This is a genomic window from Neobacillus sp. K501 (genome assembly GCF_053749995.1).
This window is the reverse complement of the sequence record NZ_JBSLYA010000005.1, coordinates 170,236-227,906: the sequence shown is the minus strand read 5'-3', so window position 1 is coordinate 227,906 and position 57,671 is coordinate 170,236. Positions and strand designations below refer to the sequence as shown.

The 57,671-nt window shown below is 37.1% G+C and carries 54 protein-coding genes and 2 riboswitches (1 of these 56 running past the window's edge); of the genes, 19 read left to right on the top strand and 35 right to left on the bottom strand.

Annotated features, from left to right (window positions below):
- From ACWM35_RS13960 to ACWM35_RS13935, 6 genes are all read right to left on the bottom strand, one after another.
- A protein-coding gene (locus ACWM35_RS13960) for a xylose ABC transporter ATP-binding protein (protein WP_454819385.1) crosses the window boundary here: on the bottom strand, window positions 1–861 show its 5' portion. 654 nt of this gene lie to the left of the window's left edge; 861 of the gene's 1,515 nt are visible here — the first part of the coding sequence; it begins with the start codon at window positions 859–861; its stop codon lies beyond the left edge, outside the window.
- Between the two features lie 66 nt (window positions 862–927).
- Window positions 928–1,980: a D-xylose ABC transporter substrate-binding protein gene (xylF, locus tag ACWM35_RS13955; RefSeq protein WP_454819491.1), complete on the bottom strand. Its 1,053-nt coding sequence runs from the start codon at window positions 1,978–1,980 to the stop codon at window positions 928–930.
- Between the two features lie 228 nt (window positions 1,981–2,208).
- Complete coding sequence (locus ACWM35_RS13950) at window positions 2,209–3,543, bottom strand: response regulator (RefSeq protein ID WP_454819384.1); 1,335 nt, start codon at window positions 3,541–3,543, stop codon at window positions 2,209–2,211.
- A 21-nt stretch (window positions 3,544–3,564) separates the two neighbouring features.
- Window positions 3,565–5,004 carry a sensor histidine kinase gene (locus ACWM35_RS13945; protein ID WP_454819383.1) on the bottom strand — a complete coding sequence of 480 codons (1,440 nt, stop codon included), beginning with the start codon at window positions 5,002–5,004 and terminating at the stop codon, window positions 3,565–3,567.
- A gap of 5 nt (window positions 5,005–5,009) precedes the next feature.
- A complete protein-coding gene (locus ACWM35_RS13940; protein ID WP_454819382.1) occupies window positions 5,010–5,987 on the bottom strand; it encodes a sugar-binding protein in 978 nt (325 codons plus the stop codon).
- Between the two features lie 298 nt (window positions 5,988–6,285).
- Window positions 6,286–6,978 (bottom strand): aspartate/glutamate racemase family protein, encoded by a 693-nt coding sequence (locus ACWM35_RS13935; RefSeq protein WP_454819381.1) that lies wholly within the window; start codon window positions 6,976–6,978, stop codon window positions 6,286–6,288.
- 112 nt (window positions 6,979–7,090) lie between these two features.
- Here ACWM35_RS13935 and pdxR point away from each other — a divergent pair, with 112 nt between their 5' ends.
- Window positions 7,091–8,521, top strand: a complete 1,431-nt coding sequence (pdxR, locus tag ACWM35_RS13930; protein ID WP_454819380.1) for a MocR-like pyridoxine biosynthesis transcription factor PdxR — start codon at window positions 7,091–7,093, stop codon at window positions 8,519–8,521.
- A gap of 51 nt (window positions 8,522–8,572) precedes the next feature.
- Here pdxR and ACWM35_RS13925 read toward each other — a convergent pair whose 3' ends face one another.
- On the bottom strand, window positions 8,573–9,451 hold the full coding sequence (locus ACWM35_RS13925) for a LysR family transcriptional regulator (protein ID WP_454819378.1): 879 nt from the start codon (window positions 9,449–9,451) through the stop codon (window positions 8,573–8,575).
- 158 nt (window positions 9,452–9,609) lie between these two features.
- Between ACWM35_RS13925 and ACWM35_RS13920 the strand changes: the two genes are divergently transcribed.
- On the top strand, window positions 9,610–10,896 hold the full coding sequence (locus tag ACWM35_RS13920) for an NCS2 family permease (RefSeq protein WP_454819376.1): 1,287 nt from the start codon (window positions 9,610–9,612) through the stop codon (window positions 10,894–10,896).
- 52 nt (window positions 10,897–10,948) lie between these two features.
- A complete protein-coding gene (locus ACWM35_RS13915) occupies window positions 10,949–11,137 on the top strand; it encodes a DUF4177 domain-containing protein (RefSeq protein ID WP_454819374.1) in 189 nt (62 codons plus the stop codon).
- A gap of 60 nt (window positions 11,138–11,197) precedes the next feature.
- Here ACWM35_RS13915 and sda read toward each other — a convergent pair whose 3' ends face one another.
- The 7 genes from sda to ACWM35_RS13880 all read right to left on the bottom strand — a co-directional run bounded on the left by sda (window position 11,198) and on the right by ACWM35_RS13880 (window position 20,275).
- Window positions 11,198–11,314, bottom strand: a complete 117-nt coding sequence (gene sda, locus ACWM35_RS13910; RefSeq protein ID WP_454819490.1) for a sporulation histidine kinase inhibitor Sda — start codon at window positions 11,312–11,314, stop codon at window positions 11,198–11,200.
- A gap of 126 nt (window positions 11,315–11,440) precedes the next feature.
- Window positions 11,441–12,916, bottom strand: a complete 1,476-nt coding sequence (locus ACWM35_RS13905) for an aldehyde dehydrogenase family protein (RefSeq protein WP_454819489.1) — start codon at window positions 12,914–12,916, stop codon at window positions 11,441–11,443.
- A 104-nt stretch (window positions 12,917–13,020) separates the two neighbouring features.
- On the bottom strand, window positions 13,021–14,034 hold the full coding sequence (adhP, locus tag ACWM35_RS13900; protein ID WP_454819488.1) for an alcohol dehydrogenase AdhP: 1,014 nt from the start codon (window positions 14,032–14,034) through the stop codon (window positions 13,021–13,023).
- Between the two features lie 357 nt (window positions 14,035–14,391).
- A complete protein-coding gene (locus ACWM35_RS13895; protein ID WP_454819372.1) occupies window positions 14,392–15,867 on the bottom strand; it encodes a sigma-54-dependent transcriptional regulator in 1,476 nt (491 codons plus the stop codon).
- Complete coding sequence (locus ACWM35_RS13890; protein ID WP_454819370.1) at window positions 15,864–17,510, bottom strand: ATP-binding protein; 1,647 nt, start codon at window positions 17,508–17,510, stop codon at window positions 15,864–15,866. Before ACWM35_RS13890 ends, ACWM35_RS13895 begins: the two co-directional genes overlap by 4 nt.
- A gap of 14 nt (window positions 17,511–17,524) precedes the next feature.
- Complete coding sequence (locus tag ACWM35_RS13885; protein WP_454819368.1) at window positions 17,525–18,673, bottom strand: iron-containing alcohol dehydrogenase; 1,149 nt, start codon at window positions 18,671–18,673, stop codon at window positions 17,525–17,527.
- A gap of 306 nt (window positions 18,674–18,979) precedes the next feature.
- Entirely contained in the window at window positions 18,980–20,275 is a 1,296-nt protein-coding gene (locus ACWM35_RS13880) for an NCS2 family permease (protein WP_454819366.1), read from the bottom strand.
- A gap of 91 nt (window positions 20,276–20,366) precedes the next feature.
- Window positions 20,367–20,468: riboswitch (purine riboswitch) on the bottom strand.
- 197 nt (window positions 20,469–20,665) lie between these two features.
- On the opposite strand from ACWM35_RS13880, the gene ACWM35_RS13875 reads away from it, so the two are divergent.
- From ACWM35_RS13875 to ACWM35_RS13865, 3 genes are read left to right on the top strand one after another with little or no spacing between them, the layout of a single operon-like run.
- Window positions 20,666–21,664, top strand: a complete 999-nt coding sequence (locus ACWM35_RS13875) for an ABC transporter ATP-binding protein (RefSeq protein ID WP_454819364.1) — start codon at window positions 20,666–20,668, stop codon at window positions 21,662–21,664.
- Window positions 21,661–22,452 carry an ABC transporter permease gene (locus ACWM35_RS13870; protein WP_454819362.1) on the top strand — a complete coding sequence of 264 codons (792 nt, stop codon included), beginning with the start codon at window positions 21,661–21,663 and terminating at the stop codon, window positions 22,450–22,452. The genes ACWM35_RS13875 and ACWM35_RS13870 overlap by 4 nt, the downstream gene beginning before the upstream one ends.
- Before the next feature lie 3 nt (window positions 22,453–22,455).
- Complete coding sequence (locus ACWM35_RS13865; RefSeq protein ID WP_454819360.1) at window positions 22,456–23,241, top strand: ABC transporter permease; 786 nt, start codon at window positions 22,456–22,458, stop codon at window positions 23,239–23,241.
- Between the two features lie 734 nt (window positions 23,242–23,975).
- Here the strand turns inward: ACWM35_RS13865 and ACWM35_RS13860 are convergent.
- Window positions 23,976–24,137 carry a hypothetical protein gene (locus tag ACWM35_RS13860; protein ID WP_454819487.1) on the bottom strand — a complete coding sequence of 54 codons (162 nt, stop codon included), beginning with the start codon at window positions 24,135–24,137 and terminating at the stop codon, window positions 23,976–23,978.
- 332 nt (window positions 24,138–24,469) lie between these two features.
- Here ACWM35_RS13860 and ACWM35_RS13855 point away from each other — a divergent pair, with 332 nt between their 5' ends.
- The 3 genes from ACWM35_RS13855 to ACWM35_RS13845 all read left to right on the top strand — a co-directional run bounded on the left by ACWM35_RS13855 (window position 24,470) and on the right by ACWM35_RS13845 (window position 26,456).
- Window positions 24,470–25,354, top strand: a complete 885-nt coding sequence (locus ACWM35_RS13855; RefSeq protein ID WP_454819358.1) for a selenium metabolism-associated LysR family transcriptional regulator — start codon at window positions 24,470–24,472, stop codon at window positions 25,352–25,354.
- Between the two features lie 69 nt (window positions 25,355–25,423).
- On the top strand, window positions 25,424–25,999 hold the full coding sequence (locus ACWM35_RS13850; RefSeq protein WP_454819356.1) for a CD3073 family putative ECF transporter S component: 576 nt from the start codon (window positions 25,424–25,426) through the stop codon (window positions 25,997–25,999).
- Window positions 25,989–26,456 (top strand): CD3072 family TudS-related putative desulfidase, encoded by a 468-nt coding sequence (locus tag ACWM35_RS13845; protein ID WP_454819354.1) that lies wholly within the window; start codon window positions 25,989–25,991, stop codon window positions 26,454–26,456. Before ACWM35_RS13850 ends, ACWM35_RS13845 begins: the two co-directional genes overlap by 11 nt.
- 159 nt (window positions 26,457–26,615) lie before the next feature.
- On the opposite strand, the gene ACWM35_RS13840 is transcribed toward ACWM35_RS13845, so the two are convergent.
- From ACWM35_RS13840 to ACWM35_RS13815, 6 genes are all read right to left on the bottom strand, one after another.
- Window positions 26,616–27,353 carry an esterase family protein gene (locus ACWM35_RS13840; protein WP_454819352.1) on the bottom strand — a complete coding sequence of 246 codons (738 nt, stop codon included), beginning with the start codon at window positions 27,351–27,353 and terminating at the stop codon, window positions 26,616–26,618.
- Window positions 27,344–28,528, bottom strand: a complete 1,185-nt coding sequence (locus tag ACWM35_RS13835) for an ATP-grasp domain-containing protein (protein ID WP_454819350.1) — start codon at window positions 28,526–28,528, stop codon at window positions 27,344–27,346. The genes ACWM35_RS13840 and ACWM35_RS13835 overlap by 10 nt, the downstream gene beginning before the upstream one ends.
- Before the next feature lie 103 nt (window positions 28,529–28,631).
- Entirely contained in the window at window positions 28,632–29,462 is an 831-nt protein-coding gene (locus tag ACWM35_RS13830) for an alpha/beta hydrolase (RefSeq protein ID WP_454819348.1), read from the bottom strand.
- Window positions 29,463–29,800: 338 nt separating this feature from the next.
- Window positions 29,801–30,910, bottom strand: coding sequence for a Ger(x)C family spore germination protein (locus tag ACWM35_RS13825; protein ID WP_454819346.1), 1,110 nt, complete (start codon window positions 30,908–30,910; stop codon window positions 29,801–29,803).
- Complete coding sequence (locus tag ACWM35_RS13820; protein ID WP_454819344.1) at window positions 30,907–32,004, bottom strand: GerAB/ArcD/ProY family transporter; 1,098 nt, start codon at window positions 32,002–32,004, stop codon at window positions 30,907–30,909. The genes ACWM35_RS13825 and ACWM35_RS13820 overlap by 4 nt, the downstream gene beginning before the upstream one ends.
- Entirely contained in the window at window positions 32,001–33,440 is a 1,440-nt protein-coding gene (locus tag ACWM35_RS13815) for a spore germination protein (RefSeq protein WP_454819342.1), read from the bottom strand. Before ACWM35_RS13815 ends, ACWM35_RS13820 begins: the two co-directional genes overlap by 4 nt.
- A gap of 570 nt (window positions 33,441–34,010) precedes the next feature.
- On the opposite strand from ACWM35_RS13815, the gene ACWM35_RS13810 reads away from it, so the two are divergent.
- The 3 genes from ACWM35_RS13810 (at window position 34,011) to ACWM35_RS13800 (ending at window position 37,030) form a co-directional block, all read left to right on the top strand.
- Complete coding sequence (locus ACWM35_RS13810; protein ID WP_454819340.1) at window positions 34,011–34,517, top strand: DUF1648 domain-containing protein; 507 nt, start codon at window positions 34,011–34,013, stop codon at window positions 34,515–34,517.
- Between the two features lie 84 nt (window positions 34,518–34,601).
- Entirely contained in the window at window positions 34,602–35,381 is a 780-nt protein-coding gene (locus ACWM35_RS13805) for an ABC transporter ATP-binding protein (protein WP_454819338.1), read from the top strand.
- A gap of 2 nt (window positions 35,382–35,383) precedes the next feature.
- Window positions 35,384–37,030, top strand: a complete 1,647-nt coding sequence (locus tag ACWM35_RS13800; protein ID WP_454819336.1) for a hypothetical protein — start codon at window positions 35,384–35,386, stop codon at window positions 37,028–37,030.
- Between the two features lie 40 nt (window positions 37,031–37,070).
- Here ACWM35_RS13800 and ACWM35_RS13795 read toward each other — a convergent pair whose 3' ends face one another.
- The 8 genes from ACWM35_RS13795 to ACWM35_RS13760 form a co-directional block, all read right to left on the bottom strand.
- Window positions 37,071–38,015: an SGNH/GDSL hydrolase family protein gene (locus ACWM35_RS13795; protein ID WP_454819334.1), complete on the bottom strand. Its 945-nt coding sequence runs from the start codon at window positions 38,013–38,015 to the stop codon at window positions 37,071–37,073.
- A gap of 181 nt (window positions 38,016–38,196) precedes the next feature.
- On the bottom strand, window positions 38,197–39,033 hold the full coding sequence (locus ACWM35_RS13790) for a cobalamin-binding protein (protein ID WP_454819332.1): 837 nt from the start codon (window positions 39,031–39,033) through the stop codon (window positions 38,197–38,199).
- Window positions 39,034–39,060: 27 nt separating this feature from the next.
- Window positions 39,061–40,440 (bottom strand): cobyrinate a,c-diamide synthase, encoded by a 1,380-nt coding sequence (locus ACWM35_RS13785; RefSeq protein ID WP_454819330.1) that lies wholly within the window; start codon window positions 40,438–40,440, stop codon window positions 39,061–39,063.
- 24 nt (window positions 40,441–40,464) lie between these two features.
- Window positions 40,465–41,868 carry an ATP-binding cassette domain-containing protein gene (locus ACWM35_RS13780; protein ID WP_454819328.1) on the bottom strand — a complete coding sequence of 468 codons (1,404 nt, stop codon included), beginning with the start codon at window positions 41,866–41,868 and terminating at the stop codon, window positions 40,465–40,467.
- A complete protein-coding gene (locus ACWM35_RS13775; RefSeq protein ID WP_454819326.1) occupies window positions 41,865–42,935 on the bottom strand; it encodes a FecCD family ABC transporter permease in 1,071 nt (356 codons plus the stop codon). The genes ACWM35_RS13780 and ACWM35_RS13775 overlap by 4 nt, the downstream gene beginning before the upstream one ends.
- Window positions 42,898–43,890, bottom strand: a complete 993-nt coding sequence (locus ACWM35_RS13770; protein ID WP_454819324.1) for an ABC transporter substrate-binding protein — start codon at window positions 43,888–43,890, stop codon at window positions 42,898–42,900. The genes ACWM35_RS13775 and ACWM35_RS13770 overlap by 38 nt, the downstream gene beginning before the upstream one ends.
- A 182-nt stretch (window positions 43,891–44,072) precedes the next feature.
- Window positions 44,073–44,278: riboswitch (cobalamin riboswitch) on the bottom strand.
- A gap of 289 nt (window positions 44,279–44,567) precedes the next feature.
- Window positions 44,568–45,347, bottom strand: a complete 780-nt coding sequence (locus ACWM35_RS13765) for an SDR family oxidoreductase (RefSeq protein ID WP_454819322.1) — start codon at window positions 45,345–45,347, stop codon at window positions 44,568–44,570.
- A gap of 22 nt (window positions 45,348–45,369) precedes the next feature.
- The gene (locus tag ACWM35_RS13760) at window positions 45,370–47,001 is read right to left on the bottom strand and encodes a long-chain-fatty-acid--CoA ligase (protein ID WP_454819320.1); all 1,632 of its coding nucleotides are present in this window, start codon (window positions 46,999–47,001) and stop codon (window positions 45,370–45,372) included.
- Window positions 47,002–47,160: 159 nt separating this feature from the next.
- Between ACWM35_RS13760 and ACWM35_RS13755 the strand changes: the two genes are divergently transcribed.
- The 7 genes from ACWM35_RS13755 to ACWM35_RS13725 all read left to right on the top strand — a co-directional run bounded on the left by ACWM35_RS13755 (window position 47,161) and on the right by ACWM35_RS13725 (window position 52,012).
- Entirely contained in the window at window positions 47,161–49,245 is a 2,085-nt protein-coding gene (locus ACWM35_RS13755; protein WP_454819318.1) for a helix-turn-helix domain-containing protein, read from the top strand.
- An 854-nt stretch (window positions 49,246–50,099) separates the two neighbouring features.
- Complete coding sequence (locus ACWM35_RS13750; protein WP_454819316.1) at window positions 50,100–50,366, top strand: XRE family transcriptional regulator; 267 nt, start codon at window positions 50,100–50,102, stop codon at window positions 50,364–50,366.
- Between the two features lie 19 nt (window positions 50,367–50,385).
- Window positions 50,386–50,829 (top strand): hypothetical protein, encoded by a 444-nt coding sequence (locus ACWM35_RS13745; RefSeq protein ID WP_454819314.1) that lies wholly within the window; start codon window positions 50,386–50,388, stop codon window positions 50,827–50,829.
- Window positions 50,798–51,016, top strand: coding sequence for a hypothetical protein (locus ACWM35_RS13740; RefSeq protein WP_454819312.1), 219 nt, complete (start codon window positions 50,798–50,800; stop codon window positions 51,014–51,016). Before ACWM35_RS13745 ends, ACWM35_RS13740 begins: the two co-directional genes overlap by 32 nt.
- Before the next feature lies 1 nt (window position 51,017).
- Window positions 51,018–51,218 carry a hypothetical protein gene (locus ACWM35_RS13735; RefSeq protein ID WP_454819310.1) on the top strand — a complete coding sequence of 67 codons (201 nt, stop codon included), beginning with the start codon at window positions 51,018–51,020 and terminating at the stop codon, window positions 51,216–51,218.
- Window positions 51,219–51,248: 30 nt separating this feature from the next.
- A complete protein-coding gene (locus ACWM35_RS13730) occupies window positions 51,249–51,638 on the top strand; it encodes a helix-turn-helix domain-containing protein (protein ID WP_454819308.1) in 390 nt (129 codons plus the stop codon).
- Window positions 51,638–52,012: a cysteine-rich VLP protein gene (locus ACWM35_RS13725; RefSeq protein WP_454819306.1), complete on the top strand. Its 375-nt coding sequence runs from the start codon at window positions 51,638–51,640 to the stop codon at window positions 52,010–52,012. Before ACWM35_RS13730 ends, ACWM35_RS13725 begins: the two co-directional genes overlap by 1 nt.
- Window positions 52,013–52,114: 102 nt before the next feature.
- On the opposite strand, the gene ACWM35_RS13720 is transcribed toward ACWM35_RS13725, so the two are convergent.
- The 6 genes from ACWM35_RS13720 to ACWM35_RS13695 form a co-directional block, all read right to left on the bottom strand.
- Window positions 52,115–52,738, bottom strand: a complete 624-nt coding sequence (locus ACWM35_RS13720; RefSeq protein ID WP_454819304.1) for a hypothetical protein — start codon at window positions 52,736–52,738, stop codon at window positions 52,115–52,117.
- 387 nt (window positions 52,739–53,125) lie between these two features.
- Window positions 53,126–53,857, bottom strand: a complete 732-nt coding sequence (locus ACWM35_RS13715) for a hypothetical protein (RefSeq protein ID WP_454819302.1) — start codon at window positions 53,855–53,857, stop codon at window positions 53,126–53,128.
- A 71-nt stretch (window positions 53,858–53,928) separates the two neighbouring features.
- Complete coding sequence (locus tag ACWM35_RS13710) at window positions 53,929–54,783, bottom strand: DUF4238 domain-containing protein (RefSeq protein ID WP_454819301.1); 855 nt, start codon at window positions 54,781–54,783, stop codon at window positions 53,929–53,931.
- Window positions 54,784–55,224: 441 nt separating this feature from the next.
- Window positions 55,225–56,004: a hypothetical protein gene (locus ACWM35_RS13705; RefSeq protein ID WP_454819299.1), complete on the bottom strand. Its 780-nt coding sequence runs from the start codon at window positions 56,002–56,004 to the stop codon at window positions 55,225–55,227.
- Between the two features lie 151 nt (window positions 56,005–56,155).
- The gene (locus tag ACWM35_RS13700; RefSeq protein WP_454819298.1) at window positions 56,156–57,238 is read right to left on the bottom strand and encodes a hypothetical protein; all 1,083 of its coding nucleotides are present in this window, start codon (window positions 57,236–57,238) and stop codon (window positions 56,156–56,158) included.
- Between the two features lie 176 nt (window positions 57,239–57,414).
- Window positions 57,415–57,597, bottom strand: a complete 183-nt coding sequence (locus ACWM35_RS13695) for a hypothetical protein (protein WP_454819296.1) — start codon at window positions 57,595–57,597, stop codon at window positions 57,415–57,417.
- Between the last annotated feature and the right edge of the window lie 74 nt (window positions 57,598–57,671).

The following is a 57,671-nucleotide window of genomic DNA, read 5'->3' as shown; positions in this document are numbered from 1 at the left end:
CCCCTTTCGTACTGAGAAACTAACATTATCTATCACCTTTTGATTACCTTTATCTTTATTCCAAACGGAATAGTTTTTTACATCTAAAACTGCTTCCCCTGGAATATGAGTTACTCTTGGGTATCTCTCTGTTAATTCACGCCCAACCATTAAGGCGATTACATCATCTTCAATTACTTCATTCTTTTTAAGTGTCTTAATGGTCTGCCCATCACGCAGAACGGTAATACTGTCTGCCAGGTAAAACACCTCTGGCATTTTGTGAGAGATATAAATACAAGTAACGCCTCGATTTCGTAGATCATTTAATATGCCCATTAATTTCTCTACTTCACTTTCTGTTAAAGCAGCAGTAGGTTCATCCAAAATCAATATTTTTGCATCCTTTGATAAAGCCTTGGCAATTTCAACCAGTTGCTGCTGGCCAATCCCAAGTGTTTGTGTTAATGTATCTGGTCTAATATTTAATCCAACCATTTTTAGCCACTTAGATGCTTCATGATATAGCGTGTCCCATTGAATCGTTCCCCATTTTTTATGTTCACGGCCAAGGAAAATATTCTCACCAATTGTCATATCCTTAACTAATGCCAATTCCTGATGAATAATGGTAATACCAGCATCCTCAGCATCTCTAATTCTATGAAACTCTACTTTTTTTCCATCGATTAAAATATTCCCTGTATAGGTTCCGGCAGGATAAAGACCACTTAATACCTTCATGAGTGTGGATTTACCAGCACCATTTTCTCCACAAAGTGCATGAATCTCACCTTTTTTAACTTTAAGAGTTACATTGTTTAATGCTTTAACACCAGGAAATTCTTTCGTTATATGATCCATTTCTAAAATATAGCTCATTAAAGAACACTCCTACTTTAAAATAGAGTATAAGACTTAAATGTCTTATACTCATTTTTCTTCGAATCAGTTGACTTTTGGCCATTGATCTTTCGGTACATTTTTATAGATTTCTTCAAGTTTTTGATAATGATCCTTAATAACTGTATCCACAATATTATCTTTATTAACGGCGATTGGACTCAGTAATACAGATGGAACATCCACTTTACCATTATTAACAGTTTTGTCTGTTGCAATTTTTTCACCGTTTGCTAGCTTAATAGCCATTTCAGCTGCTTGTGTGGCAATTAAGTGGATTGGTTTGTAAACGGTCATCGTTTGTTTACCCTCTACAATTCGCTGCAGAGCTGCAATATCTGCATCTTGCCCAGAAACAGGGATTTTCCCTGCCATCCCTTGTGCATTTAACGCCTGCACCACACCACCGGCTGTTCCATCATTGGCTGCAACAACTGCTTGAATATTGTTATTATTAGCTGTTAAGGCATTTTCCATATTCTTTAGGGCTTCCTCAGGCTTCCAGTCTTTAGAGAATTGATCGTAAACTAATTTAATTTTCCCGCTATCAACCAGTGGTTTTAGAATATTCATAGCTCCCTCTTTGAACATATGTGCGTTATTATCTGTATCTGCCCCACCAATATAGACAAAGTTACCTGTAGATACTTTGTCAACAATGGCTTGTGCTTGCATTTCTCCCACACGTACATTATCAAAGGAAAGATAGTAATCGACATCGGAATTTTTTATTAGCCGGTCATATGAAATGACTTCTACTCCTTCAGCGTGTGCTTTTTGAACAATGGCAGCTGTGGCTTCTGCATTATGCGGAATGACTACTAGTACATCCACGCCTTCTGAAATTAATTGCTCTGCCTGACTTAATTGGAGAGCATCATCACCACTTGCAGATAATGTTTTTACTTCTCCTCCAAGCGCTTCAACTTTTGCTTCAAATAAATCCCGATCCTTTTGCCAACGCTCTTCCTTTAGAGTGTCCATGGATAAGCCAATCACGATTTTATTATCATCTTTTTTTGCATCTTTACTTGAAGCTTCTTCGCCAGAAGAAATAATTCCACAACCTGAAATAGTTGAAGTTAATAAAAGACTCATTACCCCAAATTTAATGCTTTTTCCCCATTTAACCATCTTGATTTTCCTCCTAAATCATTTGTTATCGCTTTCAACTTGAATATACCATGCAACGAAACTGTAAAGACAAACAACCATCTGTACTGATTTGTGTTCATTCTTCACTTTTATGCGGCCGTTTGGAAACGTTAACATTATTGTTCTCTTTCTAGCACTATCTTGTCGTCTAAATAACAAAAAAATCCTAATCTAGGAAGAATAGGATTTAGTCACTTGATACCGATAATCTGATGGAGATAATTCAGTTACTTTTTTAAATACTCGACTAAAATAATTGGGATCATTGTATCCAACTTGAAAACAGATTTCCTTTAAACTTAAATTTTGATCATGTAACAACACTTTTGATTTATTAATCCTTAATAGGGTTAAATAATCGATAAATGTTATACCTTCCATCTTTTTAAAAATTTTACTAAAGTAATAAGGACTTAGATTCATTACTTCTGCCACTAATTCCATGCTGATATCCCTTGAATAATTTTCTTCCATATACTGCTTTGCACGGTCAATTAGTGAATCAGTCTTTGCTTCCTTTTCTTTTATGTTTAATTCTCTTAGTAGTTGTTCTCCAATATTTAATATGATTTCTTGTTGATCATCTCTATTTACTTCAGAATAATAACGTATGGCATTTCCTTTACAACCATTACTTAATGCAATTGTTGCTTCATAATAAGAACAACGAAGTCCTTCCAATCCTGCTCGTACGGTTCCAATACCAATATTAGTACTTATTCGATATTCTCTCTCAATAAAATGATGGATCTTTTCTGCAAAAGCGATACTCCTTTTTTTCACATCCAAATGACCATTTTGATTGTCTGGATTATTCGTAAAAAGTGTAATCCGATTCCCTATCAAAGGACTAACTAGGCATTCCTCACTATTTAATTTTATGAAGTTTTTAATGGTTGAATATATGTACTGTTTCTCATGTTCAAGCTGTTTTTCTTCATTTGATTGCAAGGAAATAACCAAAGAATATCCTTTATTAATCCTAGTTTTTAGTAGCACATTTAGATCATGAAAATCCGATTCAACAATTAAATCCATCATTATAATCAGACATAATTCAGACTCTGCTAAAGGTAATAAAGTTGAAACCGTTTCTCTTTGTTGTAATTCCTGACTTCTTTGCTGATTTTCCATTTCAATTTTTTTGACTAGCTTTTCAATTACGCCCAGCACTTCAGCTTTCTTCCTAGGCTTTAAAAGATAATCATTAACCCCCATCGAGCAAGCTTCCTTTGCATAGCCAAAATAATCATATGCAGTTACAAGCACAGTTTTCACATGAGGATTTTTCCTGATAATTTCTTTTAAAGCATCAATCCCCCGTATTCCCGGCATTTTTATATCCATAAAGACGATATCCGGCTTTTTCTGTTCTGCTTTTTCTATTGCAACTCTTCCATTTTCTGCATGATAAAATTCAAACATTCCGGGCATTGCTCGTGTAATCATTAGTTCCAACCCTTGGCGCTCAATTGCCTCATCATCCGCAATTAAAATTCGATACAAAAAGTCCCCCCCAATCCATTTTCAGCTGATACGATTCATAGGTAGCTTTGGCAGTTTAAAGATCACAGTTGTTCCAACCCCAATATTACTTGTGATCTCAATGTTCATTTTTTCTCCATAGAATAGATAAAGTCTTTTAAATACATTTATGGTACCAAGCCCTGTTGATTTCTTATTATCAGCTTTAGGATCCGCTCTTTCCTCCAAAAGAAAATTTACTAGTCTCTTCCTAATTGGTTCATCCATTCCATTGCCATTATCACTTAATTGAATGAGAACACTGGATTCCGAATCTTTCATCGTTATCATGATTTTCCCCCCTTGTTCCAAGTCTTCAATACCATGGACAAAGGCATTTTCTAAAATTGGCTGAAGCGTTAAACAAGGAATTAATTGTTCTAAAACAGATTCATCAATATCAAACTCAAAAGAAACCCGTTCTTGGAACCGTGCCTTTTGAATGGTTAAGTATTCCTTAATATGTTCCACTTCATCTTTTAAAGTAACAGGCTGTTCGAGTTTCCGTAAATTATAGCGGATTAGGTTTGATGTCGATGCGGTTAAATCACTTGTCTTTTCAGCCCCTTCAATATAGGCTAAATTGGCAATAATATTAAGTGTATTAAATAAAAAATGAGGATTGATCTGACTTTGGAGTGCTTTTAACTCTAATTCCTTAACAAGATGGGTCTTTTCCAATGCTTGAATATTTTCTGCAATATAATGTTTTAAGTCTTTAAGCATTTGATGAAAAGCCTTACCTAAAATACCCATTTCATCATTGGTTTTTGTTATATCTTCTGTTTCAATCTCTAAATTGCCTTTCGATATTTGCCTTGCTTTATCTACTAGTCTATTAATGGGAATAGTTATGGAACGTGACATCCAAATGGCAAATACGATACTAAGTAAAGTGGCAATGATAAATAAAAGAATCCCAAGCTGATTTATCGTTTCTGAATAATTTCTTATGTCCCGGTAGATTGGTTCATAGTAAGAAAGCTCACTGTCAACAATTTGCTGGCCATCTTCCTGTATAAACCCCGCTATTTTTTCTGCCTCATCATATCTTATAAGATAGGATTCAAAATCATCTCGATTTAAATAATATACAACTGAAGATGCAGCATCCAAATAGGAATTAATCATTTTGGTATAATTACTGATTTGTACCTCTTCCTTATCTGCGTTATCAAGATCCTCAGATAATTTGATTAATCTCTCTTTTTGCTGATTAAATTCTTCATAGCTCTCATTATTCTGATCTAGTATATAAGAATTTAGCAATAATAAATTTTCTTGTGTCTCATTTGAAATATGTTTGAACAGCAATACACGTTCCATCATCATATGATAGCTATTTTGCACCATTTTCCCGCTTTGATAGATAACAAAAGCCATGATTGTTAATAGAAAAACAAGGATCGGAATGAAAACAACTAACTTTGTTCGTATGTTCAAGTCCTTCACTCCAAGTCAACATTGGTAGAATCAATAATGATACTATTTGTAAAAAACTGCTTTGGAATTGGTAAATGATGATAATAATCATTCATTATAGTAACGGATTGATAACCCATTTGGTATGGTTTTTGTACCATGGTTGCTGCAATTTTTTTATCTTTTATTGCATTTAAAGTATCTTCTACATCATCAAATCCGAAAATTAAGACATCATTTCTTTGTAATTTTTCTCTCGCATCTAGTATTCCTGGTGCATCGAGAACGCTCGTTCCAACTAATGCCGAAACATCAGGATGTATACGTAGGATTTTTTCTGCCTGTTGTCCCGCTTTGACCTTTGATATATTAGAAGATAAAACCTCAATAATGTCCATGTTTGGCTGCTTTTCTATTACTGATTGAAAACCATTTAAACGTAATTTTTGATTCTCAGCAGATATATCTCCGCTGATGACACCAACTTTTCCTTTTCCATTCATTTCTTTTACAACTTTATAACCAAGCATTTGTCCTGCAAAATAATTATCCGTACCTACATATGACAGCCGTTTACTAGAAGGTGCATCTGTATCTATTGTTATTACAGGAATTCCTTTCGCTATTGCCTTATCAATTAAAGGCGAAAACTCCCCATCATTTAAACTTTGCACAATAATTCCATCTGGATTTGAGGCAATAGATTTTTCTAACAGCTTTAATTGTTCTTCCATATTGCTCCTAATAGGACCTTTATACTCTACAAGAATATTATAAATTTCCCCAGCTTCTTCAGCCCCTTTTCTAATATCCTCCCAATATGGATTATTGTATTCTTGTGCAATTAAAATAAGATGATTTTTACTAGAATCTCCTATATTCGTTTCATGGAATCTATCCACTGCGATTTTAAACTCTTCGGCTGTGATAATAAATCGACTTAATAGAATAATAAAAACCACTGATAAAATGACCAGGATTGTCTTCAAAGATTGATCCAACATTTATGTACCTTCCATCACAAAATGTAAACACTTACATATAGTCATACCATGATGGATCAAAATTATCAATAAATTATGAAATCAGTAACTAGGAAATTCTGTAAAATTATTGTTTTTTCGAATAAAACAATAAATGAGAACATAACTACTTATGTCCTGTTTATTCCTATATTTCTAGGTTTTGACTTCCAAATAATTATAAAACCGCACTAGTAATCAACTAGTACGGTTAAAAGTGGAAATTGCTCAATGAGTAGTTTATTCATTATGGATACTCAATTTAGTGCAGGATATCCCCCTACTCAGCTAAGGCTTTTTCAACCATTTTATTAGCATGAATAGCCGTCGTGTCAAATAAAGGTATGCTTGTCTCCGTTTGCTGAATCAATAAAGGAATTTCGGTACATCCCAAGATGATCCCCTCTGCACCAGCTTCCACTAGTTTGTTGATGATATTCAAATACGCTTCCTTCGCTGATTCTGTGATGATGCCTTTACATAACTCTCCAAAAATGACATCATGGACGATTTTTCTGTTTTCCTCTTCGGGAATAATGACATCGATATCGTTTTGGTTTAATCGTTCTTTATAAAAAGATTGTTCCATGGTAAACCGTGTCCCTAATAATCCTACTTTTGAGATATTTTTTGTTCTAATTTCCTCTACCACACAATCGACGATATGAATAAGTGGTACTTCAATTGCTTCCTGTACTTCGTTTGCCATCAGATGCATGGTGTTGGTACAAATGGCAATTAAGTCTGCCCCGCCATTCTCTACTATTTTTGCCGCTTCGATCATCCTCTTCGTAGCCAATTCCCATTCCCCTTCTCTTTGCAGCTGGGCTATTTCTTCAAAGTCGAAGGAATAGAGTAAGCATTTTGCCGAGTGGATGCCTCCTAATTTCTGCTGAATGGAACGGTTAATAGAATGATAATAAACACTTGTGGATTCCCAACTTAAGCCACCAATTAATCCGATTGTTTTCATAAAATGATCGCCTCCTAGTAAATTACTACAAAGGTAACATGTTATACTGGTACTATACAGAGCCAAAAACATTAAAACTTTATAGTACCAGATTCAAATCGGAGGGATCATCATGTGGTTTCAAGTGGATCGCACTCTTAGCAAAACGTTAACACAGCAGGTATATGAACAACTGCGGCAATATATCCTAAATGGGGATTTGAAAACGGACGAGAAATTACCCTCTACTCGAGAGCTTGCTCATTTACTTGGAGTATCCAGAAATATTTGCTTAGAGGTATATGACCAATTGGCAGCGGAAGGTTATTTAATCGTTCGCCCTAAATCAGGTAGTTTCGTGGCGCCAGGTTCGCTTTTTCTAAATCATCAAGCGAATCCAAGAAAAAATAATACGGAGCTATTTACAAATAAACTCCAAGATATGATTGATTTCAAGGCAGCGACTCCAGCGATGGATCATTTTCCACGAAAAATATGGGGACGACTTGCGAAGGATGTATGTGATGAATCACCAGACACGATTTTCGGATATCAGTCAGCTGAGGGCTTACTGGCATTACGCGAAGAGATTTCCCGTTATATTTTTAGAACGAGAGGTGTCAACAGTGAGCCTCATCAAATCATCATTACCTCGGGAGCAACACAAGCTTTGTCTCTACTCACAGAACTGCTCATTCAAAAAAACAAACTCGTTGCTGTGGAGGATCCCGTGACAGACGAAATGCGAACAATTTTTACTTACGCTGGAGCCAGCCTTTGCCCCATCCCCGTAGATGAAAAAGGTATCAACCCGGATGGTCTATCACAAGAGAACCCGCCTGCTTTTATTTTTGTCCTACCCTCTCATCAGTTTCCGTTGGGGGTTACCTTAACCATTCAAAGGAGGATTCAGTTAATTCAATATGCACGGCAGCATAACTGCTATATTGTCGAGGATGATTATGATAGTGAATTCACCTATGAAGGGACTCCTGTTCATTCGGTTCAGGGACTTGAACCGGAAAAGGTAATCTATGTTGGTACTTTTAGTAAAATTCTATCCCCTGGCTTAAGAATTGGTTATGTTGTGTTACCTCAAGTACTCATTGAACCCTTTAAAAAAATGAAATGGTATACCGACCGACACCATTCCTCCCTCGAGCAGTTGATTCTTACTAGATTTATGCGAGAAGGACATTTTGATCGACACATTCGTAAAATGAAACGGATCTATAAACAAAGACGCGAGTCACTAGTAAAAAATTTAAAAAGCCACTTTCCAGACTGCATCATTTTAGGACATGCGGCAGGGATGCATTTAGTAGTAGAAATCCCTCAAGTCGAGATTCATGAACCATTAATAGACTGGCTTCAAAATTATGGAGTTTTAGTTTATTCTGTCGACCATTACTCACTCGTAAAGGATACCCATAGTAATAAAATGGTGCTTGGATATGGGAGCCTTTCTCTAGAAAAAATAGAAGAAGGCGTTAGGAGGCTTAGAGAAGCGATTGAAAGCTATCAGAACAGACAACAAAGCAGTGAATCAACAAGTAATCAATAAAGACTTGTTGTTTCACTGCTTTTTTAAATCTGATAAAGCTTGCTCCCAGTGTTAAAATAGTGAAATCTGATAGTAAGTTTTCACTATTTCCATGAATTTTTTGGCAGGAGTAGAGACATAATGATTTTCTAACCAAATGACGCCTACAGATGAAGACATAGTGGCATTGCTGATCGGTGTAGAGTAAAGACTTTTAGCTCCATAAACATCAAAAACTGATTTTGGAACAATCGTTGCCCCCATTCCTCCCTTTACCATTTCCATTAATACATGCATACTAGAACACTCCGCAATAATCGTTAGGTCTAGCTCCTGCCTCGAAAAGACTTCAAGAATAGTATCATAGATACCCAGGCCTTCTGTACTTGGAATAATAAGGTCCCACTCAGCAATCTCCTCTAAAGAAATTTCTTGTATTACTTTATTACTTACGAAAACAAATGGCTCATCAATAAGATGATGATAGGATAAACCTCGATGTTCAAGTGGAAGACGTACAAATGCCATTTCAATTGCTCTCGATTTAACCAATTCAGCTAAATAAAAGGAATCATTTAGAACAATTTTTAAGGAAACTAGCGGATAATTCTTGTGGAAGGATTGGATCATTTCCGAAAATCCTAAAACCGATAACGTATTAATCCCCACATGCAGGGCCCCCTTTTTCCCCTCCTCAGTATCCTGTAACTCATTTTTTATTTCTTCGAAACGGTTTATAAGATGTAAAGCATGTTGATAGAGGACTAGGCCTTTATCCGTTAATTCCATACTTTTGCCATTTCGCTCAATTAAATGCACCCCCAGCTCATCCTCCAATTGTTTTAACTGGATGCTTAGCGGTGGCTGTGACATATGTAGTCGTTTTGCCGCAGCTGTTATATTCTTTTCTTCCACTATGGCAATAAAATATCGTAATTGCTTAATGTCCATATTTACACCTTCTATATAAAAAACATATGGTTTTGATATAAATTATATATTTTTCGTATAGTACTTGTCTATGTTACGATAACGATCGAATAAAGAAAACTCGCCGATTGGCGAAGACAGAGGCGTAGTTGCACATATTCCTGTTAGGAGAGATAGACATGGATCGCTTTTTTAAATTACATCAACATAGTACGACAGTAGGAAAAGAATTTTCTGCAGGCTTTATTTCCTATATCACTGCTGTCTACATAATTATTGTCAATGCAACGATTTTGGAAGCAGCTGGAATTCCGCTGGAGGCAGGAATAATCGCGACGATTGTGACCAGTTCTTTTGGATGTATCATTGTTGGATTATGGAGTAATACCCCACTGCTACTCATTCCAGGCATGGGGCTCAATGCAATGTTTACTTTTACAATTGTACAATCTGGGGGATTTACTTGGCAGGAAGCTTTGGCGATGGTATTTGTAACGGGGATAATCTTTGCGGGAATTGCCTTTACACCAATAGCAAAGGTGATTACCTCCTCTATTCCTAATTCCTTAAAAGAAGCCATCACGATTGGGATTGGAATCTTGTTGATCCTCATTGGCTTTGATAACGCTAGAATTATTACGAATTCTAATCACACCTTGCTTGCAATTGGGGATTTAAGCAGTCCCTCAGTGATTACTACCTTTATTGGTTTGATCATTACGGTCTTTTTATTTATTAAAAATATTCCAGGAAACCTTTTATTAAGTATTGTGATCACCTCGATTTTATCCATCATGCTCGGTGGATCTGATTTTGAAGGGATTTCTCTAACATTGCCTTCGTTTCATGAATACCTTGGGGTGTTTGGCCATCTATCGTTTGCACAAGCTGGAAATATCGTATTCTGGTTAACTACTGTCTCTTTCGCAATGGTAGTTGTATTTGAAAATATAGGCTTGATTCATGGTCAGAGTAAAATGCTAAATCGTCCAGAGAGCAGCAAGAAATCTCTTCAAGCTACAGCGGTTTCCGTGTTATCTTCTGGAATCTTTGGAACGAGTCCCACGGTCGCATCTGTAGAATCAGCAGCAGGAATCACCGCAGGAGGAAGAACAGGTTTAACAAGCATTGTAACTGGATTATTGTTTCTTATTTCGATATTGTTTATCCCTCTCATTAAATTGGTACCTGCAAGTGCGGTTTCACCTATTCTAATATTAATCGGGGTTCTAATGCTGCAAAATATCGTTCATATTTCCATGGACGATTTCACTGAAAGCTTTCCCGCATTACTAATCATTGTTTTGATTCCTTTAACCTATAGTATTGCGGATGGCATGGCAATTGGCTTTATTCTATACCCTTTGTTAAAACTCTTCATGGGTAAGGGCAGAGACATACACCCTGCACTTTATATGATTGCCATTCTTTTTATGACCAATTTTGTTATTCAGTACGCGTTTTAAAGAAAAAGCTCAGTGGCCAAAAATCTATATTACCTAAATTGGGGGTTCAAAAATGTACGAGTATAAATTTGTAAAAATTAATCTAAGCAGATGGAATAATGAACCAAAAGAGAATTATCATGAAACAATCGCCAACCACGCAAAGGATGGCTGGCGATTTATCCAAGTTTTCGCTCCAGTTACATCTGGAAATGGTTCTTCTTCCTTTTTTGAACTTATTTTTGAAAGAGCTGTTTCCTAATACATTACTATTCTCATAACCCCTTACTTTCAATTTGTTTGAAAGTAAAGGGGTTATTTTTTATCTAATTAAATGATGTCTTCTATTAATCTCATTTCGAAGCAAATCAATAAAACCTGAATTAACTTTTAATTTTACTGCCTTCACATAAGTTTCAAGTAATAATTCATCGCTGATCCTTTAAATCATGATTTATTCACCTTTTCTCTTTGACACACATTTAAGTATTGTGAATTGTGAGGAAGTTGTGACTCATCACTTTTAACCTTTAGTAGATTTTGTACTAGAATCGAGTTATCTGGTTTATTCCATATTCACCCATACACTCTTCACTTCAGTATAATTTTCCAAGGCATAACTGCCCATTTCACGGCCAATACCGGATTGCTTATATCCTCCAAATGGGCTTGCGGCATCGAAGACATTATAGCAATTTACCCAAATCGTACCGGCTTTAATTCGGTGTGCAAGATAATGAGCTTTCTTAATATCCTGCGTCCAAACACCTGCTGCTAAGCCATAATTTGAGTCATTTGCTTTCTCTACAAGGTCATCAATATCATCAAATGGCATGGCAGCCACAACAGGTCCGAAAATTTCTTCTTTGGCAATGGTCATGGAATGGTTTACATCTGAAAAGATGGTTGGAGCAACAAAATAACCTTGATTGTACGGGATATTCCCCCCTGTAAGTACTTCAGCCCCTTCTTCCATTCCTTTCTCGATATAACTTTTTACACGATTTTGCTGCTGAAGGGAGATCAGTGGTCCCATTGTCGTTTCCTGTAATAAACCATTCCCCTGATTAATGTCTTTTGTCAAAGACACAAGATCGGCTACCACATTATCGTATTGTTTCTTCTGCACATATAAACGGCTTCCCGCGCAGCAAACTTGTCCCTGATTAAACATAATTCCCATCAATGAACCCGGAACCGCTTTGGAAAGATCGGCGTCAGGTAAAATGATGTTGGGGGATTTTCCACCAAGCTCGAGTGTCACTCGTTTTAATGATTGGCTTACCTGACTCATAATCGATTTGCCGACTTTTGTGGAACCTGTAAAAGCAACTTTATCCACTAATGGATGATTCACAAGTGGTGCACCTGCTGCATTACCATAGCCAGGTACAACGTTGACAACCCCTTTTGGGAACCCTGCTTCATTAATCAATTTTGCTAGATATAACGCGGATAGTGGTGTTTGTTCCGCTGGTTTTAACACAACGGTACAACCCGTTGCAAGTGCAGCACCAAGCTTCCATGCTGCCATTAATAAGGGGAAGTTCCAAGGAATGATTTGTCCAACTACACCTACTGCTTCATGACGTGTATAATTAAAATAATTTCCTTGTACAGGGATGGTTTGTCCGACAATTTTGGTTGTCCATCCAGCAAAATAACGAAAATGTTCGATAGCTAATGGAATATCAGCATTTGACGTTTCACGAATTGGTTTCCCATTATCTAGTGTTTCTAACTGTGCAAGCTCTACCTTATGTTCTTCAATTAAATCAGCCAGTTTGTAGATTAAGCGGCTTCTCTCCGCGGTTCCCATTCTAGACCATCTGCCATGATCAAAAGCTTCTCTTGCAGATTTTACAGCTACATCAATATCTTCTGGACCTGCCTCAGCAACATCAGCTATTTTTTCACCCGTTGCAGGATTGACCGTTTCAAATGTTTTACCGGAAATCGAATCTACCCATTCTCCATTAATGAATAGTTGTTTTGGTCCATTCAAAAATTCTATTAATCTAGCTTTTAATTCCCTATCCATTGCACTAACATTTTGCATACATTCCGCCTCCTAATCTATAAAAGAATTTCATAGAAACATAGGGGTATGTATGAATACCCCTGTGTTTTTAAAAAAGATACACCTTACGACATCGAAAGAACAACACGGCCATTAATTTTCCCACTTGCCATTCTGTCAAAGACATCATTAATTTGGCCAAGCGGTTGGACTTCTATATTCGTCCGTACTTTTCCTTGTGCTGCGAATTCGATCGCTTCTTGTAAATCCTTTCTTGTCCCTACTATGGATCCTTTCACGGTTACTCCATTTAATACAGTATCAAAAATAGGAATTGGTAATTCATCGTTTGGTAGACCTACGACAACAAGTGTTCCGCCTCTTTTCACCGAACCGTACGCTTGTTCAAATGCTTTTTTCGTTACGGCAACACTAACTGCAGCCTGAACCCCGCCTACTTGCTCCTTAATTTCTTGAATAGGATCTACTTTTAAGCCATTTATGACAAGGTCAGCACCTAATTCTTTAGCTAATTCCAGTTTGTCATCTTGAATATCAACCGCAATGACATTAAAACCCATCGCTTTCGCATACTGTAATGCAACATGACCAAGACCGCCTATTCCATAAATCGCAACCCAATCACTAGGTTTTGCATCTGCAACTTTTAATGCTTTATAAGTAGTGACCCCTGCACAGAAAATGGGAGATACTTCAGCAAAATCTAGATTCTCCGGAATTTTCACCACGTAGTTTGCCGGAGCCTTACAATATTCTGCATAAGCTCCATCTACTGAATAGCCTGCATTTAATTGATCTGGACATAATGTTTCACGTCCGGTTAAGCAATACTCACATTCACCACAAGCTGAATATAGCCATGGAATGCCAACGCGGTCTCCTACTTTTATGGATGTAACCCCTTCCCCTACCACTTCAACGATTCCAACCCCTTCATGACCTGGAATAAGTGGAAGTTTGGGCTTTACTGGCCAATCCCCATGAGCAGCATGCAAGTCAGTATGACAAACACCACAAGCTTTTATTTTGACGAGGATTTCACCATACTCTAATTCTGGCACTGGTACTTCCTTAATTTCTAATTGTTGTTTAAACTCATTTACCACGGCAGCTTTCATCATTCTGCTATTTCCATTGTTATGATTACACATATAAAACCACTCCTCCTCAAATTCGCATTCACTATTAAATATGCAAAATCTGTGCCAACTTTTAAAACGCTTCCATTACAGGTTTTCTACTTGCTCCTTCTCCTTTAGTGCCGAAAAATCGGCCCGACTCAGCCGTAATTGCGTTGAGAAATGACAATTAATTGTTAGACTCAAATAAGAATCACAAGTTTACAAACACTATTCCTTAGCTCCTTCACCCTTTCACACATAAAAAATCCCCTCTGCTGTAAACCGTGATTTATCAGGTCTACTACAAGGGGATCCTATCATTTGGAGCCATCATTCTTTTATTTATATGCGTTTTCAATCAACATCTATACTTTCGGGTCCGTCTTTTTTTTCGTTTAAAAGGTACCTTAATTTTCTTATTGTAATTTGTAATCTATTGGCCGCTTCTTTTCGATTTCCGTAAGTTTCTTTTAATGTCCGTAAAACAAATGCTTTTCCTATATGCGACTCCAACTGTTTAACTTGAGAAAGAACCTCTTCTAAACGAATTCCATCTTTTTGCTCAAAGACGTTTAGAGTTTGTCTAATCCATTTTTGTAAATAACGTTCGAGATTACTTTCTCGAGTACCTGCATCTACTCGTTTCTTCGTTTTTACTAGAGTAGTCGTTCTGGTAAGCTTACTGTTTAACGGCAAATTGTCTGCCGTAATTCGCGCATGATTAGAATCAGATAATGTCACGACTCTTGTAATAAAGTTGGATAATTCACGGACATTCCCCGCCCATTCATAGTTTTGTAATACTTCCATTGCATCTTCGGAGAAGGAGATATCTATTTTGGGATAGCGTTTTAGACAGTATTCAATTAATAAAGGAATATCTTCCTTTCTTTCCCGTAGAGGAGGAATTTTTAGATGAACAACATTTAGCCGGTAAAATAAATCTTCTCTAAATTTTTTTTGTTGAACGGCTTCCTGAAGGTTTTCATTTGTTGCTGCAAGTAAACGAGTATTGGTATGAAAAATATTTTCACTCCCTACACGCATAAATTCACGTGTTTCGAGGACACGAAGCAGCTTCACTTGGATAGAGGGAGAGGCTTCAGCAATTTCATCAAGAAACAAAGTCCCTTTACTAGCTATTTCAAACAGCCCTTTTCGTTGTTGTGTTGCCCCTGTAAATGCCCCTTTTTCGTGACCAAATAGTTCACTATCTAAAAGTGATTCAGATATTGCCCCACAGTTTACACCGATAAAAGATTCATGACTCCTTCTACTCGCTTGATGAATAAAACGTGATAAAACTTCTTTTCCAGTTCCTGTTTCACCCTCTATTAAAACATTTACATTCTTTCCCGCCACTTTATAAGCCGTTTGGATTAGCTGATTCATCGTCTCATTTTTGCCAACAATAAGTCCCACATCAGTGGCTAAGTCCCGAACATGTTGCAGATCAGAGGTAACATTTGAAACAATCAGATTATCAATTTGCGTTTCTAATAAATCAATATCATCAAACGGTTTTTCAATATAATCACTTGCACCTAACTTAATGGCTTCAACGGCTGTTCTAATGGTACTGTAGCCTGTCATAATGATCGCTATACATCTTGGCTGAAATTTTTTTAAATGCTGTAATAAGGTTAGACCATTCCCATCCGGTAGTTTTAAATCAATCATCGCAGCATGGAAAGCTTGCTGGGTAAAATCTATGTTATAAAAATCCTTTCCACTATTGACAACCTTGACATCGTATCCTTTCGACATAAAAAGGTGCGATAAAAAATGACCAATTTCTATTTCGTCATCAATAATTAATAGGTTTGTCATGACATCACCCCAACATATTTTGATTGCTGCAGAGGCAATTTTAATGTAAATGTACTGCCTTCACTGAGTTGACTGCCCACCTCGATGGTTCCACTATGTGCTTTGGCAATACCTATACTCACTGATAGACCTAATCCCGTACCTTTTTCCGATTCTTTTGTTGTATGAAAAGGATGAAAGATTTCAGATAATCGGTTTTCTTCTATTCCAATCCCGTTATCTATCACGGATAAATGAACTTCATTAGACTGTAGTGATGTTTTTATGATGATTTCCTTGTTTTTTCTTGCAGAATGCTCCACCGCATCCTTTGCATTTAAAAGTAAATTAATGATAATTTGTTCAACCTGTTGTTGGTTTCCCTCAATCAGCGGCAAATCCTCTTGAAGAATGACTTTTATGTTGATCTGATTTTTTTCTAACTGATACTTTAGGAGATTGAGAATTTGTTTTACGGCATCGTTTACAGAATAAGAATCAAACAAGTACTCATCCTGTCGAGAAAAAGTGAGCAGACTTTTAATGATTCGTTTACAGCGATCTCCACAATTTTTTATGTCGTTTAATAGGATATACAAAGGGTCATCCTTGTTTACATTTCTTAATAAAAGTTGAGAATTACCTAATATTGCGGTTAATGGACTGTTTAATTCATGAGCTACTCCTGCTGCCATTTCCCCTATTGCCGCTAGTTTTCCTGAATGGAGCAATTGTACCTCCATTTTCCTTTTTACAGTTACATCCTTGATATAAGCGATTACTCCATAAACGATATGTTCATTATTATAAACCGGATACGTATACAGCTCACAAATAGAAAGATTTTGTAGATGAATTTCTTTATAAGCTGCTTTTTGGGTTTGAAACGTTTCTTTTACAAGTGTTTTACAGTGATCTTCTAATACGAAGAAATTGGATTTTTCACTATTAGCAATAAAGGTTTTTACTGAATCGTTAAACCGAAGAACATTCAAATCTTTATCAAAAACAATAATCATCTCATCAACAGCTTTAAATGTATCCTCCCATTCCTGTTTCGAACGTAATACTTCACTGTATAATTGGGCATTTTCAATGCTAACGGCTAAATGATCAGTAAGTTGCTCTAAAAATGCAAGTTCATCTGTACTCCATTCCGTTCCATCTTTGCGACCGATACTTAAAATTCCAATCCCATTGTTTTTACTATAAATGGGTAGTACCAAAATGGAACTTAATTGAAGACCAGTCAAGTATTTCTTTTCATAAAAGCCATCGACAGCATCCTTTAAATGGCGGAAAATGATTTGCCGATTTTTTAATGCAGACCAATATAGCGAGCATTCTTTTGGTATTGTGGTTTTTATTTCAAGACAGAACTTTTCAGGAAAATCCTTTTTTAAAGTGAGAGTGTCATTGTTTAACATAAAAAAACTCAATCGATCAAAATGAACAAGCATTCTTAATTTATCAATGATGTTATTTAAAATATCTTCTAACGACATATCAATCTTAATACTTTTCATCACTTCATTCATAATTTCTAGCTGCATATTCTTCTTTTTTAATTGCTCCACTGTTTTTTTTAATTCTGTATAATAATTTTTTTTGGAAGAATCTACACCGGTTAAAAGAGCAATCATCTCAAGCTTGTCTTCCAGCATGTTGATTCACCACCTTATAATACTTTTTTTAATAAGAATTTAACTTGTTCAAGACTCATATCACGGGGATTGGTAATCATACATGCGTCTTCTAGTGCTGTTTGACTTATAGACTCAATCACACTTTCGGTAATGCCTACCTCTCGTAACCGTTTAGGTATTCCGATATCAATGGATAGCTCATTTACAAATTGAATAGCGGCATTCCCTGCTTCCCTTTGTGTCAATCCCCTTGCATCAATCCCCATACATTCAGCAATGTCTAAAAATCGTTTAGGAGCTGCAATAAAATTAAAATCCATAACATAAGGTAGTAGAATGGCGTTTATTTCACCATGAGGCAGGGGAAACCTTCCTCCGATCGCATGTGAAATTGCGTGTGCTGCACCAAGGATGGCATTAGAAAAGGCAAGTCCAGCTTGCAAACTAGCCATTGCCATCGCTTCCTTCGCCTCCTCATTTGTTTTAGATGCAACGGAGGGACGTAAATAGGTGGAGACAAGGGTAAGTGCATTTTTAGCCTGTACATCTGTAAGTGGTGTAGCAGCTATGCTGACATATGCTTCAATTGCATGCGTGAGAACATCCATCCCCGTTGCTGCGGTTAAACTACTGTCTTTTGTCACGAGAGTATAGGGGTCAATAATCGCAATATCGGGCACCAATGATTTAGATATGATGGTCATTTTCTTTTTTCGGTTTGAGTCAACAATGATAGAAAATTGTGATACTTCAGATCCTGATCCAGCCGTTGTCATAATCATAATCATTGGGGGAAGCGGTTTTTCAATTTTATCTATCCCCTCATAATCACTGATTTTCCCACCGTTCGTAGCAAGGATGGCAATGGCTTTCGCTACGTCTAACGCGCTTCCCCCTCCAACACCAATAATGGCATCACATTCATTTTCAATAAATGCACGGCAGCCCTTCACAACTTCCGTATCCTTTGGATCCGTGGTTAACTCGCTAAAGGTTGCAAATGGCAAAAAGGATTCTTTGCAGATTTCCATCACTTTTTCCAGCCATCCAGCCTTCGCAACACCAACATCACTTACAATTAATACTTTTTTCGCTCCAAGTCGTAAACAAGCCTCACCCGCTTGCCTTATAGCGTTTTTACCAAAAATAATTTCAGGTGTAATAAATTTATTTATAATCATGATTTTGGGACAATCCTTTCGCGTCGCTCTGAATAAGGGGGTTTTAGCCTTTTTTAATTCACTATGATTAAGATTTCAACCAAACCCAATCGTTGAATAAACAATCACTATTTCTTCCGAATTTACAGAATAGTTCTTATATTACTTATCTATGAAATATGAAAATTCCTGCTTACTTTAAGAATTTCTACTTTCTCGTTTCATAAGTTATGATGAATCACTTCCCAGAAAATCAAAAAACACTCTCAAACATTGATATATCAACATTTGTGAATGTTATATTGTTTATTGTCTTATTGTATTTTTTTAAATAACATAAACAAAATAGCCAATAAATGTTAAACATAGAACATACATGATCGGATGAATTTCACCTGTTTTTTTCATAGCGATCATACTAATTGGGTATAGCACGAACCCTAGGGCAATCCCTGTTGCAATACTGTATGTCAAAGGCATCATAATGATCGTAATAAAGCTTGGAATGACGATGGCCAAATTGCCCCAATGAATCTTGCTAATTTCAGTCGCCATCATAGCACCAACAATAATAAGTGCTGGGGCAGTTACCTCGGGAGTGACAATCGATAACACAGGCGAGAAAAATAAGGAAATAATAAAGCATGCCGAAATAACGATGGATGTAAAGCCTGTCCGGCCACCAGCTGCAATTCCAGAAGAGGATTCAACCATTGAGGCAGTAGTAGATGTACCCAGTACAGCTCCAATAACGGTAGACATTGAGTCAGCGAGGAGTGCTTTCCCCCCATTAGGAATCTCGTTATTCTTCATTAAGCCTGCCTGGCTGGCAATGGCAATCAGCGCACCGGCTGTATCAAAAAATGCAACGAACAAAAACGTAAAAATAACGGCAAGCACTTTTGGTGAAAAGATGTCATCCAAATTTTCGAATACCACACCAAAGGTAGGTTCCAAGCTTGGTATTTTTCCAATGATAGCATCAGGGGTTTTAATAATTCCAAATGTGATACCAATGCTGGTTGACAGCACCATTCCGTAAAAAATTCCGCCCTTTATCCCTTTATTTAAGAGAATAATCGTAATGATAAATCCAGCAATCGCAAGGAGAGTTGGGGCAGATTTGAGATTTCCAATCGCCACAAAAGTGGCTTCATCCGCGATAACAAGCCCTGCATTTTTTAGACCGATAAAGGCGACAAAGAAACCAATTCCTCCAGCAATCGCATGTTTTAAATCTTGGGGAATCACATTAATAATCTTTTCACGGATTTTTAATAAGCTTAGAATTACGAATAATACTCCAGCCATAAATACCCCTGCCAACGCCGTTTCCCAAGGTATTTTCATGCCAATGCATACTGTAAAGGTAAAGAAAGCATTGATTCCCATACTTGGAGCAATGCCAATCGGATAATTGGCGATCAAACCAATGAGAAGCGAGCCAATAATGGCGGATAGAGCTGTTGCCGTGAATAACGCTCCTTTATCCATCCCCGTTTGACTAAGGATGACTGGATTGACGACGAGAATATAAGCCATTGAAAGAAACGTTGTAATTCCCGCCACACTTTCCTGTTTAAAGGAAGTGTTCCGTTCGGAAAATTGAAAGTAGTTTTTCATGTTGTGACCTCCAGATCAAGTAAAATAAAAAAATCCCCCGGCATACTGCCGGAGGAATGTTCTACAAGGTCAATAAATAGTCTACAACTCTATCACTATCATTGCCCCTTGTAGACAGGCCATTTACGGCAGCCCGGTAGAAACGTTCAAGCCATATTCTTGAACATATACAAGGTAAATAAATATAAAATCAATAGAGAAAATACTAACAAGGAACATTTTTTAAGTCAATAACTACAGCCATATTCAGTCTATTAAGTTTATTTCTTTAGAAACTATACATTAGGTGTTCAAAATAGTTAACAAGTACCCATACTTGCATGGATAACCTTCTCACGTTATTATTTAAGATTGGTAAAACTGTTTTTTATATCTTTAGGGGGCAACAAAATGAATGTCATTGAGGTCGAAAATTTACGGAAAGAATTTAACTCCTATTCAAGTCGTCCCGGTTTGGCTGGAGCTTTTCGCGATTTATTTACGAGAAATTATAAAGTCCATGCGGCTGTTGACAATATTTCCTTAACCGTTAAACAAGGGGAAATGGTTGGCTATATTGGCGAAAATGGTGCCGGTAAGTCAACGACGATTAAAATGTTAACCGGAATTTTAACACCCACATCTGGTTCCATTACGGTAAATGGGATGAATCCCCACAAACAGCGGGAAGAATTCGTGCGAACCATTGGCGTTGTGTTCGGGCAGCGTTCCCAGCTATGGTGGGATATTGCGGTTCAAGAGTCCTTCCGGTTATTAAAAAAAGTATACCGCGTTTCGGATGAGGACTATAACCGTCATATGGGCCATGTGATTGAAACGTTAGAAATCGGCCCATTATTAGATAAACCGGTACGAAAGCTGTCGCTTGGACAACGGATGCGCTGCGAATTAGCCGCTGCCCTTATACACAATCCTCCCCTCCTCTTTTTAGACGAACCAACGATTGGATTAGATGTATTAGTAAAATTAAAAATTCGTAAGTTTCTAAAGGAAATTAACGAGCAATATAAAACAACCATTCTATTGACAACACATGACTTAACCGATATTGAAGCCCTTTGTGAACGAGTGGTGCTATTAGATGAAGGAAAAATCATCTATGATGGTAAGCTGAATCAACTACAAGAGCATGCTGTTGAAGGAAAACAAATAGAATTTGAATTTTTGTCAGAAGTCTCTCGCAGCAGTCTGCCTGGTATCAAAAATATTCAATGGGAACAAAAGGATGCGACCACTTGGCTTGGGTATGTCCACGGTGATGAACAACTGGTATCTCAAATCATTAGTGATGTCATCCAAAGAAATCCGATTAAGAATGTTCGAATTAATGAGGTTTCGACGGAAGAGATTGTCCGAAAGATTTATGAAGAAGGAATGGCCCTCACATGAGTATGTATATAGAAATGATTCGTGTTCGTTTTTTAATGATGCTCGCCTATCGGACTAACTATTATAGCGGAATTTTAATTTATAGCATCAATATCGGAGCCTACTATTTTTTATGGTCGGCGATTTATGGCGGGAAAGAAGAGATTCAAGGATTGTCCGTTGCGCAAATGACCACCTATGTGGCCGTCTCCTGGATGGCAAGAGCTTTTTATTATAACAATATTGATCGTGAAATTGCCTCTGAAATCAAAGAAGGTAAAGTCGCAATTGAAATGATCCGTCCGTATAATTATTTAGGGATGAAAACGATGCAAGCACTTGGGGAAGGAATCTTTCGCTTATTGTTTTTCTCAGTACCAGGAATGATCATCGTATCCTTGATTTTTCCAGTCCGCTTCGATGCTAGTTTGACAACATGGATGTTTTTCTTTGTCTCGCTCGTTTTTAGTTTTATTGTCAATACGCATATCAATCTATTGACGGGTATTATGACTTTCTTTTTATTCAATAACTCAGGGTTGATTCGAGCAAAACGTGTTGTCATCGATTTGTTCTCAGGTTTACTTCTCCCTATTTCTTTTTATCCAGACTGGGCACAGACCGTGATGTCCTACTTGCCATTTCAGGCGATCAGCTATGTTCCGAGTATGATATTTACAGAAGGCTTTGTCGGTCAGGAGATTTATAACGCTTTGCTTCTACAAGCATTCTGGGTTGTCATCTTACTGATTCCAATCCGCTTGTTATGGTCGCTCGCAAAAAAACAATTAATCGTACAAGGAGGCTGACCAATGTTTTATCTATCATTGTTCTTTCAATATGCCTCTCAATATTTAAAAACAAGGCTCACTTATCGTGTGGATACAGTGATTGAAATCCTTTCTGATCTCTTGTTTCAAGCGGTCAATTTAGTTTTCATCCTAATCGTATTTCGCCATACAGCATTTTTAGGCGGCTGGAACCGTGATGAAATCATTTTTATTTATGGATTTTTCCTTGTTCCTTATGCCTTATTTACGTCCTTTTTCAACATATGGGACTTTAATGACCGCTACATTGTCAAAGGGGAAATGGACCGTGTTTTAACTCGCCCGGTTCACAGCCTTTTCCAAATCATATTGGAACGAATCGAGCTGGAATCTTTATTCGGTGCCATTACCGGCTTAGTGATTATGGGTTATGCCGGTGTAAACCTAGGATTAACCTTTGCTTGGTATGATGTTTTGATGTTTATCGTCATGGTGATTGGCGGGGCTTTTATTTATGCCGGGATTTTTATTTCGATTGCAACGATCGGATTTTGGTCCGACAGCCGTACCGATATCATGCCAATGATGTATAATATCAGCAATTACGGCCGCTATCCCGTTAATATTTACAACAAGGTGATTCAATTTGTGTTAACGTGGATTTTACCTTTTGCCTTTGTTGGTGTGTATCCTGCTTCCTATTTTTTGAATCGGGATGAATGGTATGGATATGCTTTCTTTACTCCGGTGATGGGTATGCTTTTCTTCGGGATTGCGATTCTGCTTTGGAATGCAGGGGTTAAGAGGTATCGTGGGGCTGGGAATTAAAAAAACGATCTGTAAAACCTAAAAATAGATTAGGTTTTACAGATTTTTTTATTAAAGAAAAAACGCACAAATGTTGCTTTATTTTTTTCATTAAATGTAAATATTTTTATGACCAAATAATTTCAAGGTGCCTATTACTTCTATAAAAAAGAGTGGAATTGGGGTACTCTTTTCCCCTACAAAAAACACTTACAAACTTGAGAGATAAAAGATTTGAAATGTTTCGTATTATTAAAGAAGTGTTTTTGTAAAAATTCCACTTTAGATATTTCATTTTTACACTTAATAATTATTTTATTCTGTTTCCACACTCCACGTGTGTGGACTGTGGAAACGGAATAAATGTTCCACTCAATGGAATTTTTGGATTAACTTATTCTTTTTATACCCCCACGCAAATGACATCCGGGAATTCTTTGTACCATTTCTTCCTTTCCTTATGAACACTTGGTTGAGCTAAATCAACAAATAGGTATCCCCTGCAAGTTTACATATTTCTGTTAACCAATTGGTTTCACCAGGGGTGAATATTGATTTTGCCCACCATTCCCAATTAAGGTTTATTAGCTTTTGCACTTGCTACATGAAGATTGATATTTTTCAAGGATCAGATTGTATATAATTGGTTTACTCTTTCGGAAGTATTCTTAGCTTCTCCAACGATCATATTCATTCTCCTACTTCCTTTAATGTCTTAGGATTAGGGACAATGACAAACGAGATGTTTCATTTCTTTACCTCTTCAATTTTTCGTTCCATTCCATTCCAGGTACAGAGCGCGAGGCTAATATTAAGTCAGGCTGTAATTCTTCAATTTTGTCCCAATCAATGTTCAAATCCGGACCGAGTCTTGGCAATGATTGAATTTCTTCCGGCCAATCCGAGTAATTGTCCACTCCTACCAACGAAGAAATTAAACCTAAGTAGGCTTTAATTCTGTATTACTTGGACAAATGGAGATTAATCCCCCCTTCAATTTGTTTTATAATTGTTCTATTTTTTTATGAGTAATGAAAGCCAACTTACTCTTTTCCCAGATAATTCACCAGCACTAGGAAAATGCTAACCACGCCTTATTTATGTGACTAATCTTACTTACAAAAGGAATTCATTTTATTACAATTAACTCATAAATCACTGGGAAAAGAAGTGATTTATTTTTTGGTATAAATATAAAAAAATCATATATTAATTATAAAAAAAATATATATCAACGGAGATTAATAAAATGAATTTAAAAAAACTAGAAGCGTTTATTTCTGTCATCGATAAGAGAAGTTTTTCTGAAGCAGCTGCAGCCTTAAAGAGTTCTCAGCCTGCTGTTAGCATAAAGATTAAAAGTTTGGAAGAAGACCTTGGCCTTGAACTTCTTGATAGAGGACAATCAGGAATCCACCCTACTTCTGTCGGTATGCTCGTGTATCAAGCTTCCAAAGATATACTTCAAAGATGGAGAGTGTTGGAAGATGATCTCCATGATTTTAAAGACACATTGACGGGTACGCTCACCATTGGTGCCAGCACCATCCCTGGAACGTACATATTACCAAACTGGATCATGACATACAGGAACCTGTACCCGATGGTCGACGTGAAAATTGATATAAGTGATTCTCAAAATATCCTTAACAAGTTGCTTGACCGCCAAATCGATGTCGGAATTGTCGGTTATCATCCACAATCAAACAAAATTACATGTAAACAGATTGCCAATGATTCATTGGTGTTGATCACTCCTAATCAACACCCTTTATCACAAACTCCACAATTAGATTTTAACCAGATAAAGTCATATGACTTTGTTTTAAGAGAAGAAGGATCTGGAACGAGGAAAGTAATGGAGGAATATTTGGCCATACACGGACTTTCCTTGAACGATTTAAAAACCACTCTATCTATAGGAAGTACGGAAGGAGTCATTGCGGCGGTTGAAACCGGCTTAGGGATAAGCGTAGTATCAAAGCTTGCCGCATTACCAGCAGCCAAAGCGAAACGAATTAAAATGGTCGAAACGAAAGAACCTTTCGAAAGGCGATTTTATCTTACTATTCTTGAGGAAGCAGCAAACCGACCAATCATTAAAGAATTCACGGAACTATTTTTAAAGGGGTGATCACCAAAAACACTTACATTTTCAACTTACTAAACGAAAATTTCGATTCAGGAATAGGAGAGAAATGGGATGACAAGAAATAAAACAATGATTTTAACGTATTCTGCCATGGGGATTGCCTTAAACGTTCTATTAGGTACTGTGGTTTCTTGGCTAAAAATCCCCCTATTGTTCCTTGATACCATTGGAACCGTGTTAATTTCGGTCATGTTTGGACCTTGGTGGGGAGTGTTAACTGGCGGATTAACAAATGTAGTGCTTGGTGCTACTGCTGGAGCTTCAGCCATTTTCTTTGGACTGGTCAATATGGCTATTGCCCTCGTGGTAGGATTTATGGCCAGAAAGTTTGATTTTAAAAAATGGTATGTGGCGATTGTAACAGGATTAATAATATCTGTTGTAGCACCTCTAATTGGAACACCCATTGCCGTAGCGGTTTATGGAGGTTTGAATGGAAGTGGAATGGATTTCGTTGTCCTCTGGTTAAGAGCTTCTGGTGAATCTGTTTTCGCCTCTACATTCATTTCCCGGATCACTGGAAACCTAGTAGATAAAACGGTGACCTGCCTTCTTGTCATGATGTTAATTGTTCGTATTCCAACCTTCTCAAAGGTTATGACAAAGGGGAAAAAGAATGCAGCGTAAAAAACGAATCCTACTTGTATCTCATTGTATCTTAAATCAGAACATGGTAATCGAAAAGGAGGCACGAGCGGAAGGAGCTGTTTTGTCCGCTACTGAATGGGCGATGAAAGAGGGATTTGGTATTGTCCAGCTTCCTTGTCCAGAGTTTACTTTTTTAGGATTGAATCGGCCGCCAATGACTTATCAAGAATACAATACCCCTGAATATCGGAAACATTGCAGGGAGATACTTTCTCCCGTCCTTAATCAGACTAAAGAGTATGTAAAACATGGCTATGAACTCGCTGGAGTCCTAGGGATCCAAAGCAGCCCCTCTTGCGACCCTTCGCGTGGACGGGGTGTATTCATGGAAGAGTTGACCGACTTATTTGCTGAAAATGGAATCTCCTTAGATACATTTTGGTACTTACCAAATAGCAGTAATCCAAAATTCAATAGTGAACTGCATCATTTATAGAGGAATATCAAGACGGGGGTAAAGAGGTATCGTGGGGCTGGGAATTAAAAAAATCTGTAAGACCTAGAAATAGGTTTTACAGATTTTTTTAAGAAGTTATGGTAAAAGCATCAGTTAGGTAGGCAACTTAAAATAATGAGCCATTTCTTTATTTATATACTAGAGTAATTTCCCTAAATAATAAGGCATTTGATGGCGCCACCAAACCCAATCATGCGAAACATCTTCGCCCCACTCATCAAACCATGCTTCAATTTGTTTTTCTTCATAAGCTTTTTTTAATGTGAAGTAGGATGGCAGCCCATCCTGTTCCCAATCACCTCGCCCGGTACAAATAATGATATCTGCTGAACGGTATCGATCTATAAACCAACCGTCATTTTGATTCCATATATAATCACTCGGTGAATTTTCGTATACAAGGGGGTCGTTTCCGTAATCCCCAAAAAAGAATCGTGCATCGTAAATACCGCTAAGTGCAACGGTGGTTTGGAAGACATCCGGATGTCTCAGGAAAAAGTTCAACGCATGATAGGCCCCCATACTACATCCCGTTGTCATCATGGGCTCAAACCAACCTGTTTTATGTTTTATAAATGGAATCGCTTCTGAAATCACATAACGGTCATAGGCTTCATGCGCTAATGCACGGTCATGTGCCGGTTTTGAGTCGTGCAGCCAGCTTTCGCTATCAATACTAGCCATTGTAAAAAACTGAACCCGTCCAGATTCAATAAACTCATGACATACATCAATCATTCCAAAATCATAGTATTCCGTATGCGTCCCACCAGATGAAGGAAAAACGACGATTGGCATGCCACTATGACCATATCTATTCAAATGCATTTCACGTCCTAATTCGCCGCTCCAATGGTGTAAGTGTTCTATATGCATTGAAGGACCTCCTTCCGCTCATGGACAAATGAGATAATCTCATCGACTTCCTCCTGAGAATCCGCATTGATTGCATAAAATTGATTACCTTGGAGGGCCGCAAACGCATCCGGCATTCGCTGTGCAAACTTCACCCTGGCACCAAATTTTTCATAAATAGCATCATTATCATGCTTATACTCATACGCATCACGCTGTGTTATACCGACACAAAACTGATTTTCGGCTTGTGACTCCTTACATTCTCCACCTGTCACAAGAGAAGCATAGTGAGCAAATAAATCAATGGAGTACGCAAAATTGTACATATCAATCGTGTAGCCTCCAGCCAAACGGTTATTGTATTCAAGTGCAACATAATCTCCATTTCCTAATTTAAAAAACTCAATATGGAAAAAGCGTTCCTTCATGCCAAAAGCTCTCACAATCGCTTTACCATACGTTTCGAGCTTTGGATCGATTTCTTTTTGAATCACATAAGCCATATCCAACTGACCATTAACGAGTTCCAGCGTTGGAACATTATAGGTAAAGCTTGTTTTGAAAACAATATTTCCTTCCTGATCCACTAATCCATCAAATGTACAAAGCACGCCTCCTTCGACAAATCGCTCTAAGAAGTATACTTGTGTTTCTCCCCATTCTTCTTCAAAAAGACGTACATCTTCCTCTGAACTCAACTTAAAGGTGGCAGCTGTTCCCACTCCATTATCTGGTTTAGCGATAACTGGCAGTCCTAACTCCTCAACGGCTTGAGATAAATCCTTTTTGGTTTGAACAACTCTTCCTTCCACAACAGGTACAGCTGCTTCTTTAAACAGCTTCTTCATTTCAGATTTATACTTTACTTTTCTCAAGTCATCCGTCTTAGTGCCGTAGACGTTAAACTGTTCCCGTAACTGCGCATCCAGTTCCAACCAGTATTCATTATTCGATTCAATCCGGTCAATGGGACCATGTTTATAAAATAAAAACGCAACCGCACGTTTCACTTCATCGACATCTTCTAAACTATTCACACGAAAATATTCTGTTAAAGAGTTTTGTAATTCGGAACCTAATTGTTCATATGGCTCCTCGCCAATTCCTAAAACGTTGACACCTTCATCTTTTAAACGTCGAGCGAATGGCTGAAAATTCACTGGATAATAGGGTGAAATCAAAATATAATTCATCAAAAAAACTCCCTTCTCAGAATCAATAAATTTATCATTTTCACAACTAAGTAACATCCAAACTTACAAAACTATTTTAATAGACTCCTCTCATGCTCTTTCTTCAAGACCACTTCTCACTTAAGAAACGTAAGCATTCGGGCAAATGTTTTGCCCAGGCTTTTTCATTGTGTTGTTCATCCGCAAAAATATTTAAACGAATGCTATCAATTGGAACAGAGCCTTTTATCAGTTGTATATAATACTTAAGCGAGCAATCGATATAGGCCTGCTTCATATTTCCATACATCAATTGTCGATCGGCATCATCGCCTTCCTGTGTCCCAACTTGAATGTACACGCGTTGTTCAGGATCCAACTCTTTTCTGGCAATATAACGATCAAAGGCTTTACTAGTAATCCAATTAGCTAAAGAAAAAATGCCTAAACTACCAATTTGACCTTTATATTCAATCCCCATAAAAGCCGAAATATTTCCTCCAAGTGAACTTCCGATCATCGCTGTATGATATTTATCCGATTTCGTTCGGTACTGCTTATCGATAAAAGGTTTGACGACTGTCATGACAAACTCAGCAAACTCTGCCCCTCTTCCTCCTAGTTCTATATCTTCAGGAAGTGGGCTTTCGGTAATTTTCCAAGGCGTATATTCATTAACTCGATCATGTCCAGCATTATCTATTCCAACCACAATCATCTTAGGTAAATCGGGGTTTTGTTTAATGGCCGGAATAACCTTCCATGAATACCCGCTAAACGATTCTCTACTATAGAAAACATTTTGTCCGTCATGCATATAGACAACTGGATAATAGGTGGAACCATCTTTATCGTAATTTTCCGGCAATAAAACCCGCACACGACGATTTTCATTTTTATAAGACATATGTAATTGGTGTGATTCTAGTCTTAAATAATAATAGGATTGATTCATTTTACCATTCTCACCCTTTGGCTAAAAAAATACTGAATTGGTTTAATATTCACAATAACATACCTGAGAAAAACTGGGGAATTGCTAATGGGTACGTTAATTATCACAAAACATTAATTCGCCACAAATTGCTATACACCTTTAAAAAAATGAGTGTCAATTTCAAATGCAATTTGACACTCTTTAAATAATACCTGTTCTCCTTGGGTCTCAATATGAAAATGCAGTTTACTAACTTGTGAGTGTTTTACTGCATTATTCACTAACTCCTGAACGATGCGATAGAAAAAGCATCGAACCTGTTAAACAAAGTTTGATGCTTTTAGTAATGATATTCACTATCCGTCCGAGTTAAGGATTTGCACTTCAAAATTCGGTTCGATGGACATTTTTGGAAAGTCTTTTCGCCAATCTAAAGACTTCCAAATATCTGAATGGTATGCCTTAATTTCCTTGCCAATGCCGAGAATGTCACAATTCGCTTTTTGCAAATTCCCAATCGTCGCAGTTGCTTTTTCTTCCAGATGTATACTCAGTTCTTTTTCCATTCGATTAACGTAATCTGAATTAAGCAAATGAATTGACTTGCCTAGTTCGAATACATTAATTTGCAATCGGACTCCTATCGTAACTTTCGGCAATCCACTTGATTCAGGATGTACAGTGATCTTTGAATTCCCTTTTTTGACGGAAAACCCGTAATCAATGTATCTCCCCTTCCCGGTTTCCGACAATTGTCCAGTAAATCTTTGCCTTCCTTTATCCTTTCCTAACAATAGCATAGACATCTGGACTTGTTCTTTGCTGAGATTCACCCCTGTATTCGTACCTTGACGGAATAATAAAGCGCCGCTTAATTCCATTCCCGAACTGATTGGTTTCAATACAGGCAACGCGAGATCTTGCAATGGTTCTTCCCGGGATAGAATAAAACGCATCATGGAAACAGTAGGCATTATTTCGTTCCTATCCATAGATACAATAAAATCATTCAAATTTTTCGTAAACTCTTTATTATTTCCCAATTTAGTTTTCAAAAGCTTTGAAATGTTCCCATCGATTACAACTACGGGGGTGTTAATCGACGAATAGGGAGCGTGAAGTAAAAAACCCAGTTTTGAAACAGGATCATGCGAACTAAACCTTTCGCTCATAAAATAGATTCTCGTGTTGACTCCTAAGAAAGGGGCTTTATCGATATATTCTCCATGGCCGACAGCTTCAATTAGACTAGGTCCTCTGAGCTCCGTCACCTCCGAACTCGGCTCCCCTTCTCCTTGTCCCGCACTTTTGAGCTTGGTTACAATAAAATTGAGTAAGACCTCCCCACTTTCCTCGTCAAGGTCCAACCCGGCGATGTCAACCAAATGAAGATTGCGCAGCGGCAATCGATCCCAACATCCTGTCAAGAGCATTAAGGACAAAATTCCAATTGCCGCCTTCTTCATCCACCCGCCTCCTTTCCCCGAGCTACAGAAATGAGAAGCAGAAGTGTCGGCACAATGGCTATTATGATTGCGGTAGCAATATTATGATAGTCGGAAAATCGGGACTGCCATTGACGGTCAGAGCCCCATAATCCGATTACGAAGCAAACGATGGCAAAAATCATTACCAACAGAGGATGGTTTCGGATTTCCTTACCTCTGATGTACGCCAGATAACGGGCGGACAAATACAAATAAATATATATAGTAACCATTACCATAGATAGCCAAATCGTCATAAATAAAATATCGAGACTTTGTACGACTGGCCATCGGAATTTACGGAGGATGTACACCATCGGCTCAGGGATAGACTTCAATTGACTTTCACTGAAATTATAAGTAACAATGACTGTTATCATCGTGTAAAAAAAGGTCGTAAATCCATTGGCAGCCGACATGGCAATTACGATATCCCTCTTCCTACGTGATTTTACAAATGGGAAAACGTACAGGAGAAGCTCATATCCCGCGAACAACCAAAAAGCTGGTACAGTCCCCTTTATTATCTGTCCGATCCCGTGAGTACCGATTGGCAGAAAATGACGGAAATCCCCTTTTCCCATTCCACTTATCAATACAATCACAAAGCAAATCAGAAACATAAGCATAATCATCTGTGTGATTGTAGCGATTGACCGGAGGGTAGATGAAGCAATATAAGCTCCTATAGTCAAAAATACTCCAATTAACACAAACCATGGAGTCTCAAATAACACCCAGCGGTTTACGACATCAGCATACGAGATAGCAACCAAAAGACTAGATTGTGCGCAATACGCGGCAAACAAGAAGTTCACTACCGCTCCTAATGGCTTTCCAACAATAGTAGATATATACTGAGGCAACGGCCGATTGGGATTCCTCTTTCCGAGTTGATAGATGATCAATATGACCAATTGAGCGAACAGTCCCCCGAGCAATATCGATAGCCACGAGTCGTAGCCTGAGTAACGGGATTGTGCGTATGGGATCGTTAAAACGCTAACGCCAACTTGGGTCAGAATAACAAGACAAATAAGTTGGTTTATAGAGATTTTTTCTAAGTGTATCATTCAGTCCTGTCCCTTCGAGCACTTATTCTTATTTCGTCTTTAGCCAAGCTTTCCACGGGACGTCTTTTCAAGCTCCTGATGGGTCCTCTGAACCATGTATCCTTTATCGACCCTCCGCTAATGCCCGAGTAAAAGTACGGTATGCCCATCGTATTTATACGGGCCAAATGTGTCAGGACCAAGAGGAATGAAAGCTCCAAGCCGATCAGACCGAAAATCGATGCCATGGCAATGAACGGGTACGTCAAAAATCGGGCCGAGGTACTCATTTCGTAGGTAGGAATAATAAACGAAGCAATGCCAGTAAACGCCACTACGATAACCATCATATTCGATATTAGGTTAGACTCGACAACCACCGTACCGATAACGATACCTCCTACCACGCCGATTGTATTGGCGATTGAGCTTGGGAGACGGATGGTTGCCTCTCGCAAAATTTCGAGTATGAACAGCATTGTTAAGGCTTCGAGAACTGGCGGCAACGAAATGTATTGCATAGAACTTTGCAGCGTTAGTGCGATTTCGAACGGAAGGATACGTGGATCGAAAGTGACAAGAGCCACATAAACGCCAGGCAGGCTGATTGCAATAATAAAGCAAGAGATCCGAAGAAACCGTAAGGCACTCCCGATCAGCCAGCCGACTTGGTAATCGTCGGGGGATTGGAAAAAAGCCCAGAACGAAACCGGCATGATCAGGCAATTTGGGGAACCGTCAGTTAAAATTGCGATTTTCCCGTCCATCAGGTAAGATCTAACTCTGTCCGGTCTTTCGGTAACTAGAATTTTGGGAAACATAGAGAACTTTTTATCTTCAATCAATTCTTGAATAAACCCCGGTGATTCGACGTAATCTATGTCGATGCTGTCAATCCTACAATCAAACTCCATTAGGACATTTTCTTTGGCTAGAGACCGTAGGTAAATTACGGCAACTTTTGTATTAGACCTGCTGCCAACCTGATAGAATTTTACAACAAGATCGGGTGAAGCGATTTGTTTACGCAACAAATTGAGATTTGTATCCAGGTTTTCGATTAACGCTTGGTTGGAACCGCGCAGTACCCGTTCGTTCACCGGAATATTTACTGAGCGTTCCTTATTAAGCTCGGTTCCTAGCAAATAGAACTTCGCTTCACCATCAATTTGAACAACCGTCTTTCCCGCGACGAGAGCTGTCGATGCATCCTTCATAATATTTGTCTCACTATATTCTAAAATGGACACAGCCTCACGTACGTTAATGTTTGTGTTACTAAGTAATGGGCGGATAATGTGTTCCTGTACCATAGCAGGCTCGATCATTGTATCCAAATAAAAAAGCCGAAAATGTCGGTCGCCAGCCACAAAATCGCTCGATTTGAAGTCTGCGCTATTAAATAGCATTTCTTGCAGGGACTTCTCGTTTTTGTCTAGTGATCGCTCTGCTTTCATTAAAGGTACCTCTTTTCTCCAAAACGGAAAGTTTTACATATTTTCCCCACAATTTCTAGTCCTATTCCGTTTCAAAGCGATTGAAAAGAGAGTATCTTGAGGCTGGGAATATAAAAAAATCTGTAAGCCCTACAAATGAACAGGTTTTACAGATTTTTTATTAAAGTTATTTTAAAAAGCATTCGTTAGGACATATTGATCCATATAATGAAAGCATGAAATCTCTAAGTAACTCGAATTTTACCAATTCTCCTATTCCGGTTAGGCTCCTTACTTTTAAGATCATTTGGAGATTTGGGTATACCTGGAAACGATAGAAGGCCTACCTTGTACAGTGTATATCCGATAAATGTCGCAAAGATCGTACTCCCAATTAGATAAACTATCAATCTTCTGCCAACATGACAAAACATGCTTTTCACCTCTTTATCCTCTCATTGATGATAAATATGATGAAATCATCCTTTTTATGTCGTTTATTCCCCCCTGCAAACTCGGGAATTTTTGGAACCTTCTTTGAAAATCATTCGTAAATAAGGAAGGTCCAAAAAGAAAGGAACGTGATCGCTAATGACTGGTTCATGGAAACGACCAACCATCGATATTCCGAAAACGAAAAGTGAAAAAGTATGGGATATGATTGGCTATTCTTATTTGATTGGTACTCTCTTATTCTTAGTGATCGTATGGGGTAATCTTCCTGACCAAGTGCCTGCACACTTCAATGGATCCGGCGAGGTGGATCGATGGGGATCCACATGGGAGCTCAGCATCCTGCCTATTATAAGTTTATTATTACTCGCCATGATGCAATTCTTTGAAAAACATCCTGAGTGGCATAATTATCCTGCAAGATTGAATGAATCCAATGCAAAAGCGTTTTACCTATTGAGCAGAAAAATGATGAATATTTTAAAAAACATTTGTTTACTCATTTTGCAAACGATTCAACTCGAATCGTTTGCGATTGCCTTTGGCTGGTTCAATGGTTTCGGGATTTGGTTCTTACCAGCAGTGTTTATAGCAGCATTACTGCCAATCTTAATTCTAGCAATGAAGCAAAGGAAAATTACTTAGGTTTGTTCATAGTTTTACCAATTATTATGGTAAACTAGTAAAAAAGGATTAAAATGGAAACAATCCAGAAATGAGGAGAACAGGATGGAAGAAGCTATCTTAATCATAACAGATTTAAAAAAGGATTATGGCGAAAAAGCAGTCTTAAAGGGTGTCTCCCTAAAAGTAAACCGAGGAGAAGTCATTGGATATATTGGGCCAAATGGCGCAGGAAAAAGCACTACCGTTAAACTCATGCTTGGTATCGAGGGCGATTATTCAGGTGAAATCAAAATCTTCGGACAGGATATTGCAGATGAAAAAAGCGAATATAAAAGGAAAATTGGTTATGTGCCGGAGATTGCGGAGGTATACGACAATTTAACTGGCCATGAATATCTAACCTTTATTGGCGAATTATATGGGCTAAAATTTGACTTTGCTGACTATAAGGCCAAAAGCTTAATGGAGCTCTTCGGGATAGGGGAGGTCTATCATTCTCGCATCGCATCATACTCGAAAGGAATGCGGCAAAAGCTATTAATCATTTCAAGCCTATTACATAATCCAGAGCTATTGTTTTTTGATGAGCCCATCAACGGCCTCGATGCAAACAGTGTGATGATATTCAAAGATATTATGACCCAACTCGCTGCACAAGGAAAAACCATCTTCTACTCTTCTCACATAATGGACGTGGTCGAAAAAATTAGCAGCCGGATTATTCTGCTCCATGACGGAAAAATTGCGGCGGATGGCAGCTTTGAAGAGTTAAAGAGGCAAAATGCGGAAGGCTCTCTAGAACAGATTTTCAATCAACTGACTGGGTTTAGTGAACATCAGGAACGCGCGACAAGATTTGTATCGATTGTAGAGGAGATGTAGGCATGCAAGACTATCGCACTCTGAAACTATTGGATCGATTCGAGAGGTTTTTTATCCGCGCCGGTATAGAATACAGGATTCTGAGGAGAATCTTACAAGTTAAGTTAACGATGGATGGTCGGCGGGTGCCTACTATTTTCACACAAAATGGAAAAAAGAAAGAGAAGGATGCTAATAATCAGTATATAAAATCCTTATGGATCTATGTTCTATTTGGTTTGTTCATGCTCCCCTTTATCCTCATGGGAGAAAATTACTTGTTTCAAATGAGCCTCTTTTATGGGGTATTTACCTTTTTTATCATGACATCGATGATTTCTGACTTTTCCTCTGTTTTACTAGATATCCGTGATTCAAACATTTTGTATCCAAAGCCAGTTGATCGCAGAACGATTAGCATGGCAAAAATGATACACATTGTGATTTATCTATCTTATCTAACGATTGCACTAGTGGGTATTCCTCTCATTGTTGGGCTTATCCGGCATGGTCTATGGTTTTTCGTAATTACAGTGGTGACCGTAATTTTAATCGATTTGTTAATCATCGTATTAACTGCACTCATCTATTTGTTTATTCTCCGATTCTTTGATGGGGAGAAATTAAAAGATATTATTAATTATGTCCAAATCGTATTATCTTTCGCCATTATGGTTGGCTATCAACTACTTGTCCGCTCCTTTGAGTTAATTGATATCAACATTTCACTGGAACCACAGTGGTGGCAAGTATTTCTTTTCCCAATGTGGTATGGCACGATGATGGATGTACTTATGAATGGTAATGTACAGCCATTTCACCTTGTATTTACAGGTTTGGGAATTGGGATGCCTATTCTATCCATCTGGATTTATATTAAGCTCAATCCCATTTTCGAGCAAAATCTCCAGAAGCTTGCTTACCAAGGGAAAACGAAAGAAAAGCGAAAAAGTAAGATTCGCGATTTCATGCTTCAAGTGGTTTGTCGCAGTAATGAGGAACGAGCCTTTTTCCGATTTGCCAGTTCCATGATGAAAAATGAACGAGATTTTAAGTTGAAGGTTTATCCATCTTTGGGATTCTCCATCGTGATTCCGATTATTTTTATTATGAATGGCTTTAATACTGATTTTGATCATTTATCTACCAGTAAATCTTATTTAACAATATACTTTAGTTTAATTATCGTTCCGACGATCATGATTCTTTTGAAGTTTTCAGGTAAATATAAAGGGGCATGGATTTACAGGGTTTCCCCTATTCAACAACTTAAACCAATCTTTAGCGGCACGATCAAGTCGTTTATTTTCAACTTATATTTGCCAGTTTACTTGCTTCTTAGTGTCATTTTTATTGCCCTATTTGGGGTAAGAGTTCTGCCAGACCTGGTTGTCGTATTTATCAACGCCTGTACGTATGCTGTCATTTGTTTTATGCTTCTAAAAAAATCGATTCCTTTTTCGGAGTCTTTTGATCAGTACAATCAAAACAGCAACTCCGGCCTCATTTTCGGATTAATGCTATTTGTTGTATTATTTGCTGGTGTGCATTTTGTCAGCACCTTTGTCTGGTATGGCATCTATCTTTACTTAGTATTCGCTATCCTCTGTCTCTGGACTGTTTGGAAACGGGCATTCAATATTACCTGGGAACAGGTCCTTAAAAGCTAAAACGCTGTTGATTTTTCAACAGCGTTTTTGTTACTTAATCTTAATTAGCGTTGGCTACCCCTGTTTTCTCTGTTACTTTCATATATTCTAAGACTCTCTCTGCCATAAGTTTATAGCCGCTCGTGTTGGGATGGAATTGATCTTCCGCTAATAAATCCATCGTGCGATTCGTAAATAGATCTTTGGTGGGAATGAACGTCACATTCTCATATTCTTCAGTCAAAGACTTTCCTGCCTCATTCCAATTATCAATAATCATATTTAATTCTTTAATATCTGCAAAATAACTTTCAAAAGGATTATAAAAACCGATTAAATAAATTTGAACATCTGGGTTCAATTCGTTCATTTTATTAAATATCGCAGTTAGACGCTCGAGATATTCCACTCTTTCTTGTTGGAATGGTTCTAGCGTAAGGTTCATAAAATTGCTTTTTAGTACTTTCATAATATCATTGGCGCCAATGGTGATTAAAACACTATCAGCCTTTGTAATAGCCGTGGCAATCTCTTCTTGTTCCAACCGTTTTAGTAATTGGTCTGAACGATTACCTTTTTTACCAAAATTCTCTATTTTGATATTAAGGTTATGATCCTCAAACGTGTGATTAAGAATCCCAACGTATCCGCCACTCTTTGTTTCATCGCCAACCCCCTCCGTGAGTGAGTCTCCGATTGCGACAATCTTTTCATCTTTTTCAAAGAAATTAACTACCCCATCCAATACTTCCCTAACCTTATCCTTGATTTCATCTGATAATGGTTTTGTATTATCGCTGTCCTGTTTAGAAGATTGATCTTTAATGGTTTTTTCTTCTTCTTTAGATACACGATCTATTGTATTTTTTCCTTGTTCAGAGGCAACAGACGAGACTGTTGTAACACGTTCGAGTCCTGCTTCATTGCGATTTAGAAGAAAAATAGCGAAAACGATGCACACAGAATATAGACCAATCATCCTGATTATTGCTGTCTTGCTTTTCATAACTTCATCACACCTATTTGTATCAAATATCTTAAACTTAGACAAATTGTTAGTTTAATATAGTTTATTCATTTTATCATTCAGGACAACATTATATAAGCCCACAAATTTTAGTAACGAGCACGTTTTTCAAAAAACACTCCCCAACATGGATACAATTGGGGAGTGTTAAAAAGTACCTTTATGTAAGGAAGTCAACATCTTCCTCTAATAACGGATCAAGATTTTCTTTATACCGCGGGTAAATACCAGGATGAAGAATACTAGCAATCTTTTGTAAACCAATTAATAATTTTGGTGAAGGTCTACAAAACAATGGTTCCTCTAATACATACAATTGATTTTTTTTGATGGCCGCCAACTGTTCTGCCCCAGGGCGTTTTAAGATCACCTTTGGATTCACTTTTTCTTTCTGGACACCCACCCATATAACGCAAATCACATCAGGATTTCTTTGGACGATTTCTTCCCAATCTGTTTGAACACTTGCTTGGGTCATATCATCAAATATATTTCTTCCCCCTGCAAGTTTACTAATTTCCGTTAACCAATTGGTTGCTCCAGGAGTAAAAATTGGTTTTGCCCACCATTCCCAATAAAGTGTGATTGGCTTATCCACTTGTTTACTTATTGATTGATATTTATCGAGGATCAGATTATATTTCTTATATAATTGGTTCGCTTTCTCGGAAGAGTTCGTCACTTCCCCAACAAATAAGATACTTGCTCCTACTTCTGTTAATGTCTTAGGATTAGGGACAATGACATACGGGATGTTTCGTTTTTTTAGTTCTTCAATATTTCGTTCCATTCCTGGTACAGAGAGCGAGGCTAAGACTAAATCAGGCTGCAATGCTTCCACTTTGTCCATATCAATATCCAAATCTGAACCTAGTCTTGGCAATAATTGAATTTCTTCCGGCCAATCCGAGTAGTTATCTACTCCCACCAACGAAGAAGTTAATCCTAAGTAACCGACTAATTCTGTATTACTGGGACAAATGGATATTAATCTCATATAAAAACCTCCTCATGTTTTTAAAATTCATTTCAGTTTCCTCTTAATCTCTAAACATTTTTTTATCCAATTCTCAACCATCTCTGGGCAAGAGGCGAAATGAAAATGAGTATACCCAGCTACTAAATGATGAAGTAAATACCCTTCTTTGCTTACACCTCTCAGGCCCTTCGTTTCATAAGCATAGGGAACTTCTGTCTCAGCAGCTTGAAAGGTGGAGTAATGAAATTCATGCCCTCTGGCACTCAGATTTTCAAGGAGAAAATTATCATTTTGTCCGCTAATCTCACGATATCCCAATGATGCTAATTGGGATTGCATTTGCACGCTGCCGGGAATTACTCCCGCCATTTCATATTTCGTCTTGTCCGTCGTTTCAATGGACTCCGTCAAATACATGAACCCTCCGCATTCAGCGAGTGTAGGTAAACCTTGTTCAACTGCTTCCTTTATGGAAGTCTTTGCTTTTAGATTACCGGCAAGTTCTTTTGCGAATTCTTCAGGAAATCCCCCGCCTAGATAAAGTCCATCTACACCTTCAGGTATCTCTTCATCCGCAAGTGGCGAAAAATATACAATTTTCATACCTTCCGCTTCCATGATTTCTAGATTCTCAGGATAATAGAAATTAAAGGCGCTATCTTTTGCTACCGCGATTTTCACTACTTGCTCTCTCTTCTTTTCAAAAATGGAAGATCTTCGACTTACCTCTAACGGCTCTGAAATCGCTAATTGGAGCAGCGTATCTATATCGACAGTCTCACTGACTAGCGTGCCTATTTGATCAAAAAACGAATCCAGTTCCCCTCTTTCCATCGAAGGAATGAGTCCGAGATGCCGCTCTGGAATCTCAATATCTAGTTCTCGTTTCAAATAACCGATAACAGGAATGTGACATTCCTGCTCAATCGCTTTCTTGACAAGCTGGAAATGACCTTCGCTCCCTACTTTATTTGCGATAACAGCAACAATATTGGGGCCCTCAACAAAACTTTGAAAACCCTTGACAACCGCTGCAGCACTTCGGGCCATACTTTCACAATTGACTACAAGTAAAACGGGGCTTTTCGTAATCATACTAATCTCAGCCGTACTTCCTTCATTGGTTTCTGGATTTTTCCCATCAAAAAAGCCCATTACCCCTTCGATGATGGAAATGTCAGACCCTCGACTGCCATGGGTGAAAATATCCAACACATCCTCTTTTGACAGCATCCAGCTATCTAAATTTCGAGAATTTCTTTTCGTTACTGCGGTATGATAGGAAGGATCAATATAGTCAGGTCCACATTTAAACCCCTGTACGGTTAAGCCAGATTTCTTTAATGCAGACATTAAACCGATGGTTACTGTTGTTTTTCCAACACCGCTTCCAGTGCCAGCAATGACCAATCTTCTTTCCGTCATCTACTCATTCTCCCTTCCGTGATGTTAATGAATCAACTCTACATTCTTACCAATCGCTTCCTTTATAGCACGATAGACGATTTGTCTGATTCCTTCCCCGAACATTGTGCCTGAGCTTGCATTCGGTAATATTTCCCCTTGCTGTGTAAGTGCAAGAAGCAGAGTATCGGTCGATTTACTAACTTTTTGAGAATCTACCATATGATGATCTTGCAATGCTTTCACTTTTGCCTCAATAGCCGCCATATATCCATCCACAAGGGCTCCATCTGTAAAATGGGCATCTATGAAAAGCATTAAGTTAATACTTCCCAGAGTATCCCCTGTCACAATTGCCATCATTTGAATGTTTTCAATTTCTTCCTTCACCATCACCATATCCCCGAGATTTGCTGCCGTCATGATCCCGGCTGCTTGTTCATGAGGAATGGAGTATTTCTCCATCAATTGATGTAAATCTCTTTCTGGGTGTGAGTTATGATTTTTTTCCGCCACATGATAATGACAAAAATGTTTTAACCACTGTATACCAGCACCCGTGAATGAATTGGATAAAGTCCGTAATGGCTTATCAAATTGAACGTGAAGATATTCTTCGGTTTGTTTTATTTTATAAGAACTATCAAAGTTTAGGGAATTGCTTGATGTAAAATAATTGGGTGTCATAAGAAGCTGTGGTTTTGGAACAGTTGGGTGAGCTTGAGATTTCACTTTCACCTCGTAAACCTTCTTTAATTGCTCTTCTTTCCTCAAAAGGTCTACATCTCCTACTTCTAAAAAGCTCCCATTATGAAGCAGGGCGATACGATCTGCATAGAGCGAAGCAACATTCAAATCATGGAGGATCGAAAAAATGGTTAACCCTGATGATAGTTGCCGTTCTTTCAGTAGATTCAACATGTGAAAGGTATGTTTAATATCCAAATGATTGGTAGGCTCATCCAAAAGTAAGATTTCAGGCTCCTGTGCTAAAGCTTTGGCCAATAAGACTCTTTGCTTTTCTCCACCACTAATCATTCGAAATGGAGTTTTTCGAAAGTCACTTATTTGGGTGAGCTCCATCACCTCATCAATGACTTTTCGGTCTGCCTTCGAAAGTTGTTTAAAAATCCCCTTTTGATGAGGATAACGTCCAAGACTAATGATTTCTTCCACGGAATAATCGAAGGAAACTTGAACTTCCTGTGTAAGTACCGCCATTTTTTTGGCTTTTTCAAGTTTAGAAAGGGATGTAATTTCTTTACCATCGATGGAAACTTTCCCGCTAATCCTTGATAACTGCCCGGTAATGAGTTTAAAAAGGGTTGTTTTTCCACTCCCATTCGGACCAAGAAGCGCAAAAAACTCTCCTTTATTAATGTCAAAATCTAAACCTTTAATAATGGGGGAATGGCTATATCCACCAACCAAGTTTTGAACGTGAATCATTTACTCGTCCCCCTCCCAAGTCTTTCTCTAATCAATAAAAGGGCAAATACAGGTGCACCAATTAAAGCAGTAATCACGCCAATTGGCAGCTCTTTTGGAGCAATCAGGGTTCTAGCCAGTAAATCAGCTAAAATGAGAAAAGCTCCTCCTATTAGCAAGGAGAGCGGAAGAACATGGCGATGATTCGGACCCGTTACAAGCCGGACAAGGTGTGGAATGACTAGTCCAACAAAGCCAATTGACCCTGAAACAGCGACTGCAGCTCCCGTTAATAACGAGGCACCAATGAGAACGAAGGTCTTCCCTTTTTTCACATCGACTCCAATATGATCGGCGGCATCCTCTCCCAGTGCCAAGGCATTTAATTCACGCTGGAAGTAGAACAGTATTATCGAGCCGATTATCATAAATGGTATAATGAGTTGAACATAGCTCCATCCTCTCATGGCAACACTGCCATATAACCAGTAGATAATTTGCGTCATCGCATCACGATCCCCTAATGAAATAAGGAGAGAGACAAACGCGCTTATAAAGGCACTAACGATAATTCCCGCTAAAATAATTGTTTCAATCGCTAAGCTTTTACTACTTAAGCGAACAAGTGCGAATACTATTAATAACGTGAATAAACCACCTAAAATAGCAAAAATCGGAAGCGTAAAATCCCCTAAAGCAACAATGGTCACTTGAAAAAACAAAACGAGAACGGCACCCAGCGAGGCACCCGAGGACACCCCAATCGTATAGGGATCTGCTAGTGGATTGCGTAATAATCCTTGAAAAGCTGCACCAGCTAACGATAGGGATGCCCCCACACAAAAAGCAAGAAGAACTCTTGGCAGACGAATATTCCAAATAATCATTTCTTCATTTTTGGCTACCTCGTCTAGTAAACTCACATGAAACACTTTTTCAAAGATAATATGTAAAATAGTCTGAACCGGAACGGTTACGCTGCTTGAAAATAAACCTAGAAGGCCTGTACCAAGTACAAGCCCTCCGCTTATCAAATATAACCAACCGATTTTATTGCTTAAAAATGTCCGGATAAATAAGTTCCGCAAGTGTCTCGACTCCTTCAATTAAACGAGGACCAGGTCTTGTCACCGTATCGTTATCAACATCAAACACTTTTCCATTTTTTACAGCCGGCACTTCTGTCCATCCTTCACGGTTTAATACCTCAGCTGTTGGATTGTCGATATAGTAGCCATACGTTGTAATGATCACTTCAGGGTCTAATTTGACAATTTCTTCTTCGGTCATTTTCACCCAGCCCTCTTGATCTTCTGCCGCATTAACAGCTTGAATGGACTCAAGCATCTCGTGCATAAAGGTGTTTTTTCCTGTCGTAAAAATGTCTGGAGCTGGCGAAACCTCTACCCAAACTTTCTTTTTATCTTTAATTGAATCTGCTGCTTTGTCTTTAATTGCTTGTAGACGCTCTTTCATATCAGTCACAATTTCTTCCGCTTCCGTCTTGGTTCCGGTAGCTTCCCCAATCATTTCAATGTTTTCATAAACATCTTTAAAGGAAGTAGCACTTCCAACAACAACCACATCAATACCGGCTTCTTCAAACTTTTTCAAGACATCTGGATGTGTTTTGTAATGATAATCCGTTACCAGAGCCACATCTGGTAGAAGGGAGAGAACAAGTTCTGCATTGATATCTTGTCCACCAACTTTCTCAATTTTAAGGGCTTCCTCTGGATAGTTATCATAATCGGATCTGCCAATTAATTTATCTCCTACTCCAAGAGCAAAGGCGATTTCGGTATTACTTGCTTGGATCGAAACAATGGTTTCAGGTTCCTCTTCTATCGTTACCTTTCGATTCGCATCATCGGTGATCGTGACAGGAAATTCCTTTCCACTATCACTTGTCTTTTCTTTTTCGGTAGCAACTGCTTTATCTTGCGAAGAGTTCTGTTCTTGTGTACCACATCCTGCAATAATCCCCATGCTTAACAGGAGAACAACTCCGAAATGACCCCATTTTCTTACAATCTCTTTCATCACATTTTCCTCCTTTAATTTTTGAACACAAAAAAACGCTGTTCCGGAGGAAAGCGTAAAGTAAAAAGGCAGTTTTATAATACTAAGTCTTGTCGACAGCATGATAACTTGCAATCTTGATAATAAGTAATATTATTTACCCAGTTGATTGCCTGCACTTTAAACATTCCTTTCCTCGAGGAAGCTTAAATACAAAATAGGCAGGTCTCCTGACTTGCGAATCAACGGTTGGTTTTCCCTTCCCATGTTTTTTAAAACACAGTGGATCTTTATAACCTTCCTACTCGCTTACAGTGGCGGGACCGTGTTGGATTTTCACCAACTTCCCTCTTAGTCTCAAATGAATCTCACTCAGATCATTTAAGAAACCTATTTGTCTAGTATTCATTTTTTGTTACAAAAGCTATTATAGTAGAGTATTCCACCTTTGTAAACTATTTCTAATCTCTCTTTTGGGTTATTCATGGAATCATAAATAATAGTTTCAACACTATATTAATAAAGAAACTGGACTTATTTATCTGTCTTTAATAAGTAAAGTTCTGTATGAGCATTGATATGCCCTAACGAACCTGCTCCGAGAACGCGATTCGTATGTATGGTTACCCTTATTTTCTGCCAAAAAGCTCACACATACCAACTAGTTAGTATGTGTGAGCTTTGGTTATACTTAGAAATTACTGAACTGCTGCCTTTGTTCCACCATCTACTAATAAGACATGACCAAATACATAATCTGAAGCCTTTGATGCTAAGAATAAAGCAGGGCCCTTCATATCAACATCTGAGCCAAAACGACCTGCTGGGGTTCTTTCAAGTATTTTTTCACCGGTATAGTCCAATAGACCATTTGTCATTTTTGATGGGAAAAAGCCAGGCGCAATGGCATTCACATGAACATTGTATGGGGCTAATTTAACAGCTAAATCTTGTGTAAAAGTAATGACTGCACCTTTACTGGTTGTATAACCAATCGCGTCCATAATCTTTGGATCTTGTCCTCCGAAACCAACGATAGAAGCAATATTAATGATTTTTCCAGAACCTTGTTCAACCATGATTTTTCCTACAGCCTGTGAAAAAAGGAAAACAGCCTTCAAGTTAACATCCATCACTTTATCCCAATGTTTAGCTTCCATTTCCAACGCTGGTGCACCCCATGAAGCACCACTATTGTTGACTAAAATATCAATCGTTCCGAATTCTTGGATTGTTTTCTCTACCACTCTTTGAATATCTTCGGCTTTTGAAACATCACATTCTAATGCGAGTGAACGTACACCCATTTTTTCAAGTCGTTCACTGACTTCTTGGCATGCCTCTACTTTCCTGGAACATACCACAACATTGGCTCCCGCTTCGGCAAAGGCAAGGGCAATCTGTTCGCCAAGTCCCCTTCCGCCTCCTGTAACGATAGCTGTTTTTCCTTTGATATCATATAATTCGCTAATATTCATTTTCATTTCTCCTTTCTAATAGTTATTTAGTTCCAATTGCTGACTCATCCCGAAGTGATCTACGCAACAATTTTCCAACCGAGGTTTTTGGCAGCTCGTCCCGAAACTTAACAGATTTAGGTACTTTATAAGGTGCCAAATATTGCTTCGAGAAGTGAATCATTTCTTCTTCTGTTACCAAGGCATCATTGACCAATTTGATAAAGGCTTTAACGGTTTCACCTCGATAGGGATCAGGCACACCAACAACAATGACTTCTTGAACGGCTTCATGATTATAGAGGACCTCTTCAATTTCACGAGGATACACATTGAAACCACTAGCAATGATCATGTCTTTTTTACGATCGACGATATAAAAATAACCATCTTCGTCCATTCTTGCTATATCACCTGTATGAAGCCATCCGTTTATGATCGTTTCCTCTGTATCTTCAGGACGGTTCCAGTATCCCTTCATAACCTGTGGACCTTTAACAATTAATTCACCAATTTCTCCAACCGGCACTTCTTCAAACCCATAATCAGTTACTTGGACAATCCTCACCTCGAGACTTGGAACTGGTAAACCAATACTTCCAACTTTTCTCTCAAGAAAAGATGGGTTGATATGTGTCGAAGGAGATGCTTCTGAAAGGCCGTATCCTTCACATATCTTACCTCCTGTTCGTTTTTCAAATAAATGTAATTGTTCAATCGGCATTGCTGCCCCGCCACTGTTATAATAAGGAATTTTATCGAATCCGTATTCTTCTAGTTTCGGATGGTTATTCAATGCAATAAACATGGTCGGTACGGCTGAAAATTGGAATGGACGGTGACGTTTAACCGTTTCCATTACTTCCTGTACGTCAAAACGAGGCAGGATAATAAGATTACTGCCCGTATGGATGCCAAGAAATACATTACACGTCAGACCATACACGTGGAACATTGGCAGGACAGACATAACTTTTGGATTATGAGGCGTATCAATGGTTTTAAATATAAAATCATTTACTTGTTCTAAATTGGACATGATATTTCTGTGAGTCAGCATGACACCTTTTGATACACCGGTTGTTCCACCCGTGTATTGCAAAATCGCTACTTCCTCTTCTGCATCAATTTCAACTTGGGGTGCAGATTTAGTGTCCATTTCTACAAGACTATCAAAATAATAATCTTCTTCTGTAAGTTCATTAGTTTGATGTCCAAAGCCCACAACCACAATACGTTTAAGCGGAGTATTGCCTTGAACCTGCTTCACTCTAGCATACAAACTCTCATGAACAACCATGTATTCAGACTGTGAATCATTTAAGACATGCTCTATTTCTCTTTCCACATACATTGGATTTACCTGAACAGCTATACCCCCTAGTCGAAAGGCTGAAAAAAGCGAAAAAAGATAATGTGGTGAATTTGGGAGCATGATGGAAAGGCGGTCCCCTTTTTTGAAGCCTAATTGATAGAGGGAAGCAGCAAATCTATCAACCACGGACGAGAGTTCTTTAAATGTCCATGCCATGTCATAAAATTGAATGGCTATATCATCTGAAAATCGTTCTACAGCATTTTGAAACATTTCGTCTAAAGAAATATTTTTAATGGAAGCGAATTCATTAATTTCCGAGTTGTAATGCTTTAACCATGGTTTAGTCGAATAGCTCATGACTACAACACCCCTTTTTTCTATTAATTAAGAATATTATAATAAAATACCATTAACTCGTCATTGTCAGAATACACAATGAATTTAGAATTATATTGTGTGAGTCCACAATTTATAAGATAATAATTAGAAAACACACATTCATTTGGGGGTTGGAATATGGAACAATTCGAGGATAATATACAATTGGACAATATGTTCGGGTCTTTCACCTACCAAGTTTGGATTTTGGATTCCACAGATGAATGGGTCCTGATATATGGCAACCCCCTTTCCGAGGATGAAGCGGTGATTTACAGCCATGAGGCATGGTCCAAATTATCATTTAAGAAAAGCATATCTTTCCAGACATACTATGATTCCCACACAGGTAGACAACTCTTTCTGTTTGAAACAGAAGTTCCCGACTCCATAGCGGTTCGAACCAGTATCCAATCTTACAGACCGTTATCGCCATTAGAGTGCGATCATATTGTTCTTCAGGTTCGTTATAGATTGCTACAAAATTATTCTAACCTTCATAGGAAAGAGCTGGATGCATGGCTTCAAGGAATGCACTCACTTACTTCTATGCTAGACTTAAACGAATTGCTGCACAGCATCATGCATAACGCATTAATTTCCATACCTGGAGTTGACCGCGGCTTTTTATCCATTTACGATTCAGAGATTCAAAAGCTTGTCCCAGTAGCAAGTGTCGGGTTAGGCCCTACTATCTATGAATATAAGATAAATATCGGTGAAGGGATTGCAGGGAAGGTATTCCAGGAACAAACCGGTTACATTCACAATAAAAAAGAGGGCGTTGAGGCAATAAGTGATTTATCTGAGGAGAATTATTCTAGCTTAATGAATGCCCTCAACTTTTCCGAGGTAGGAGCAAATTATACTATCATGGCTGTCCCAGTTAGGATGAATAAGGAAAAATGTGGAGTGATGGTTGTCCACCAGTTTAAGAAAAAGAGAAAGCTAAGCATAGAGGATTTGCATAGGCTACAGGGGTTTGCCGATCAAGCAGCGATTGCCATCACAAATGCAAGACTATTTTCAGAACTCCGTAAAAAGAATGATTACCTAATGAAACGAAATAAAATTCATGAAGTTTTTACTAAGCTTTCGTTGAAAGATACCGATTTGGTCATGGTCGCTAAAACAGTAGAACAAATGATTGGTCTCCCTGTTTCTCTCGTTGATTTAACCAAAAATGTATGGTATCCTCAAAATCCATCTGCACCAACTATCTTTTCTGACACGCAATTTCCTGATGATTGGGAGAATCGCTTATCTCCGCTAACCTTCACCAGAGAAAACGAAACATCCTTTTATCTGTACCCCATAGTGAACGAAGGGATGCTAATTGGATATTTTGTAGTGGAGCAGCTTAGGCCCTTCAAACCTCTTGATACAGTAATTTTAGAGCAAGGCAGTGCTTTGGTCGCGCTGAAAATGGTCAATATTTATTCCATTACGGAACTTCACTATAAAAGAAGTTACGAATTTTATCGTGAGCTTTTACAGAGTAAAGAACCCAATTTACTTGCTACTAAATCAAAAGAATTGGGTCTATCACCAGAAAAACCAATGTTTGTCGCCATACTTCAACTTTCTACAAAGGTACAAGATGTGAAGAAACGAGAAGTACACATACGGCGCCTAATAGCTTCACTACATAAAGAATTGGGGTATTCAGACAATCTACTTTTTAGCTCTGACCATAAAGTGACAATCATCCTTCATGCCGCCAATGAATCAAAACAGAACAGCTTAATCCAGAAACTTAATTCAGCTGTAAATTGGTGGAAAAACAACAATGCACCTCCACTATATGGTGGTATCGGAAGACTTTATACAGGACTTGAACATGTTGCGAAGAGCAACGAGGAGGCGAATAAATCATTATCGTATCTTTTAAATCGTAACCATACAGGTCTCATGAGATATGAAAACATCGGTATTAACCGATTGTTTTTAAATCAACAGAACAAAGAAATTGAGCAATTTATCCAAGAAGTGTTGTCACCACTGCAAGAACCAAAGGCACAGTCAAGTGAATTGGAGCTTACATTGAAAACCTATATTGCTGCTAACCGCTCTACTTCCTTATCAGCAGAGCGGTTGCATATTCACCCAAATACACTCTACCACCGAATAAGAAAAATAGAGGAATTATTAGGGGTGGATCTAAATGAGCCTAATGACTGGCTTACCTTGCTCCTAGCATGTCATTTAAGTGAAACTTATTAAATGTTTTTTACCCATTCCAAATTCTGAACAATATAAGCATACCCACTCATCAAGAGGCGGGTGTGCTCCATAAATTACTCTTACTATAATTCTGCTCCATTCGTTTCAATGACACGCTTATATCATTTCGTTACGAGGAATAGCAGATTAATTTGCCAGGTTAGAAAAAGAAAAAAGGCCAATGCTTGGATTAAACAAAGCATTGACCTTAATTGATACCGGTGGTCGGGGTCGAACCGACACTCCTTGCGGAACACGATTTTGAGTCAGTTAGTTCCGTTTTTACTTATTAATTATCGTAAATTATCAGTGATATTAAGTAATTCTACAGTAATTGATAGTTGTTACTTTTTCTTCTATTCACACGATTAGTTAACAATTAAGATTATAGTGTTGTTTGTCCTGTAATGCAACACAATTTCCAAAGTACTTTATAACACTCTATTCTAGGAAGTACATTTTTCTCAAAATCAATCATACTTTTATCTAACTTGGTAAGCTATGTATCAATATCATCTAACATCCTCTCTAATCCCTTCATTTGTAAATCTGTATCTAATAAAAGTTCTTTATTTGTTCTAATTCTTTATCAAACATTTTTTCGATTGTAGTTTTTCCCACTTTGTTAGCACCTCATATTTTTTTATTCTCAGAGAGGTACTTGCTTAAATGTTGTAAATTAGGACACTATCTTTTATTATTTTTTACCAAAGTGACTGTATAAGGTGGTAGTTTCACACCTAAATAGAATGAGGAAATGATAGGTACAATTGTAAAGGGTGACTATTTCTGTCACTCTTTTTTATTTGTAATTCTAATCCCAAAAAATAGAGGTATTAATTGAGGTGAATACTTTGGAAAGAGGTCCATACAATATCGAGTTAGATTACCGTTATGTAAAGCAAATTCGATTCTTACGTAACCATACGCTAGTTTCCTTCTCAAATTATATGAACGTTGACCCTAGCACGATTGCGAAACTTGAAAAAACAGAAATTTCTTTTACACCTTATTACGAGAGTAAGCTAAGAGATGCAATTTACCGACTACGAGTATCGAATATCGAGTTAAACTCTATCGCTAAGATATTAGAAATGAAAGCACTAAGAGGCTACAAATAACAATAAGGAGGGGTTTTAAATGAACATAAAGATTGATACGAAAGCAATAGATAAGACTGTTAGTTATATGAATCTATTCACTAAAACTAAAAAGGCTATTGCTTTATATAAGGCTGCAGCTGATAAACTGGTTGAAAAGGAATTGCAGCTTAAACAAAAATTAGAGGATTTACAGATAGAACATACAGCTAACCTACTTGACCAACAGTCTACTGATGATGTTGGGGAACTGGTTTACTTAAACAAACAGGCTAGAGATATAGTGAATGAGACAGCCGTTATAGAATCCATGCTAGAACGTCTAAACGAGGCTAAGACTGAACTTAAAATAAAAAACGCCCCATTATTACGGCAGGCACTTAGTAACGACCAAATGGCAAAGTCAAATAAATATGACTGTACGGAAATTGTTAAACAGCTAAGATATGGAAATGGCTGTTCAGTATGGGGAAGTAGCACCTGATATTAAAGATATTTTCGAGGATAAAGAGGTATTAGAAATGTATCCTCAATTAAAGTACGGCTTTAATCAGGAATCATGGAAACCAACTATTAGTGGTATTAACGAGGTAATCAGTGACAGCGATATAGCCTATGCCCGTATGGGAAGTATTTCTTCACGTATCACTAAACCTAGTGAGGTGAAATAAGGTGAATTTCGATAATAATATTATCGATGCTGTCAGTAATGGAAAACGGCTGAATGAAGTTAAAGCCCTTCCTCCTGTCGCTAAGATTCATTTAGCCTTAGCAATTGGATTAGAATCGGATAAAGATACTTTTGACGATGAGGAAATAGCAAAATTTATTACAGACAGGAATAAAAACATTCAGAAGGTCACTGAAAAGTGATCTTTTTCTTATTTAAAGGAGAGGAAACCAGTGTTTTTTAGACTAAGGTACGTTAATGAAAATCGTGCACACCAAAAAGAAATCGACAAATTACTAAAGGGTAGGATAGTGGTTATCGACCGTTACATCAATGAAAAAGCAATTATTAGATACGGCTGTGTCCTTTGCGGTTCTGTTTTTTTTCAGAAACCCCTTTACTTACTCAATCCTAATAATAAACATAATCATCATTGCATTTTAAGTAATTGCAGCAATAGGAAAGCCACTAAAAGAAGGACTCCTAACCCTATTCCTGAGGAAGCAAAAGAGATGTTGGATTTATATAACCAAGGACATAAAATCTCAGAAATCGCCCGTACCTTTGGGGTTAGCAGAGGCAAAACAAAATACTGGATAAAAAAGTTGAGGGAAAGTAGCTAATGAGTACATTGTTGGATAAACAAACAATTAAAAAGGTCAAAAATCTATGTAAATCCACTTGTAGTAATTTCATTGAAGGTAATTGCATTTTAACCGATAGCACTTGCGATTATTATTCTAAGTACGGCAAAAATATTTCATGTGATTGGTTTGAAGTATGTGTATTACCTAATGATAAGGTATTACAGGAAACCTATCACAAATTACACGGCATTACATACAAAGAGGCTGAAATAGGTAGGTATAGCCGTAAATGTAAAGCCTGTCAGCAACCATATAAAACAGATTCAAAGAATACACTAACGTGTAGCGATCTTTGTAAGAAAGAACTGAGGAAAAGGACTAATAGTGCATACTATTTAAGACAAAGTTAAACGCTGTAAGACTTGATAAATAAGGATTCTTATAATGTAAATTAAGGGAGTAATAGTAATATTCCTTACTCCCCATTTTTAGCCATAACAAAGTCTTACAAATTACGGATTCCAGTCACAAGCCCTTCCATCATTATCTCTATCTAAATCATGGGGGTCATATTCAGGGCCGCCATTTGCTATGTAAAAAAGTTGTGCATCTTCTCCAGTTGCAAAATCAGGACAATCATGATCAATATTAGTAGCAGTGTATGGATTATCTGAAGTGGAAACTTCTTCTACTTCCTCTTCTTCGTAATACTCTTCTTCCTCGTAGGACTCTTCTTCCTCATAACTTTCATCTTCATAGGTGTCATCTTCTATATATGTACCAGATAACATATATTTATAATCTTGAACTCTCCTATCAAGGACACCATCATAAACACCAATATTATCAATATTGTTTAAGAGATTACTTAATGATTCTTCTCTTTTTCTACCTGACTCAACATCTTCATAAAATTCATCTAAATACTCTCGAATTGCAAGTGAAGTAGCATCATTGATTTCAGCATCGTTTTGGGAATCATCAAGTGCATCATCAAAAATTTGGTTAGCTGTGTAATAGTCATTGTCCTCTAAGGCATTTACAACTTTATTAGCCGTTCCTTGACTACCACATCCACTTAAGAGAATTATAGAAAATGTTAGAACAATAAAACTGATGAAAAGGTTTTTCCTCACCATCTTCCTCCCCTTCATTTCTAGTAAAATATTATTAGTATAATTTTCCTATATATTCCACCATATTTCAATCAAAATTCTGACAGTAAATATGGTTTGAATATCATCTCTTAATCACATTTCCATTTACCTATTACAAAGCTGGAGAAGAATCAGAGTAACCCCTGATAGGGGAATGGTATTAGTTGTATTAACGCTATATAGTTAATTAATTGACCAATACCCACTTGAATAGATATAAGTTTGTTAGAATTGTCCTCAGCGACACGGTTATTACTCCCTTCCCTCCAATATGTTGTTAACTACCACCTTTTTAAAATAAAAAAAGTCGCTGAAATTTAGCGACATTCCAAATTCTTCTTAATTATCCTTAGTAAGATTTGTTATCTATGTTTTTAAATTAAACCAACCAATAAGTACATTTCTAATCATATTTTTTGCTTCATTTAATTCCATTGGATTTTTGGGAGGATCGTCATTAGTCCACCCATGTCTTGCATGGTCACCCAAGGCATGAGGATTATTAGCAGTATGTTTAAATAAATCCCTTTGTTTTTTCGTTGTCCACCCCTTTGAAGCAACATTGTGTTTCTTACCTAGGTCACCCTCAACTACCTCGAGAATTCTGTATAAATTTACCCAACTATCTATTCCATAAGATAATTGTCTAATAACAGTTTTAACATTCTCATCTTTCAAACTAAGTTTAATCCAATTAGAATGAATTGATATTGACTCTTCATCATCTTTAACTACTGCACCATTTCTAATAATTTCTCCTTTGGCAGTCATAATGCCTCTGCCAATCATAACTACCTCATCAAAAAATACACTGTAATGCTTTCCTTGTTCATCAGTTCCAACAACAGCATCAACATGGACATTGTTAAAAAAATCAAGCGTTAAATTTCCAATACCATTGACCATTTGTATTATCTCTTTACCTTTATTTAAAACTTCTATTGGTTTCTTATATTCCAAAAACTGATTAGACTTAAGAATGTATTGTGGTTGTTCCTTATCCTTTTCCCATTCAATAGAAACTTCTTCAGTATTGAATATTTCCGATAAACATTGTAATTCAAAATCTTTACCTTTGAGTCGTACATACCATTCCACCGCAACAACCACCTTGATCAAATTTATTAATCATTCATTTTAAAATCTATACAGTACTTTTGAATTTACTCTCATTCTTCTATACCGAATTTCTTGTGCAGCGTTTGAATCTTCTCAATAAAAGAAAAATCATTATTTTGAGAATATATTTGTCTATAAGACATTAATATTTGCATATTATTGAACCATTGAACATTATCTCTATCAACATCAAATACTTTTCTATCAGTGTGGCGAAGGTGCTTATTGGTTGTATTTTTTTTATAAAAGGTCAATATAAATTTAGGTGTAAGTGGAAATGCAATTTCATCACTTAATAATGAAAAGTCAGCAAAATCCTTGTTGTGTTTTATATGCAAATCCCTTAAGGATTCCCTTTGGACAAAAGGATTATCAGAAGTATAAAAAGGTTCATTTGTTAAATTCCTTCCAATAATCCAATAGTAATTATTTAGCAAATTAAACGAAATATTCTCCAGCAAAATGGGATCGGATAAAACAAAAAAGTGTCCAATATTTGGTGGAAAATAAGCTGGGGAATTATAAATATCTGGATTTGTAAATAACCTAACGGATTCTTCTCTAAATCTTTTTGTTCTTATATATTGATAAGAGAGGAATGAAGCGATTTCTTCCTTTTCATACTTTTTTAATTTAAAGTACATGTGATTATTAAGCTTATTCCAAAGAGAGTGCATAAAATTACTAAAGGATATTTCATATTTTGTATTTTGGTATTTTTCAATATTTTGCATTTCACCATTTTTAATATCATAGAAATAACCTTCACTTGCAATTCCTCTGGAGTTGGAAGGAAACGATTTTAAATTAAACTTATCATATACAAATATATTTCCCTTCTCATTAGCAAAATAATTTAAATAAAATTGAGGTACATAATGTTGATTTTTTACTACACTAGACATATTTTCCCTCATTAACATTTCCATTTATTTGAATTAACTGTTTTAAATCTTCTTTCTTTAACCAAGGTCTTTTACGGTGTAACATCCTATGACAATTAGAACAAACTAAAATAAGATCATTCAATTTTGTCTAAGAATCTTCCTTATAATCCGAAACAGGGATAGTATGGTGACATTCTATATAGTCTTTGCCCAATTCACCATATGTTTTATAAAAATCAAATTCACATATTTCACATCGTAATTCATTGTTTTCTTCTGCCATTTACTTTTTCTTTTTTACAACGCTGCCATTACGTTCACGCAGTTCATGGATTCTGTCCACACATAGTTTCCACCTCAAATAAAATTAAAAAGCTTATCAATATATCCTAGTATAAAAAACTGCTACCCGTGAGGGGTAACAGCTTCTTCTTAATGGTACAATTCAAGTGAAATCCATTATTGATTTTCAGATGTACCTGAAGCCTCAGATGGACCTGTTCCCGCATCTGGAGGTAATAATAATTGATTAAGTGCTTCTTGTGAAACAACATCTTTCGCTTCTTGTGGTAGCATTTCTCTAGTAAATCCAGCCAACTGCCTTGCTAAAAGAGGATTTGTTTTGTACCAGTTATACATTCTCGTTGAAAGGGAAAGAAACCAATTTTTCCTACTTAAAATTTCTAATTGCGTCTTTAGAGTATCAATCTCAGAATGGAGAGCAGATATTTCTTTTTTCTGGTTATTTTCTGATTCAGTTCTTTCTTTAATTGATTCACTAAGGTATTCCTCCAACTTATCTAGCCTATTACGTAATTCTTCACCTTCCTTTTTAGTAAAATGTTTCTCCCCTGCTTCATCCATAGCTTGGATTTTTTCTTGAAAGGACTTTAATACCTCTTCTTGTTCTTTTACCTTCCTAGCTAAAGGTATACTATTCATTTCTGTATATGCATTATCTAACCATTCTTCAATAGATTCAAAGAATTCGTAAGAATCCAAATCCTTTTTTCTCGTTACCTTAGTAATCTTTCCTGGGGTAAATTCAGTAGTAAATTTTTCTTCTTCTTTAAAAATATTACTATAAAAAGAAAACTCTGGCATATAGTTATACGCAATTGTTAATCTTACATAACCTGAATAATCCTTTGTAGTAATATTAAAATCTTCAGGTAAAAAATGAGTGCTTTTTAAAGCTTCCTCGATTTGTTGAGTAAATGTTAAAGTTAAAACCGACACAATATTCCCTCCCTGGTATAGTTCTTTTTACATATTTCCACAAAAAACGATAAAATCCTTTCTTCAAAGGGTAATATTCACAATTTATTTAATTTGAGGAAAAAGGACAGAATATTAAAAGGAAACGGTAAATCAACAAAAAAGCCACCATTTAAGGTGACTGTTCAGAAAAATATTGCTTTCCAAATAGTTGTTTTAACCTATGTTGAAGCATTTTATCCTTTTTGGTAATTTCTAAGCTAAAAATATATGCTGAAAATACACCATAATAACCTGCTATAACCCCATGTCCTTCAATACTTGCAATCAGATTAATAATCAGATGACACCATTGCCATTGTTCATCGGAAATCTTCCCTGAAGGGATAGGAAAAAAGTATTCGTTGTCATCTAAACTTGTTAGTACTCTATCTATAATTAATTTTGAAGTAGTTGAATTAATCGAGTCAGTGAGTTTTCTTAAATACGAATAATTTTGGTATGATCGTTGAACAAAAGAATCCTTTATTCGCTTTAGCAACTGGTCATAATATTCAACTTTTATCGCTTCGTTTATCAACTTAAATACATTTCTTGCTTCTTCACCTTCAACATGAAACTGCCATAAATCAATTTCATTTTCGTAAATAGTTTTCTCAACGTTGATATGATTAGAGATATTCATTTTTACCCTATTTAGGATTTCCTCAATACTAATTCCAAAATCAATAGATAATATCTCACACCAAGGAAAAGCAGTTTGTAGATTTAATACAATCTCTTGTAATTGTTCAGTTCCGTTTAGATTTCTAATATACTCTCTTGAATATTTAATAACTTCTACTATCTCCTGTTCCGATGAATAGAAATTTTGGGGCTTTTCTTCATAACTATTTATTAAATCAATTAAACTAAAAATAGTTTCTCTTGAAAATGTACCCGAATCATACCAATTCTTTATAAGGTAAAAAACACTCTTACTCCTATCATTATCCAAGGTATTTCTTAGAATATAATTAGATATGTATTCTATGAGTCCGCTTTTGTCCTCTGTATAATAAGCATTCATAATTTTGCTTTTATCATTATTGTTATCTAATAATACCATTTCATCCTTATGTTCAATTTTATAAAATACAGTTGCAAAGCACATTCGATAAACGTCATCTTTTGTAAATTTATCAGTGAAATTATCTTCCCCGACCACTGCAATTACTTCTTTTATAAATAGGTTTGTTTTTTCAAATGTCCTCAAATTACTAAACTCAAAGTTTTCCGCTAGTTTACCAATTACTCTCCATACTTCCTCACCAAAAATATTAACTGGGGCTTCATCTGCATATTCCTTAATTGTATAAGTCCTATCAATTGCTTTTTCCTTATAATTTTTATAGGTTTCTTCAAAAGTCAGGGGTTAATTTCCCTGACGCATTAATCAATAAATTCTATCTTTAATTTTTTTTCCTTAACCTCTACCATGTAGTGTGCAATAATGAATGAATTTATCAATTCATCAAAAGGAAATTCTTTCTTGGTTTCCTTTTCGCGATGTTCTTTTATTTCATTTAACATCTTAAGTAATATGTCATCTATTACTAATGTTATTTTTTGCATATATCCCTCCAACCATATTTTTTATTTTTACTATCCCCTTTTGTTCATTATTAACTTTACCTATAACTAAAAGT

What these genes read in the sequence shown, in the direction of transcription:
- ACWM35_RS13820 (WP_454819344.1), bottom strand. Translation starts at nt 32,004, where the DNA reads ATGATACACTTAGAAAAAATCTCTATAAACCAACTTATTTGTCTTGTT.
- ACWM35_RS13920 (WP_454819376.1), top strand. Translation starts at nt 9,610, where the DNA reads ATGGATCGCTTTTTTAAATTACATCAACATAGTACGACAGTAGGAAAA.
- ACWM35_RS13940 (WP_454819382.1), bottom strand. Translation starts at nt 5,987, where the DNA reads ATGTTGGATCAATCTTTGAAGACAATCCTGGTCATTTTATCAGTGGTT.
- ACWM35_RS13770 (WP_454819324.1), bottom strand. Translation starts at nt 43,890, where the DNA reads ATGAAAGAGATTGTAAGAAAATGGGGTCATTTCGGAGTTGTTCTCCTG.
- ACWM35_RS13815 (WP_454819342.1), bottom strand. Translation starts at nt 33,440, where the DNA reads ATGAAAGCAGAGCGATCACTAGACAAAAACGAGAAGTCCCTGCAAGAA.
- ACWM35_RS13710 (WP_454819301.1), bottom strand. Translation starts at nt 54,783, where the DNA reads ATGTCTAGTGTAGTAAAAAATCAACATTATGTACCTCAATTTTATTTA.
- ACWM35_RS13825 (WP_454819346.1), bottom strand. Translation starts at nt 30,910, where the DNA reads ATGAAGAAGGCGGCAATTGGAATTTTGTCCTTAATGCTCTTGACAGGA.
- adhP (WP_454819488.1), bottom strand. Translation starts at nt 14,034, where the DNA reads ATGAAAGCTGCCGTGGTAAATGAGTTTAAACAACAATTAGAAATTAAG.
- ACWM35_RS13885 (WP_454819368.1), bottom strand. Translation starts at nt 18,673, where the DNA reads ATGATTATAAATAAATTTATTACACCTGAAATTATTTTTGGTAAAAAC.
- ACWM35_RS13875 (WP_454819364.1), top strand. Translation starts at nt 20,666, where the DNA reads ATGAATGTCATTGAGGTCGAAAATTTACGGAAAGAATTTAACTCCTAT.
- ACWM35_RS13865 (WP_454819360.1), top strand. Translation starts at nt 22,456, where the DNA reads ATGTTTTATCTATCATTGTTCTTTCAATATGCCTCTCAATATTTAAAA.
- ACWM35_RS13810 (WP_454819340.1), top strand. Translation starts at nt 34,011, where the DNA reads ATGACTGGTTCATGGAAACGACCAACCATCGATATTCCGAAAACGAAA.
- ACWM35_RS13760 (WP_454819320.1), bottom strand. Translation starts at nt 47,001, where the DNA reads ATGAGCTATTCGACTAAACCATGGTTAAAGCATTACAACTCGGAAATT.
- ACWM35_RS13835 (WP_454819350.1), bottom strand. Translation starts at nt 28,528, where the DNA reads ATGAATTATATTTTGATTTCACCCTATTATCCAGTGAATTTTCAGCCA.
- ACWM35_RS13765 (WP_454819322.1), bottom strand. Translation starts at nt 45,347, where the DNA reads ATGAATATTAGCGAATTATATGATATCAAAGGAAAAACAGCTATCGTT.
- ACWM35_RS13755 (WP_454819318.1), top strand. Translation starts at nt 47,161, where the DNA reads ATGGAACAATTCGAGGATAATATACAATTGGACAATATGTTCGGGTCT.
- ACWM35_RS13895 (WP_454819372.1), bottom strand. Translation starts at nt 15,867, where the DNA reads ATGACAAACCTATTAATTATTGATGACGAAATAGAAATTGGTCATTTT.
- ACWM35_RS13925 (WP_454819378.1), bottom strand. Translation starts at nt 9,451, where the DNA reads ATGGACATTAAGCAATTACGATATTTTATTGCCATAGTGGAAGAAAAG.
- ACWM35_RS13785 (WP_454819330.1), bottom strand. Translation starts at nt 40,440, where the DNA reads ATGACGGAAAGAAGATTGGTCATTGCTGGCACTGGAAGCGGTGTTGGA.
- ACWM35_RS13695 (WP_454819296.1), bottom strand. Translation starts at nt 57,597, where the DNA reads ATGCAAAAAATAACATTAGTAATAGATGACATATTACTTAAGATGTTA.
- ACWM35_RS13805 (WP_454819338.1), top strand. Translation starts at nt 34,602, where the DNA reads ATGGAAGAAGCTATCTTAATCATAACAGATTTAAAAAAGGATTATGGC.
- ACWM35_RS13830 (WP_454819348.1), bottom strand. Translation starts at nt 29,462, where the DNA reads ATGAATCAATCCTATTATTATTTAAGACTAGAATCACACCAATTACAT.
- ACWM35_RS13745 (WP_454819314.1), top strand. Translation starts at nt 50,386, where the DNA reads ATGAACATAAAGATTGATACGAAAGCAATAGATAAGACTGTTAGTTAT.
- ACWM35_RS13780 (WP_454819328.1), bottom strand. Translation starts at nt 41,868, where the DNA reads ATGATTCACGTTCAAAACTTGGTTGGTGGATATAGCCATTCCCCCATT.
- ACWM35_RS13790 (WP_454819332.1), bottom strand. Translation starts at nt 39,033, where the DNA reads ATGAGATTAATATCCATTTGTCCCAGTAATACAGAATTAGTCGGTTAC.
- ACWM35_RS13890 (WP_454819370.1), bottom strand. Translation starts at nt 17,510, where the DNA reads ATGCTGGAAGACAAGCTTGAGATGATTGCTCTTTTAACCGGTGTAGAT.
- ACWM35_RS13915 (WP_454819374.1), top strand. Translation starts at nt 10,949, where the DNA reads ATGTACGAGTATAAATTTGTAAAAATTAATCTAAGCAGATGGAATAAT.
- ACWM35_RS13935 (WP_454819381.1), bottom strand. Translation starts at nt 6,978, where the DNA reads ATGAAAACAATCGGATTAATTGGTGGCTTAAGTTGGGAATCCACAAGT.
- ACWM35_RS13800 (WP_454819336.1), top strand. Translation starts at nt 35,384, where the DNA reads ATGCAAGACTATCGCACTCTGAAACTATTGGATCGATTCGAGAGGTTT.
- pdxR (WP_454819380.1), top strand. Translation starts at nt 7,091, where the DNA reads ATGTGGTTTCAAGTGGATCGCACTCTTAGCAAAACGTTAACACAGCAG.
- ACWM35_RS13840 (WP_454819352.1), bottom strand. Translation starts at nt 27,353, where the DNA reads ATGCATATAGAACACTTACACCATTGGAGCGGCGAATTAGGACGTGAA.
- ACWM35_RS13880 (WP_454819366.1), bottom strand. Translation starts at nt 20,275, where the DNA reads ATGAAAAACTACTTTCAATTTTCCGAACGGAACACTTCCTTTAAACAG.
- ACWM35_RS13740 (WP_454819312.1), top strand. Translation starts at nt 50,798, where the DNA reads ATGGCTGTTCAGTATGGGGAAGTAGCACCTGATATTAAAGATATTTTC.
- xylF (WP_454819491.1), bottom strand. Translation starts at nt 1,980, where the DNA reads ATGAGTCTTTTATTAACTTCAACTATTTCAGGTTGTGGAATTATTTCT.
- ACWM35_RS13850 (WP_454819356.1), top strand. Translation starts at nt 25,424, where the DNA reads ATGACAAGAAATAAAACAATGATTTTAACGTATTCTGCCATGGGGATT.
- ACWM35_RS13870 (WP_454819362.1), top strand. Translation starts at nt 21,661, where the DNA reads ATGAGTATGTATATAGAAATGATTCGTGTTCGTTTTTTAATGATGCTC.
- ACWM35_RS13845 (WP_454819354.1), top strand. Translation starts at nt 25,989, where the DNA reads ATGCAGCGTAAAAAACGAATCCTACTTGTATCTCATTGTATCTTAAAT.
- ACWM35_RS13795 (WP_454819334.1), bottom strand. Translation starts at nt 38,015, where the DNA reads ATGAAAAGCAAGACAGCAATAATCAGGATGATTGGTCTATATTCTGTG.
- ACWM35_RS13725 (WP_454819306.1), top strand. Translation starts at nt 51,638, where the DNA reads ATGAGTACATTGTTGGATAAACAAACAATTAAAAAGGTCAAAAATCTA.
- ACWM35_RS13905 (WP_454819489.1), bottom strand. Translation starts at nt 12,916, where the DNA reads ATGGATAGGGAATTAAAAGCTAGATTAATAGAATTTTTGAATGGACCA.
- ACWM35_RS13855 (WP_454819358.1), top strand. Translation starts at nt 24,470, where the DNA reads ATGAATTTAAAAAAACTAGAAGCGTTTATTTCTGTCATCGATAAGAGA.